Genomic DNA, 56192 nt, shown 5'->3' on the forward strand with positions numbered 1-56192 from the left:
TGGCGGTGGTCGTGACGCGCCCGTCGTTGCCGGCATCGCCTGAGCTCGCCCGGACCCTCGAATCGATCCTGCTTTGGCATAGCCTCGTGCCGCGCGCCGCAACCGCCCTGATCTGCGGCGCGGCGCTCGGGCTCTCCGGCATGCTGCTGCAGCGTGTGCTGCGCAATCCGATCGCCGACGCCTCGACACTCGGCATCGCCTCCGGCGCACAGCTCGCATTGACCGTCGCCACGGCCTATGCGCCCACCCTGATGGCCTTTTCGCGCGAAGGCGTCGCGCTTGCCGGCGCCATCGCCGCGGTTGCTCTCGTCCTCGGCCTGAGCTGGCGGCGGCGACTCGATCCGATGACGGTCGTCCTGTCCGGCATGGTCGTCTCGCTCGTCGCGGCGGCAGCGAGTGCGACCGTCATCCTCGCCAAGGGCGAATACGTGCTGTCGCTGTTCATCTGGGGCGCGGGCTCGCTCAACCAGCAGAGCTGGGACGCAGCCATCGCGCTCGGCCCACATCTGGTGCTGAGCGTCCTCGCCGCCGCACTGCTGCTGCGGCCTCTCGCCCTTTTGGGTCTCGACGAGGACATGGCCCGCAGCCTCGGCCTCGCCCTTCACGCGACACGCTTCGCGATTCTCGGCATCGCCGTCTGGCTGGCAGCAAGCGTCACCGCCGAGGTCGGTGTGATCGGCTTTGTCGGCCTCGCCGCGCCGGCTCTGGCGCGCGAACTCGGCGCCCGCACGCCGCGCCAGATGCTGCTGGCGGCACCAGCGCTCGGGGCCTTGCTGCTCTCGGTCACCGACAGCACGGTGCAATTGCTCGGCTCCGGCTTCAACGATCTCGCGCCGACCGGTGCCGCCACCGCCCTGTTCGGCGGGCCGTTGCTGTTGTGGCTGATGCGCAGGGTCCCACCCACCTTGCCGCCGCAGGCAACCGATCCCGTTTGGCGCCTGGACCGGACGGCACGCTCGCTCCGGGCGCTCGTTCCGCTCGCCGCGATCATGGCACTCGTCGCGGCGCTCGGTCTCATGCTTGGGCGCGGACCACAGGGATGGGAGTTGGCGACGGGTTCTCTGTTCTGGGATCTGCTGCCGTTCCGCGGTCCGCGCCTTGCCGCGGCCGGATCGGCTGGCGTTCTGCTCGGCGCTGCCGGCTGCCTGATGCAACGCCTCACCGCCAACCCTCTCGCCGGCCCCGAGGTGCTGGGTGTCAGCGCCGCCGGCGGCGTCGGATTGCTGCTCGCGCTCGCATTCCTGCCGGCAAGCCCTTTCGCGATGCTGGCAGGCATCGCGGGCGGCTCGCTCGCGGCGCTCCTCGTCATGCTACTGCTCGCCTCCCGCCCGGGCATCGGGCCGCAGCGCCTGCTGCTTGCCGGCATCGCCATGGGCGCGCTCTGCATGGCGGTGGTTTCGACCGCTCTCGCCCAGGGCGATCTGCGCGCCTACATGCTGCTGCTGTGGCTTTCAGGCTCGACCAACCGCGCTGGCGAGATCGAGGCCTGGATCGGTCTCATCGCATGCGTCCTGCTGATCGCCCCTGTGATGCTCGCGATGCGCTGGCTCGATCTGCTGCCGCTCGGGGATGCCACCAGCCGCAGCCTCGGCCTCGCCGTGGAGCGCAGCCGCCTCTGCCTCGCAGCGCTGGCAGCGCTGATGACGGCCGTGGCCTCGCTTTTGGTCGGTCCCTTGAGCCTGATCGGGCTGATCGCCCCGCATCTCGCCCGCCTCGCCGGCTTCGCACGCAGCCGCGACCAGCTTCTCGCCTCGGCCCTGATCGGCTGCGGCGTGATGATCGTCGCGGATTGGCTCGCGCGTCTCGTCGCTTTTCCCTATCAGGTGCCCGTCGGGCTGTTCGCCGCGCTGATCGGCGGCCCCTACCTGATCTGGCTGCTGAACCGCGGAGGAAGCCGAAATGGCTGACACCGCCAATCCGCAGGCGAATCGAATGTAAGAAGGCGGCCGTCAGGCCGCCTTCTTACCCGAGTCGAATGGGATTTCGATATCGACGGCCAGCGTCGAGACCTTGGCGCCCCGTTCCATGCGGACGCTGACCTTCTCGTCGTCGACCTGCATGTGCTTCGAGATCGCGCGGAGGATTTCGTCCCGGAGCTTCGTGACGAGATCGGAGTCGCCGACGGCGGCCCGCTCATGGGCGAGCAGGACCTGCAGCCGCTCGCGCGCCGCGGGAGCCGACTGGGAGCGGGAGAAAAGACGAAGCAGGTTCATGCCGCCTTCCTTCCGAAGATCTTGCCGAAGAAGCTGCGCTTCTCGCCGGGAATGGTGATCGGCAGGGTCTCGCCCTTGAGCCGGCGCGCGGCATCGAAATAGGCGACCGCCGGCGCGCTGCGCTCGTCCGCCAGCGTGACCGGCGAGCCGACATTGGAGGCGCGCAGCACGTCCATGCTCTCGGGGACGATGCCGAGCAGCGGGATCGACAGGATTTCGAGGACGTCGTCCACCTTGAGCATGTCGCCGCGCTCGGCCCGGGCCGGATCGTAGCGGGTGAGAAGGAGGTGCTTCTCCATGCGCTCGCCGCTCTCGGCCTTCAGCGTCTTGGAATCGAGCAGGCCGATGATGCGGTCGGAATCGCGGACCGAGGAGACTTCCGGGTTGGTCACGACGATCGCGATGTCGGCATGGCGCATCGCCAGCGTCGCGCCGCGCTCAATCCCGGCCGGGCTGTCGCAGATTACCCAGTCGAACGACGTTTTCAGTGCGCCGATGACCGCCTCGACCCCCTGAGCCGTCAGGTTGTCCTTGTCGCGCGTCTGCGAGGCCGGCAGCAGATAGAGCGACTCGAGCCGCTTGTCGCGGATCAGCGCCTGCGTGAGCTTGGCTTCGCCCTGAATGACGTTGACGATGTCGTAGACGACCCGCCTTTCGGCTCCCATGACGAGATCGAGATTGCGCAGGCCGACGTCGAAATCGACCACCACGACCTTCTCGCCGTTGCGTGCGAGGGCCGCACCCAGTGCGGCCGAGGAGGTCGTCTTGCCGACGCCGCCCTTGCCCGATGTGACCACGATGACCTTGCCCATAGACCTCTCCTGTTTGTGTGGACGCGCCCTCAGCTCAGGCGAGTGATCCGACCTTGAAACTGTCGCCTTCCAGCCAGAACTGGACGGCCTTCCCGCGCAGCTCCGGCTCCAGGTCCTCGGCCGTCTTGTAGTAGCCGTCGATGGCGACGAGCTCGGCCTCGAGCTTCCGGCAGAAGATGCGCGCCGCCGCATTGCCGATCGTCCCGGCCATGGCCCGGCCGCGCAGCGTGCCATAGACATGGATCGAGCCGCCGGCGATGACCTCCGCCCCGGAGGCGACCGAGCCGACGATCGTCACGTCGCCTTCGGCGAAGATCACCGACTGCCCCGAACGGACGGGTTGGGTGACGACCAGGGACGGCGACGCCTGCGGCACGGCCACGGCCGGCGGGGCCACGTTCTCGGGCACCTGCGGTTTGCCGCCCTCTTCGACCACCGGCGCTTCGATATCCGAGGTCGGGCGGCCATCCGTCATCGCCGGTGGCAGATCCGTTCCGAGCAGCGAGGGACGCGCGCCCTCGATGCCCATGATCCGCACATTGCGGGCGCCGAGCCTGTCGATCAGATCGCGCAGCTGGGGCCGGTCGATGTCGAGCCCGCTGATATCGAGAACCACGGGCCGGCGCATGAAGAAACCGGTCGAGCGCGAGGCCAGATCATCGAGCCGGACAAGCCAATCCTCGAAGGGAAGCTCGGGTGTCAGGGCCAGCGCGAGGAAGCTGCGGCCCTTGAGACGAATGGGTCGGGATTGGGTTAACACGCCGGTCATCTTGGTAAATTTTCGGTTGCTTCGGTGTATCGAGCGCATGGTTAACAAGCGGTAAACCGGCGCCGCTTATCCACGTCAAGAAGCCGGCCTCGCTCGCCGGACGGACCGATCTGGCAGGGTGTGCCGAGCGCCTGCGCCGGGTTTCGCGGCATGCGAAAAACCCGGCCAAATCGGCAATGGCAAGCGCGCGGGAGAACGCGGGCTATTCAGCCGGAGCGGCCTTTTCCGACGCGGGGCCTTGAGCGAGGAAATAAAACGCCAGCGAAGCGAGCCAGACGATCAGGCCGAACACCGCTGCTCCGCCCAGGACCAGCCCGAAGCCGCCCCCCGCATACAGAACCGCCAGCATGGGCACCACGAAGCCGCTCACGGTGAAGCCGAGAAAATAGCGCACGCTGAATGCCTTGGCGCGGTGCTGCGCCGGCACGTAGCGGGCGACCATCGCATCGTTCACGACGACCTGCCCGTAGATCGCGGCCATCGTCAGGACGAGGCCGAGCAGCAGCGGCACGCCCTGGGCCGTTGCCGCCAGCGCGAGGCCGAGCGGCTGCAGAAGGGCGAGGCCGACGAACAGGGCCGGCAGCGTATAGCGGTCGACGAGCCGGCCCATCAGCCACTGCGCCCCTGCCCCGAACACGAAGACCAGCGTCGCCAGCGAGCCTGTCAGTGCCAGCGGCAGGTCCAGCCCGAGCCGCTCGTCCAGAACCTTCGGCAAGGAGATGGTCGTGATGTTGAAGGTCATGCCGCCGGCGATGATCGCGATGGCGAAGACAGTGAGAAGCGCCATGGGACGGCCGACCGGAATGAGCTCCGCCTTGCCGGAGCGACTCGCATGCGGCGCCCCGTCGCCGGGAACGAGCGCGAGGAACGCCGCTCCGAGCACGAGACAGACGAGGCCGGGCAGCACGAAAGCCGTGCGCCAGCCGAGCGTTGCGGCCAGCAGCGCGGTGACGCCGGCCGCCGACGCCGCGCCGAGATTGCCCCAGACGGCGTTGACCCCGAGGTCGCGCCCGAGCTGGCGGGCATGATTGACCAGCATGGTCGAGCCGACCGGGTGATAGATCGCTGAGGCCACGCCGAGAACGAGGAGCCAGGCAGCAAAAGCCGTCGGCCCGTTCGCGCTGGCAACKCCGAGGCAGGACAGCCCATAGCCCAGGAAGAAGACGGCGAGCATATTGCGCCGGCCGAAGCGGTCCGAGAGCCACCCCATCGGCAGCGAGCACAGGCCGAAGGCGACGAAGGCGCCCGTCGCCAGACCGATGAGTTCGGCATAGCTCAGGCCGGTCTGCGCCGCGATGGCGATCACCGCCGTGGGATAGATCAGCAACACGAAGTGATCGAGCGCATGAGCTGCGTTGACGAAGAAAAGCGTGCGCTTGGACAGGGTTTCGGGGCTCATGGCGATGCTCACGACAAGGACGGCGTTCGTTGTAGCTTGACCCGCGGCGCCATGCGGGCCGTAATTCTGCATAATCGGGCCAACTGGAGAGCACGATGCGCGGCGACAGCGACGCCTATCAGACCGTTCCCCGCGCCATCGGCGTCATGCCGAAGACCTATGAGGCAGGTGCGACCACCGGCTGGCACAGCCATCCGCGCGCCCAGCTTCTCTACGCTACCGCCGGGCTGACCCTGGTGACGGCAGAGGACGGCTTCTGCCCGCACAGCATGCGCTCTGGATTCCGCCGCAGCTTTTCCATGAAGTGAGAATGCATGGAAAGGTCTCGATGTGCTCGGCCTATGTCGCGCCTGAGGCCGTGGGCGTCCTGCCGAAGGGTTGCCGCGTTCTGCAGGTGACGCCGTTGCTGGCTTCGTCGCTGGCGGCGCTGGCGGCCGAGCCTCTCCTCTACGACGAGAGCGGGCGCGGCGGGCATCTCGCCGCGCTGATCCTGGATGAAATCGCGCGCGCCCCCGAAACGCCTTTGACCCTGCCCCTGCCGCGCGATCCACGGTTGCGGCGCGTCTGCGAGGCGTTGCTGCAGGACCCCGCCTCGCCCCTCGACCTCGACGGCTGGGCGCAGCGCGCCGGGGCAAGCCGGCGCACGCTGACGCGCGGGTTCCGGACCGAGACAGGCATGAGCTTTGGCGATTGGAGAGCACGCTTGCGGGTGGTCCGGGCATTGGCCATGGCGACGGATGGCTGCCCCCCGCATCAGATCGTCCGTGCCGTCGGCTACGCCGATCTGCGGGCGCTCAAGGCAGCGGCCGAACGCATCCTTGGCGGCGCAGCCTTGTCATGGCGGTGAGTGACGAAGACGACCCCGACGCGTCCAAGCTCAGCGGCGTCAGCCTTGTCCCGATGCACAAGCATCGATGCGCCATGATGCAAGGATCCGACGACGACACGTCAAGCGCCGGGTCCGAGCGATTCGCCGGCAAATGCCCTCGAAGCGGTGCGGTCAAACGGACCTAAATCGACAAAAAGGGGCGCCCTTGTCGGGCGCCCCTTCCTCCATGCTTGCGATGCTCGCTTAGACGAAGCGGAAATCGTCGTGAGCGAGGCTTGCGAGTTGCACGCCCTTGAGGGTCAGGGTGGTGTCGCCATCGATCGAGATGACGGTGTCGGCGCCGATCTGCGCGGCGGCGTCCATGGCGGTATCGAAATCGGCGAAGACCCCGATCGAGAATTCCAGCACGTCGGCGCTGGAGCCGGACGTCCGGAAGTCGGTGATCGTGTCCTTGCCGAAGCCGGCCGCGAAGACGAAGGCGTCGTGCCCGGAGCCGCCGGTCAGGATGTCGTCACCCGCGCCGCCCACGACACGGTCGTCGCCGGAGCCCGCGTCGATCACATCGTTGCCGGCGCCGCCGAGAACGAGGTCGTTGCCGGAGCCTGCATCGATCAGATCGTTGCCTTCCCCGCCATCGACATTGTCGTTGCCGGAGCCCGCCGTGATCGTATCGTTGCCGATGCCGCCGAAGACCTGATTGTCGCCCGAGCCGCCGTCGAGAAGGTCGTCGCCCGCGCCGCCCCAGAGCTTGTCGTTGCCGGCACCGCCCTTGAGGTTGTCATTGCCGGCACCGCCGTCGAAGGCGTCGTCGCCATTGCCGCCGGTGACATTGTCGTTGCCCGCGCCGAAGAGCAGCTTCTCGATGTTGCTGAAGCTGTCATTGCCGATGCCGGCGCCCGAGATCTTGCCCGCAGCGAAATTGACCGTGACCGGGCCCGTCGCCGCCGAGAGATCGAGCGTATCGAAGCCTTCGCCACCGTCGATGACGTCGTCGCCGAGACCGGCGAGGATGATGTCGTCGCCGGCGCCGCCCTTCAGTACGTCGTCGCCGAAGCCGCCGAGCAGGTGGTTGTCCGCAGCGTCGCCGATCAGGATGTCGTTGCCGGAACCGCCGATGACGGTCTCGATCGAGACGAGCTCGTCCTCGCCGGTCGCATCGCCCGAGGCCATGCCACTTGCGAGATCGACCACGACGCCAGCAGCGTCGCCGGAGAAGTCGGCCGTGTCGATACCAGCGCCGCCGTCGAGAAGGTCGTCGCCCGCCCCGCCGCTCAGCACGTCGTTGCCGACACCGCCGAACAATGCGTCGTCGCCGGCGCCGCCCTTGAGGAGGTCGTCGCCCTCGTCGCCGGACAGCGTATCGTCGCCTTCGCCGCCATCGATGGCGTCATTGCCGCCGCGGCCCGACACCTCGTCGTCCCCGAGGCCGGCAAGGATGACCTCGCCCCACGACATGCCGACGAGCAAGTCGTCGCCGTCGGTGCCGACCGGCAGCTCCGCGGCATCGACCAGCACCGTGTCCTGGCGGACATTCAGGTTCTGGATGCGCTGGTCGAGCTCCATCGGCGTGTCGGCGACGTCGTAGGCCGTCTCCTTGGTGGCGTGGAATTCCTGCATGTATTCGGCGAAGGCCTGCTGCTCGCCGAGCAGGGTCGAGCCGGCGGGCGTGTTGGCCGCCACGACGGCAGCGGCGGTGAAGTCGAGCGCCTCGTCGACCGGGCCGGAGAGGCCGCCATCCGCCAGCAGATAGCGGAAGTTCTCGCCATTGGCCTTCATCGGGTAGCTGTCGCCGCCATTGGCGAGGAAGCTCAGCGTCACCATCGTGATCTTGGCGGGCGCGCCCGGCTGCAGCACGCCGTCATCGTAAAGGGCGATCGTGGTGCCGTCCTCCGCGATCAACGCGATATCGGAGACGCGGCTGCCGGCCGGCAGGTCCGGGTCGTAGGAGAAGGCGATGCCGCCGATCTGCGGGAAGCGCCCCTGGTTGCCGAGGAGCCCGACGCCGTGCTCGAGAATGACCTTGAGGCCCTGGGCAGTGGTGTCGAAGGCCATCAGCTTGTTGTCGAAGCGCAGCGAGTTCTCGATGTCGAGCTGCGAGACGCCGCCCTCGGCCTTGCCGGTCGCGGCATTGGCCGGCGGCGCCAGCTTGTCGACCTGGCCGGTGACCGGATCCGGGGCCGAGAAGGTGCCGATCTGCGAGCGCACGCCGCCGCCGTTCTTGACCGACACGACGAAGGCCGGGCTCTCCGCACCGAGCGCATCGCGCAGCGCGTCGGCATTGGCATCGGCCGAGAGGCTGCCGAGGTTGGTCTCCTGGTTGCGGATGAGCGCGCGCTCGCCCTCCAGATAGACGTCGGTGTAGCCGTGGACGGTGCCGTCCTTGACGTTGATGACGGACTGGACCGCATCGGTCACATCCCGCACCTTGTCGCCCTTGGTGCCTTCCGCGAAGGCGGTGTTCTCGAGATTGCCGACGGTGGTGCCCCAGGCTTCGGCGACATTCGCATCGGTCGACGCATAGGCGCCGTTGATCGCGGTCTTCCCCGCGAGATTGTCGACGATGATGTTGCCCTGGGCGTCGAAATCGACCACAAGCCGGCCGAGATAGGAGTATTCGCCGTCGGTGTTGACGATCAGCGTCGGCTTGCCGTCGGCACCGGCGGTGACGATCGGATACGGCCCGTCGAATTCGGCGCTGTGGCCCGGGAAGTTCTCGGCCACGTCGTCGGCATCGCCCAGCCGGGTATGGGAGCCAGCCGCCAGGATGATGTCGACGCCGCGCAGCTTGGTCGCGAGCAGCTGCTCGTACTCAAGCTGCTGCAGATGCGACTGCACGATGATCTTGTTGATGCCTTCAGCGATCATCTCGTCGATGATCGGCTGCAGCTGGCTCGCCAGCAGGTCCATGTCGTCGACCTCGGCGCCATCGCCGGGGAAGCCCTTGACCTCGGTGCCGGTCGGCGAGGAGATGCGCTCGAGGATCTGGGTGGTCGCGCCGATCAGGCCGATCTTCTCGCCGCCCTTGGTGATGATGGCGGCCGGCGCGATGCGCCCGTTCAGCGTGTCGACGTCCGGCGTCGGCGTCGCGCCGTTGCCGACCGTGTTGGTGTAGCGCGGGTTGAGGTCGGCATCGGCCGAGAAGTCGAGGTTCGACGACAGATAGGCGAAGTCAGCGCCCTTCCAGCCGGCGACCGAGCCTGCGGTGATCGCGTCGCGCAGCACCTTCGAGCCGAGGTCGAAGTCATGGTTGCCGATCGTCGAGGCGTCGATGCCGATCGCGTTCATGATGGCGATGTCGGCCGCGGCGATCGGCTGGTTGACGCCGGCGGCGATGGTCGATCCGGTAGCCGCGTTGATCGCCGCGCGCACGGACGGATCGGTCCCGGCGGCGATGAACGGACCCGGCAGGAAGTTGTCGCCGCCCGAGAGCGTCAGCGTATTGGCGAAATCGTCGTCGAAAGCATCGACCAGAGCGGCGAGGTTCTTGGCGGTCTGGCCGGCGAGAAGGCCGGCTTCACCGTCGGAGAAATGCAGGAGCTGGAGCGTGAAGGCGGTCGTAGACACGGGGTTCTCCGTCAGATCAAGCCCGACGATGATCGGGTCGTGATCGGATACGCGGGCGATCACCTCGGAATTGAAGATCGAGGGATCGCGCTCATTGGTGATGAGATCGGCATTGAAATTGAGCTGGTAGTCGACCGCATCGGCCTCGTCGGCGTTGATGTGCCAGTCGGCGACGCCGGTGACCTGGGCCGAGAGGCTGCCATTGGTCAGGACATGGTCGAGCGAGCCGGTCTGGCCGTCGAAGACGTAGCTGTAGCCGTCGGCGCCGTGATCGGTGAAGCCGGCGTTCAGCAGCACGTCGATCGGGTCTTCCTTCGCGTAGGCGTTGAGGTCGCCGAGGACGAGTACGTCCTGGTCGTGCGAGCCGGTCGGATCGGTGCCGAGCCATTCGACCAGCGCCTTGGCGGCAAGCTCGCGCTGGCTGTTCCAGCCACCGTTGCCGTCCTTGATGTCAGCATCCTCACCGGTGCCGGAGCCGCCCTTCGACTTGAAGTGGTTGACCACCGCGGTGAATTCACCGCCGCTGGCGAGTTCCTCGAAGGTCACGGCCACCGCCGCGCGGCTGGTGTTCTCGCCGTTGAAGATGCGGCCGAGCGTGCTCTGGCCCAGAAGCTCGGACGAAACGTCGCTGTCGTCGAGGATCGCGACGTGGGTGTCGATGGAGACGCGCACCGAAGTGACGTCGTAGATGAAGCCGACCGCAATGGCGTCGCCGCCGACGAAGTTCTGGCCCGGACGCACCCAGTCGAACTTGAAGGAGCCGGAGACGCTGTTGAGCTGGTCGACGAGATGGTCGATGGCGTTGCCGCTCGCCCCCTCGATAAAGTTGTTCTCCAACTCCATCAGGCCGAGCACGTCGGCATCGAGCGACAGGATCGTGTTGACCAGCTTGGCGGTCTGCCGGTCGAACTCTGCTTGCGTCTCGGCGCCGCGCGGCTCGAAGCCGTTCGTTGTGAGCTGGCCGTTGTCGAGCGTGGTGAAGTAGTTGAGCACGTTGAAGCTCGCGACCTTCAGCGTGCCGCCGACATCCGGATAGCTCGTCGGCCGCGGATTGGCCGAGACCACGTCGTTGATGCCCGGCCCGTTCTGGACCGCGTGCACGCGGAACTGGTTGAAGTCGTAGTCGAGCACGCCGGTGAGACCGGTGATGGTGTCGCCCATGCGCGGCGCGGTGGTGGCGTTGTAGTCGCCATCGACCACGGTGTTGTCGAGATTGGGGTTCGAGACGCTGCGGCCGTCGTCGAAGATGACCGAGCGCGAGGCGATGTCGCGCAGATGCGCGTCGTAGCCGGAAACGCTGGCATCGTGATCGACGGTGTAGGAGTTCGGGCGCTCACCCTGGGTCAGGCGGATTTCGCCGAACTGGTCGAGATTGAACTGCTCGGTGATGGCGAGCGTCTCGGTGAAGCGGACAAGCATGCCCTCGTAGCGCTCGAGATCGGCGACATAAGTGCCGTTCGAGGCGGTCTGCACGCCGACGCTCGGCAGGTCGATCTCGACCGCCATGCTGTTCACGTCGGCCACCGCGCCGGCCTGGACGATCGCGACGGTGGAGGCGTTGAGCTCGGTATTGCCGAAATTCTCGGCGACCACGCCGGTGACGCTGACCTTGTCACCGATCTTCACATCGACGCCGAGGCTGGCATAGGACACGAAGATGCCTTCGGAGGTCAGGGCGTTGCCGTCGGAGTCGCCAGCCTCCTCCTGCAGCCAGAAGCCGCCGAGATTGCGGGCGCCGTCGGCGTCGCTGTTCTGGAAGTCGCCGACGACGATGGCCTCGACCGTGACGGTCTTGCCCACCATCGTGCTGCCGAGGCCGGTGCCTTGCACGGCACTGATCAGGGTGATCGGGGTGCCGTCGTTGTTGACGATCGTCGCGCTCGCCGATTGGGAGGAGGTACCCAGCGTCGCGGTGATCGAGAAGCTCTCGTCGGGCTCCGCCACGGCGTCGTCGATCGTCGCTACGCTGAAGCTTGCAGTGGTCTGGCCGGCAAGGACCGTGACCGCGGCAGGAACGCTGCCGATGTCGCCGGTCGCGCCCGACACGGCGAGGTTGACGACGGTATCGGTGGCCGCGGCCTGGCTCAGCGTGACCGTGAAGAGGAAGCTCTGGCCCTCAGGCTTGGAGGCCGCGTCGACCGTGACCGAGGAGACCGAGACCGCGCCGCCGCCCGCCACGGTGAAGGACTGCGCCGAGAACGGCACGTCCGGGGCGGTGCCATCGTTGCTCTGGTCGCCGGTAGCGTCCTGGCTGACCCAGTTCGAGGCCGTGTTGATCGCCGCGCGATAGGAATCGAAGGAGGCGCCACCGCTGCGCGCGCCGTTGAAGGCGGCGATGTCGGTGTCGTCATCGAGCGTGCTCAGGTCGAGCGCATCCGCGCCCGCGGTCAGGCCGGTATTGGTCAGCACGCCGTTGGCGCTGTTGAAGCCGCCATTGGCGATAGCCGTGATGAAGTTCGGCGCCGAGGCCGAGCCCTGATAGGCGTAGATCGTCTCGTCCGCCGCGCCGATGCCACGGTTGGTGCCGCGTCCGGCCACGGATGCGGCCGCGGTGCCGGTGCTCGCCGAGATCGTCCCGGCGCCGATATTGTCGATGCGCACGATCGTGCCGGCTGCGACGCCCGCGGAGGTCCAGCTGAACGCTCCCTCATTGGTGTCCGCGAAGGCCGAGCCGTTCCACTCGTTATCCTCGAAGATGATGGTCTCGCCGGCCGGAATTTCCGTGAGCGCCACGAATGCGATGTTGTCATTGCCGTCGGCATTGAAACCGACGAACGCAATCGAACCTTTACTGAGCGCCATGGCTGAAATCCCTGTTCCCGATCCGGGGTTTGACGTGGAGGCGAAGGGCGGCGTCGGGCACAATCCGCCCCGCCGCGCTCGGCATTGATCGTTACGGATTGCCCGTGCTCCCGCAGGAGCCCGGGCGATTGCGGGCGATGTTCAGACGAAGTCGATCGAACCGGAGCACGTCACGGGCAGATCCTTTTTAGCCAGCACATCGAAACCCCGGCCGCCGCCAACCGGGTGGCCGGCCCGCATAAGGCGAGCCGGATGCGGGCTTTTGACCCGCCCAAGATGACGGTTGTTTAACGCTTCATTAACGAAACAAATTAATTCGAGAATTGAATCGAAATTCAATGCGCCATGTCGACGTCATTTCAAGAAATGAACGATTGAATGGACATTTGTTCCCGGAAAATCGCATCGAGAAAGGACGTGAAATTTATTCAAAGCCACAGATATAGCGAGATACGCGCGGCAACAGCGAAATATTACTTATCTAAACTTAAATTCAACGCGGAAGACACCAAGGTCAAACGCCATAGTCCCGGCAACGCCGCAATGCCGGTCATCCGGTATCGACGCCAAGCTATGACAGGCTCGCGGCACACACGAATCCATTCTGGCAACGGGGGGCATGGGCATTTTCGATGGGTCAGGCTCCGATGGCTTCACCGGCCTCCAACGCGAAGCTGCGGCAACGGAGCTGCCAAAAACCGGCTTCGAATGATCCCGCAAGCGGGCGCTTAGGTCATCTCGGTCGGCACCCAATGGCAAGCATAGGCAATATCTATTTGCCCGCACGGCCGTATCGCTGAATCCTTGTGCCGTTGCCGGCGGCCGTCAGATCCGGATGCCACGGCGCTTCATCCCGTTGTTCGCCTCCGCCGTCGCGGCGGGCGAGGAGATCGCCATGCCCGGCACCGACAAGCTTCGCATCGATATCGAGCGCTTCTGGAGCACGATCGAACGCTCCGCCGAGATCGGCCCCGGCCGCCCCGGCGGCCTGTCGCGCCTCGCCCTCGGCGATGCGGACAAGCAGATGCGCGACCAGTTCGTCGCCTGGTGCCGCGAGGCGGGTCTCGCGATTCGCGTCGATGGCATGGGCAATATTTTCGCGCGCCGCGCCGGAACCGACGACACCCTCCCGCCCGTCGTAATGGGCAGCCATCTCGACACGCAGATCAATGGTGGCCGCTTCGACGGCATCGCCGGTGTTCTCGGCGGGCTGGAGGTCTGCCGGACGCTGGATGCGCTCGGCCACCGCACGCGCAGGCCGATGGAGATCGTCAACTGGACGAATGAGGAAGGCGCCCGCTTCTCGCCGCCGATGGTCGGCTCCGGCTGCTTCGTGGGCGCTTACGCATTGGACTGGGCGCAGGGGCGCCGCGACGATGACGGCAAGTCGATCGGCGAAGAGTTGGAGCGGATCGGCTATCGCGGCGAGATGGAGGCCCAGCCGCAGGCCTTCGATGCCTATTTCGAGTTCCATATCGAGCAAGGCTACTATCTCGACCGCGACGGCATGCAGGTCGGCGTCGTGACCGGCGGCTTCCCGAGCACCGGCATGCTGGTGGAATTCAAGGGCGAGACCGCCCATACCGGCCCCTGGCCGATGGAGCGGCGGCGCAATGCGCTTCTCGCCGGCGCACGCCTTCTGGTCGAGACGGACGAGATCGGCTGGGCCTATGCCGGCGGCGGCGGCAAGGCCACTGCGGCAAGGCTCGTCGCCTGGCCGAACAAGCCGGGCATCCTCTCCGACTGGGCGCAGGCCGTCTGCGACGTCCGCCATCCCGATCCGGAAACCTCCGAGGTCATGGCCGAGCGCGTCCGCCGCGCCGTCGGCGAGTCCGCCGCCCGCGCCGGCTGCACGGCCGAAATCCTCGATATCTGGAAATGGGGCGGCAGGATCTTCGCACAGGAGCTGATCGACAGCGTCCGCGAGACCTCTCTGGCGCTGGGCTACCGCACGCAGGACATCCTCAGCCAGGCTGGGCACGACGCCTATTTCGTCGCGCGCCATGCTCCGACGACGATGATCTTCGCGCCCTGCAAGGGTGGCATCACCCACAACAATGCCGAGCTCTGCACGCGCGAGGACCTCGAACCCGGCCTCAACGTGCTGCTCAATGCTGTGGTAGCGCGGGCGGATCGCTGAACGCGACCTCGGCCGTCTCCGCCGCCAGCTCCTCGTCCATCGCGGCGAGCTGCTGCTCGAACAGGCGCAGGAACGCTGCTTCCGCGGCACTGAGCTGCATGGCGGGGTTGGAAACGAAATAGAGATCGGCGCCCAGAAGATCCTCGGCTCTCGCGAGATTCCACAAAACGCGGTTCGCCAGAGCCTCCTCCACCGAGGCCAGCGGCAGAATGCCGATGCCCATGCCGGCGGCGATCATACGGGTGACCTCCTCGAGATTGGGGCTTGAGCCGACGACGCGGCTCCCGAGGCCGGCCCCCTCCCGCACGGAGACCATAGGCTCCAGCGCTCCGTCCTGCCCGCAGGCGAGCGCGACGAAGGGCTCATCGCGCAATTCCGCCAGCGTTACGTCGGAAAGCCCGAACAGCGGGTGGCCCCGGCCGCAGAGGATGCCGAATTCCTCGCGCAGCAGCGGGCGGCAATCGAGCCCGGCCAGCGGCTTGGCAAGCAGGCAGAAGCCGAAGGGGCTGAGCTTTTGCGACACGGCGCGAATGATGTCCTGGCTGTTGGCCACGTCGATGCGCAGGCTGACGCCCGGGTGCTTGCGGTTGAGCTGCGTCAGCGTCCGGTCGAGCGGCGACAGCACGACATGGGTCACGACCAGCAGCCGCACCAGCCCGGTCAGGTCGTCATGGTCTTCGGACAGCCGGTCGCCGATGCGCGCGACGCTGCGATAGATGTCGACACATTCCTTGTAGAGCAGTTCGCCACGCTTGGTCAGCACGAAGCGCCGGCTGTCGCGCTGGATCAGCTGTCCGCCGAGCGTCTCCTCCAGCCTCTGCAGGGCGGCGGAGACCGTCGGCTGGCGCACGAGCAGCCGGTCGGCGGCGCGCGTGAGGCTCCGTTCCTCGACGATCACGAGGAAGCTGTGCAGCAGATTCCAGTTCAGATGATGCAGTTTTGGCTTCTTGCCGCTCAAGCGCCTGTCTCCCTGGTCGCTCTCGGCATAGTGCAACTCTCTCGCCGCGGCGAGCTATTGGACCGCGTTTCGCCAACTCCGCAGAAGGGCGCGAGAACATCCTGTTCGATCCCTGGTTGATCGCGCTTCCCGGTACCGGGCTGTGCCTGCTCATCCTCGCCGTCAATCTGCTCGGGGACGGCGCCCGCGATGCGCTCGGCAGCAAATGATCGCCCGCGCCCGGAGCGAGGCCGCTCCTTCGGTCAGTGCCTGCCGGATGTCCGCGTCTCCGCATGGCGAGTTGCGCGTCCGGCGCGACCGACACCGGAGGCCTTCGGTCCAGCTTTGACCGCAGGTTTCTCCGTCGGCTTGCCGGAGCCTTTGGCGGCAACGAGCGCCGCATGGTCCCGCGCGGTCTGCGTGGCATAGGCCATGGCGAAGGAGGTCACTGCCTCGTCGAATATCTCGGACCCGCCCATGTAACCTGCGATGGCTGCCGCATCGCCGGAGCGGACATGCGCGCGCCAGCGTCCGGCCGCACAATTCGGCATAGGCCGTCAGCGCCTGACCCTCGACCATTTCGGCGATCGATCCCAGCCGGCGGTTCTTGAGCTGCCGGACATAGAACTGGCGCCCGCTGGCAGTGTCGTCCGCCCACCCCAGGAACACGTCGCTCGCCGCCTGCAGCATGCGCTGGCCCTCCACCACGCGCTGCCCCTGATGGGGCTGCGCCGGGCTCCGTCCCTTCGTCAGCCGGGTAAGCACGGATGCCTGAGCCTCCTTGACCTGCAGGAACATCGGCTCGTCATCCGCTGTCATGAACAATCCGACCACGCAGAACGTGCCGACGCTGCCGACGCCGACGACCTTGAAGGCGAGATCCCGCAGACCGTAGCGCGCAACCAGCACGCGGCGCTCCCGCGGCAAGGTTTCGCGGTAATGATGGAAGACCTTGTGGGCCTGCAGCGTTCGCATGCCGTCGCGGTCCTCGGGGAGATGGTAGATCAGGGGCGGCCGATCCTCGATGCGCCAGGAGCCGTCCGCCGGTGCTGCCAGATGGGGGAAGTTGTCGTCCTGCTGCGGGTTGCTCCGGGCTTTGGTGAGGAGGCTTTGCACGCGCCGGCGTAGCGCCGGATCGTCGATCCGCTCCAATTCCTGTCCGATTTCCGTGCGCGCCTGCCAGGCCTCGATCGGAGCGAGCTTGGCGAGCCTGCGCACCCGGCGGCGGTAGACCCCGGCCGTCGCGGCAACGGCGAGACGGGCGGCCTTCTTCGAAAATCCGGCGTCCAGCGCCGCTACGGCGACACTGGCGGCTAGGCGCTTGAGGTCAACGGAGAAATCGACGCCCGGCAGCGTTTCGTCGAAGTCGTTGATGTCGAAAAGGATATTCTCCTCCGGCGTGGCGAAGACGCCGAAATTCATGAGATGGCAGTCGCCACAGGCCTGCACGTCCAGACCGACCGATGGGAGATCCGCAAGATCCGCCGCCATCACGGCCGCGGCGCCGCGCAGAAAGGCGAACGGATTCTGCATCATCCGCTCATAGCGAATGGGCAGCAGATCCGGAATGCGGCTGCCATCGGTCTCCGCGAGAATCGAGACCGCCTCGCCACCGTCGCGAAGCGACCATTGCGCATGGCTCTCGCGCGGAACCTTACCGCGCAGGGCCTTGCCGGCGGCGTAGCGCTCGGCACGGGATAGGAGGAGCGTCTTCGTCGATTGATGTCGTGCCATCGGAGACCTCGATCGTAGCGGTCCGGCCCGCATGGCGTCCGCGTCAGCGGGCTCAGCCTTGCCGGCGATACCCCCGCGCCCCGGCATCCCGCGCATTCTGATATCCAGCGGAGATAGGTGCGGCGCCTCGCTCCGCTTCGTCAAATGACGCAACCGTGATTGCAAAATACTCGTCGCTCGCAAAATGTCCGATTCCGATTCTCACAAGTATCGAACCGGTGAGCAGTGCGTATTCGGAAATCCATTGCCAGAGACCGCTCAGGAGGCGCATAATTCGGGTTCTGACCCGAAGGCATGATGTCGGGAGGGCTCGGAATGAACGGCACCGAGGAAAGACGGACCGGGTGGAGCTGGTGGTACCTGCTCTTCATCGTGCAGTTCATCGCGGTCCTCTGGCCGCCCTTCTACAACCGGATCGAACCAACCTGGGCCGGCGTTCCGTTTTTCTATTGGTACCAGATGCTCTGGGTGCTGATCGGGGCCGTCCTCACAGCCATCGTCTACTTCGCGACCAAGGATTGACTCGCCTGACCAGACGTTGCGCCTGACCACGACGAGTTCCGACAGGAGCGTGTCATGCAGGACGTGAACTGGACCGCCACTGCGGTGTTCGTGGCATTGTTCGGCTTCATCACGTGGCTGGGCTTCGCCGCTGCCAACTGGCGCAAGGGAGATCTAGACCAACTCCACGAATGGGGCCTCGGCGGTCGCAGATTCGGAACCTGGATCACCTGGTTCCTGGTCGGCGGCGACCTCTACACCGCCTACACCTTAATCGCCGTACCGGCGCTGGCTTTCGGCGCCGGAGCGGTGGCCTTCTTCGCCGTGCCCTATACGATCGTGATCTACCCGATCCTGTTCCTCGTTTTTCCCAGGCTCTGGCGCGTCTGCCACAAGCACGGCTACATCACCGCCGCCGACTTCGTCCGCGGCCGCTTCGGCAATCGCTGGCTGGCACTGGCCGTGACCATTACGGGCATCGTCGCGACCATGCCCTATATCGCGCTGCAACTCGTCGGCATCCAGGTGGTGATCGGCGCGCTCGGCATTTCCGGCACCGGCTTTGCGGCGGACCTGCCGCTGATCATCGCCTTCCTGGTCCTGGCGGCCTTCACCTATTCGAGCGGCCTGCGCGCTCCGGCCTCGATCGCGATCGTCAAGGACATCCTGATCTATGTCACCGCCTTCACCGCGATCATCGTCATCCCGACGCAGCTCGGCGGCTTCGCCAAGATCTTTTCCGCCATGCCGGAGGCGAAGATCCTGCTCGAAACGCCTGGCCCCGGCACCACCGGCGCTTACGGCAATTACGCGACGCTCGCATTAGGATCGGCTCTTGCGCTGTTCCTCTACCCGCATTCCATGACCGCCATTCTCAGCGCCAGCAGTGGCAAGGCGGTGCGGCGCAACGCGGCCATGCTGCCGGCCTATTCCTTCCTGCTGGGTCTCCTGGCGCTGTTCGGCTTCTTCGCGATCGCCGCCGGCGTCCGCGCCATGCCCGAATACGCGGCGGGGTTCGCCGAGTTCGGCAATAATTTCGCAGTGCCGGCCCTGTTCCTGCACAGCTTCCCGCCCTGGTTCGTCGGCGTCGCCTTCGCAGCCATCGGCATCGGGGCCCTGGTTCCGGCAGCGATCATGTCGATCGCGGCCGCCAACCTCTATACCCGCAACATCCATCGGGAATTCATCAACCGGAACCCGACCGACCGGCAGGAAGCGCAAATGGCGAAATGGGTCTCGCTCATCGTCAAGCTGGGCGCGCTGATCTTCATTCTGTTCGTGCCGACCCAATACGCCATCCAGTTGCAGCTGCTCGGCGGCATCTGGATCATCCAGACGCTGCCGGCGGTGATGCTCGGCGTCTACACACGCTGGTTCGACGACTGGGCCCTCCTGATCGGCTGGATCGCCGGGATCGCCACGGGAACGCTCATGGCCTTCGCGGCCAATCTGACGCCGACTTTTCCGCTCAGCTTCGGCGGCTATGTCTTCCCGGGCTATACCGCCGTCTACACGCTGGCGCTCAACCTCATCACCGCAGTCGTGCTGACCCTGGTCATCCGGGCGTTGAAGGCTCATTCGGCGCCGCCCGACGAGACAATCGCGGCCGACTACTTCGCCTGACGATCGTGAAGCCGGACCGGAGCCCTTCGCGGGGTGACGACGCCAGCATCAGCCCGCCGCGGCCGCGATCCGGAAACGGCTGACGAAATCCTCGAGCGTGGCGCGGTCAGTGTCCGAGATCGCCCAATAGGAAAAAGCGCCGTCGGTCCAGCGGAGCAACGAAAAGCCGCCGGCGGAACGCTCGACCGCGACCGGCGCGGATACGGTTCCGCTTTCCTGCGGCGCGGCCACAAGTGTAATCAGATGCTCCCGGTGCCTGTAGACGAGAGCGGGCACCGTTCTGTTCCCGATCACTTCGACGCGGCCCCCGAGGAGCGAAAACCCTTCCTTCGCAAGATCCGGCGCAGCCGGCGACAAACCGATCCGGCCATCGAGCCATGGCTTGACCGTGTGCCGGTCCGACGAGGCGACGTCCACCGGGCTTGCGGCGAGCAGGCTGCGGCGATGGCTGCTGGCGACCGCCTCCGCAAACCTGTCAGGCGCGCGGCGTGTGATCGTCCATTGGGTCAGCCCGCTTGCCAGAACCGCTGTGACGAGCACCGACGCCGCCATCGCGCGCCAGCCGAACGAGCCGGAGCGGGGAGGTGCCGGCCGTGCCGCCAGCGCGGCGCCAGCGCCAAGCGCGGCGATGCGGGCCCGGAATTCCTCGCGGACCTCGGGCCGAGCCAGGCTGCGAATGGCGGCCTGCGCCGCGGCGATGCGGGCGTGCTCCGCCGCGAGAGCCGGATCTTCTGCCAGGCGCCGCTCCACGGCCAGGGCCGTGGCTGCATCGAGTTCGCCATCAACCAGAGCGTGAAGCAGCAGCCGAAGATCCGCAGGTTCCAGCGGCAATTCCATGGCTCCCTTCATCGGTTGCTCCCCAGTTCCGAGATCAGCAGCCGACGCGCGCGCGACAGGCGGGACATCACCGTGCCCAGAGGCACATGGAGCATCGCCGCAATCTCTCGATAGCTGAGGTCGTTGATGTCCCGCAGCACGACAACCTCGCGAAAGGGATGCGGCAGCAGCGTGACCGCCGCCTCCAGCGCCGCAGCGTCCGCCTTGGCGATCAAGGTCGCTTCCGGCGTATCGGCCCCTGTATCGGCGCAGGCCCCAAGGGCATCGAGATCGGCCAGATCGCCGACGGCGACGATGCGGCGCGGGTGGTTTCGCGCAAGCCAGGCATAGGACTCGTTGCGCACGATCGTCAGCAGCCAGGCTCGCGCATTGCCGCCCGCATAGCCTGTGAGCCCCTTATGCGCCTTCAGGCAGGCCTCCTGCACCACATCCTCGGCGTCATCGACATTGCCGGTCAGCCAGCGGGCGAGCGCCAGGGCGTCGGCGAGATGGGGCAGGACCACCTCGCCAAAGCGTTCCGCCGAGGCTTTGTCACTCAACACCGCGGCATCGTCCGGTTCTCCGGGTACGGCTCGCCCGAGCACTCCTAGGGTGTGACGGTGATGCTACCCTGCATATGCGGGTGAAGCGCACAGAAATAGGGATATTCGCCCGATTTCGTGAAAGTGAAGGCGTAGGAATCGCCTGTGTCGAGCGCCTTGGAACGAAACGAACCATCGTTCGCGACGACGAGATGGGGAATGTCGTCGTCGTTCTCGAAGGTCACGACCGTTCCGACCTTCACCGAGAGGGCCTTGGGCGCAAAGGTGAAGTTCTCGATCTTGACCTGTGAGGCTTCCGCGCCCCGGAGCGGGGTCTGCGCCATGGCGATGACGCCGAGGCCGACAAGCGCGAAGCAGGCGAGCTGTCGAGGAGCAAGGCCTGTGCGGATCATGGCAGTCGTCCTTTTGTGATGCGCCACGGGGCTCAGCTTCCGGCGAGCGTGCTGTCGATGATCGCGAGTTCCTCCTTGCCCCGCTTCACCGCGACATTGGTGATGCCGAGGAGATTGCGCAGTTGGCCCGGAGGCACAGTCATCGGCCCGGGCGATGGCGCGGTTCCGGGCGCCGGCTGCGGGAAGGCGGTCGAGAGGGCGGTGTGGAATGTAACGTTGCCCTCCACCTTCTGCATGATCTGGTGGATATGGCCGTTGAGCACGGTCACCGAGCCGAAGCGCTTGAGCAGGGCGAGGGCCTGCGCCGCATCGTCGGTGCCCCAGCCCCATTCCGGATAAACCGCCCAGAGCGGAATATGCGCGAAGACGACGACGGGCGTGGAGGCGCTGACGGCCTTCAGGTCGTCTGCCAGCCAGGCCAGTTGCTCAGCGCCGAGATTGCCGAGTCCTCCGGCCTTGAGGTTCACGACATTGACCAGGCCGACGAAATGCACGCCATTCTGGTCGAAGGAATACCAGCCGGCGCCCCTGGTGCCCTTGCCATAGCGGTCGAGATAGGCGCGGCCGGTCCCCTCGTCGATGACGTCATGCTCGCCGGGCACATAGTGCATGTCGAACCCCGAGCCGCCGATGATCTGCGCGGCGGTGTCGAACTGCGAAGCCGTGGACAGATGAGTGATGTCCCCGGTGTGGATCATGAAGGACGGCTTCTCGGGCAGTGCCCGCACCTTGCCGATCGCTTCCTTCAATGTGTCGACGGCATGCGGGTTGGCGGCCTTGTCGAAGCCGATATGGCTGTCCGAGATTTGCAGGAACGTGAAACCTGCGGACGCGCCTTCGGCCGCCTCGGCTTCGCCGAGCAGGCCGAGCGACACGGGCACACCGCCCGAAACCGTCCAAAGGATCCCAGTGCCCGCCCAGATCATGCATTCGAGGGCATGACGGCGGTCAGTCGGTTCGCCATTGCTGTCGTGGTCATGGGTCATGTCGGCCTCCTGCGATGCCGCCGATGGCGGATGCTGAGAAGACCGGACGAGAAGCCCGTTTATTCCCGCGCCCGCCGCGCCGGACGTTCACAGGGGCGTGATGGCATGCAGCCCGAGCGAACCGGCCGCCATCGCGCCACCACCCAAAAACCAATCATGCAGGAAACCGAAGGCCGCCCGCTCCATCGGACAGGTCAGGCGCAATCGCACCGATCGCTCTGCCTCAACCCTCTCGTTTTGAGAGGCAGGTTTTCAATCTGAATCGCTGCCGCACGACATCCGCCAACCCTAATCTCTTCCATCAGCGGATGGCGCGAGAGCATGACGCCTCGTGGATCAACGCGGGAGATATGAGAATGTCAGATACCATGGGAACAGCGGTGGTGACCGGCGCATCGAGCGGCATCGGGGCGGTCTATGCCGATCGGCTCGCCGAGCGCGGGTACGATCTCGTTCTGGTCGCGCGCAGCGCCGACAGGCTCGCCGACGTCGCCAAGCGGATCGGCGCCAGGACCGGCCGCAAGGTGGATGTCCTGCCCGCCGATCTGGCGGACGCTTCGGACCTCGCCCGCGTCGAGGCCTTCCTTCGCGAAACCCCCGACGTCACTCTCCTCGTCAACAATGCGGGTCTCGGCGGGGCGTTGACGCTGCTTGAATCCGACATCGACCAGATGACGTCGCTGATCGCGCTTAACGTCACCGCCCTCACCCGCCTGACCTATGCCGTGGTCCCGCAATTCGTCGCGCGCGGCGCGGGGGCGATCATCAACATCGCCTCGATCGTCGCCATCAACCCGGAGGTCCTGAACGGCGTCTATGGTGGCAGCAAGGCCTTCGTCCTCGCCTTCAGCCAGAACCTGCGGCACGAACTCGCGGGGACCGGCGTCACCATCCAGGTCGTGCTGCCGGGCGCCACCGCCACCGATTTCTGGGCGATCGCCGGGCGGCCGGTCGAGCATTTGCCGAGCGCGATCGTGATGCGCAGCGAAGACCTCGTCGATGCGGCGCTCGTCGGGCTCGATCGCGGCGAATTCGCCAGCATCCCCTCCCTTCAGGACGACCGTCTCTTCGATGCCTACGAAGCCGCCCGGCAGGCGATGCTCGGCAAGCTGTCGACAGCCGAACCTGCGCCTCGTTACCGGGCTGCGGCCTGACGCTTCTGCCCGCGACGAAGGGCCTCGATGTCATCGAGGCCCTTGCCTGCTGGCGAGGTGAGAGCAATGGCGAGGCTGCCTCATTCCGTTGCGTAGAAGTCGTCCTCCCTCGCGTTCAGCATCGCCGCGAGCGTCCGCAGACCGCTATCGAGCTGATCCATCGCCGGTGCCGCCAGCGCCAGCCTGACGGCATTCGGCGCGTGGCCGGGCGTGACCGCGAAAGTGGTCGAGGGGGTCAGCGCGATGTCGCGCCGGGCTGCGGCGACGACGAAACTCTGCGAGCGCCAATGTGGCGGCAGTGTCAGCCACAGATGATAGCATTTCTCGTTGGCTTGGATCGCGAAGTCCGAGAGACGCTCGGCCGCCAGTTTTTGACGCGCCCGCGCATCGCTGCGCTTCAGCCTGACAAGCTCGGCGGCCGTGCCATCGGACATCATCCGTTGCGTGGCCGCAAATGCGAAGCCCGATGCCGTCCAGCCGCCCGAGCGCACGGCGGCGATCACGCTCTCCCGTAGACGTGGCGGCGGCACGACGAAGCCCAGCGTCAGGCCCGGCGCGACCTTCTTCGACAGGCTGTCGAGGACGATGCAGGATTCCGGCGCGAGCGCCGCGAGCGGCGGCTCGTCGTCGAGGAAGCCGTAGACATGGTCCTCGATGACCGTGAGGCCGAGCTTTTCGACGACACGCAGGAGATCGGCGCGACGCAATGCGCTCATCGTCATGCCCAGCGGGTTCTGGACCGCCGGCTGGATGTAGATGGCCGAGAGATGGGCCTCGCGATGTGCCTTCTCCACGGCATCGGGCCGGACGCCGCCATCGTCCATGGCCAGCGGCACCAGCGAAATGCCGAGTCGGGCGGCGGCTCCCTTGATGAACGGGTAGGTCAGCGCCTCCACGCCGCAGCGTCCGCCTGTCGGCACGGTCGCGGCGAGCGCGGCGGCAATGGCCTGGCGCCCATTGCCGGTGAAGACGAATTCTTCGGCGGATGGGGCCCAGCCGGCCTGCGAGAGATAGCTCGCTGCGATTCTCCGAGCCGCCGGGCTTCCGATGCTGGTGCCCTGCTTCAGGGCGGCATCGAGAGCTGCCGGCTGGTCGAGGCCGGTCAGGCTTTTCGCGATGAGCGCGGTCTGGTCGGAAAGCAGCGGATAGTTGAATTCGAGATCGATCCGGATGCCGCGCGGCTCGCCCGGCGCAGTCACGCCGCGCCTGGCCTCGCCCGAGATGAACGTCCCTCTGCCGACTTCGCCGACCACGAGCCCGCGGCGCAGCAGCTCGCCATAGACCCGACTCGCTGTCGAGACCGCGATGTTGCGGTCATAGGCGAAGCTGCGCTGCGGCGGCAGGCGATCGCCCGGCCTGAGCCGCCCTTCCGCGATTTCCGCGGCGATCGTGTCGGCAAGCTTCACATAATCCAGTCTCGACATTATTGCACCGAGAGCAATGTTTCGATTGCTCCGACTATATCATCGGATCATTCTCTCCGCATCAACAGATTGCACCGGGAAGCGGCGTTGATCTCGCCGATCGATGTGCGGGCGGCCCGATCCGGGCGCCTGGGCGCGCGGGGCCGCTTTGCCCGGAGCAATGAGCAGGAGATTGGACATGGCTATGCTCATTTCCGCGATCGCCCGGCCTGACGTGACCGACGGCCCAGGCCGCGCTTTCCGGCTGTTCGAGGTCTGCCGCCGCGGCATCGCAGGCTATTTCGCCCGTCGCGAGGCCCTCGCGCGGCTTCGTGAGTTCAGCGACTCCGAGCTGCTCGACATCGGCCTCACCCGCGGCCAGATCGAGCCTGCGATCCACGGACTCGACATCTCCATTCCCGATTGGCCGCGGAGGTGACGATGCCCTTCCTCATGTCCCGGAATGTGTGCGTCGGCGCTCGCCGACGCGCGACCGATGCGGAGGCTGCGACATGGAACTGACGCTCGCCACCATCCTGGTCGCCTTTGCCGGCGTTTTCCTGATCAGCTTCATGAGAGGCGCCTTCGGTGGCGGCTTCGCCATCGTCGGCATTCCGCTCCTGTCGACGGTGATGGATCCGGTCACCGCAGGCGGCCTGCTTGCGCCCCTGTTCATCGCGATGGACCTTTACGCGTTGCGGTACTGGAAGCCCTCGACCTGGTCGAGGCCGGATCTCAGGCTGCTCCTGCCGGGACTCGTGACCGGCGTCGGATTCGGCTATCTGCTGTTCCGCGCCCTCGATCATCGGGCCATCGCGATCATGATGGCCGTGATCACGCTGGTCTTCGTCGGGCTTTGGCTCCTGCGGGGCGCAGAAGTCACGCACCAGCCTCGCTCCACGCCCAAGGCGATCGCCGCCGGCCTCACCTCCGGCGTCACCACGATGGTGGCGCATTCGGGCGGTCCGCCTTTGGCGATGTATCTGCTGCCTCTCGGCCTGACCAAGGAGATCTATGCTGGCACGACGAGTTTGTTCTTCACTGTCGGGAACGCCACCAAGCTGGTGCCGTGGCTGCTGCTGGTGCAGCCGGCGGCCGGCACCTGGATGCTGATGGCGATCTGTCTGTTCGCCATCCCCGCGGGCGTGTGGTCGGGCTGGCGGCTGCATGACGCATTGGATCAGCGCCAGGTCTACCGCGCCTGTTATGCTCTGCTGGCCGTGACGGCCTTGAAGCTCTTGTGGGACGGCGTCTCCGGCTACCTCGCCTGAGCGGGCGCCTCATCCATTTTCCGGCGCGGCGGCCCGCAAGGTGCGTCGCGCTGGTGATTGCCCGTATGCTGACGCAAGCTGCCTGCCGGGTGCGGGGCCGGCAGCGCTGCGGCCTTTGGACGGGCGACATGGCAAGGGAGGGCGCGACGTGAAGCAGTTCTATCTCGACGATCTCGAACCCGGACAGACCTTCGTCAGCGCTTCCCATGCGCTCGACGAGGAGCAGATCAAGGCCTTCGCTAGGGCGTTCGATCCCCAGCCCTTCCATCTCGACGGGCAGGCCGCCGAGAAGACGCTGTTCGGCGGCCTCGCGGCCAGCGGCTGGCACACCGCCGCGATCACCATGCGGCTGAATGTCGAGTCGGGCCTGCCGCTCGCCAATGGCATCATCGGCGCCGGCGGGGAGATCCAATGGCCGGCTCCGACGCGGCCGGGCGACATCCTCCATGTCGAAAGCGAGGTGAAAAACGTCGTCCCCTCCCGTTCGCGCCCCGATCGCGGCATCGCCACCATCGTCAGCAGGACGCTCAACCAGCGCGGCGAGGTTCTGCAGATCCTCACCGCCCGACTGGTTGTGTATCGCAGGCCGGCGGGCTGAACAGCCGCTTTCGCCGGCCCGCCGCAGGGCGGTCAATGCGCGCCCCCGCCTCCGCCGCCGAGATCGACCTTCCGCGTGAAAAGCAGCGCGACGGCCGCCAGCGCGAGCACCACGCCGATCACCGCGAAGGTGTCGCTGAAGCCGAGAATGAGCGCCTGGCGGTGCACGCTCGCGCCGATCGCGGCAATCGCCTTCTGCTTAGCGAGCGCGATATCGCTCACGCCATGCGCCACGAAATACTGCGTCAGATGGTCGATCCTGTCGCGCACCTCCTCGCGATAGAGCGTGACGGACTGGCCGATGATGTTGGAGTGAAACTGCTCGCGCTTGCTGAGCACGGTTCCCAGCGTCGCCGTGCCGACCGCGCCGCCGAGATTGCGCAGCATGTTCGAGAGGCCTGACGCCGCGGCCGCCTCGCCGGGCGCGATGCCCGCGGTGGTGATGAGCGTGATCGGCGTCAGCACCAGCGCCTGACCGACGGCGCGCACGATATTGGGCACGAAAAACTGATCGCCGGCACTGTCGAGCGACAGGGTGACGTTCATGAAGCAGCTTGCAGCAAAGATGCTGATACCGACGAAGCCGACCTGGCGCGCGCCGAACCGCTTCATCAGGAGCGGGACGAGCGGGATGATGAGCAGTTGCGGCAGGCCGGTCCAGGCCAGCACGAGGCCGATCTGCTGGGCATTGTAGCGCTGCACCTGGCCGAGATACTGCGGCAGGATGTAGACGGTGCCGAAGAGCGCGACGCCGACCAGCACATTGACCAAAACGCCGATGCCGAAATTGCGCTGCTTCAGGAGGCGAAGCTGCACCAGGGGCTTCGCGACGGTCAGTTCGATGACGATGAAGGCGGCCAGGAAGATCGCCGCGATGACCGCTAGCTTGACGATGAAGGGGGACTGGAACCAATCGTCCTTATTGCCTTCCTCGAGCACGGTCTGCAGCGCCGAGAGACCGATCGCCATGGTAACGATGCCCACCCAATCGCCCTCGCGGAGCAAAGCGAGCTGCATCGGCTTCTTCTCCAGCGTGAAGAAGAGCGCGACGGCCATGGCGATGCTGGGCGGCGCATTGACGAAGAATATCGACTGCCAGCCATAGTTCTCGGTCAGGTTGCCGCCGATGGTCGGGCCGATCGCGGGCGCGAAGGTGACCGACAGCGCGAAGAGCGCGAGCCCGAAAGGCTGCTGCGGCTTGGGCAGCTTGGTCAGCACCATGGTGAAGGCCATCGGGATCAGCACGCCGCCCGCAAAACCCTGCAGGCCGCGCAGCACGATCATCGTGCCGAGATCATGGGCGAAGGCGCAGGCTGCCGAAAAGATCGGGAACAGGATGGCGTTGGCCAGGATGTAGCGGCGGAACGAAAAGACGCGGCTCAGATAGTCGGTGAGCGGGATCACCACGATCTCGCCGATGAGATAGGAGGTCGAGATCCAGGCGCCGTTATCGACGCCGGTACCGATGCCCCCTTCGATGTCGAGAAGCGAGGCATTGGTGATCTGGATGTTGAGGATCGCCATGAAGGCGCCGATCATGCCGGCGCCCACCGCGATCCAGGCGGCGGAGCTGGCCTTCTCGGGCGGGGCTGCTGCCGTAGCGGTATCGTGAGTGGCGGGTGAAATCGTCGGTGTCAGGGTAGACATCATTCCCTCCTGCCGTGTCCCGGCTGGGAAGACGGGCGTCTGGACGCACTCACTCGATGCTCATTGAAGCCGTTGCCGCCTTGGTTGCCGCGGACCTCGTGTCGATCGTCGGATAGACAGACATGCCCGTTCGCAGCACGACCGGCAGCGCTCCTGCGTGGTCGAGCACGATCTTCACGGGGATGCGCTGCACCACCTTCGTGAAATTGCCGGTGGCGTTGTCGGGCGGCAGCAGCGCAAATTCCTGGCCGCTGGCGGGCGAGAGGCTGTCGACATGGCCCTGGAAGACCCGGCCGGGGAAAGTGTCGATTGCGATCGTCACCTTCTGTCCGGCCTGGACCCCGGCGAGTTGCGTCTCCTTGTAATTGGCCACGATATAGGCGGCCTCCGTCGGCACGACGGCCATGAGCTGCGTCCCTGCCTGGACATATTGGCCGACGCGCAAGGTGCGGTTGCCGACGACGCCGTCGACCGGCGCGACGAGCGCCGTGTAGGACAGGTTCAGCTCCGCCTGATCCTGCGCGGCCCTGGCGCTGGCGAGTGCCGCCTGTGCCTGGGCGAGCTCGGCCTTGATCACGTCGAGCTGGGTGGTCGCGCTGGCGAGGGCTGCCATGTCGCGCGTCACCGCCGCACGGGCCACGCCGATGCGCGAAGTCGCGAGCTGCGTGTTCTGGATGCTGCCGTAGCCGGTCTTCGCCAATTGGGCGTAGCGCTGGTCGTCCTGCTCGGCGAAGGTCTGGGTGGCCTTGTCGGCTTCCAGCGTCGCCTTCGCGGCGTCGATTGCGGAGAACTGGGCGGTGAGCGCGGCGTGCTTGTTGGCGATGTTGGCTTGTGCGGCCTCGACCTGCGCGCTGGCCTGAGCCAGGCTGACCTTGAAGTCGCGGTCGTCGATGCGGGCGAGGAGTTGCCCGGCCCGCACCGCCTCGTTGTCGCGTACCAGCACGGCCGCGACATAGCCGGAGATCTTCGGTGCGATCGTCGTGCTGTCGGCCTTCACATAGGCATCGTCAGTGGAGACCTCGAAGCGTCCCGTCGTCCAGTAGCGCCAGCCGAAATCGACCGCGCCCGCCAGGGCGGCGAGCGCGACGCCCGCGAACAGCAGCGGCCGCAGCCGGCGCTTGCGGGCCGGCTGCGGTGTCTCGTCCGGTGCGGTGTGCGCCGGGGGAACCGGCTCCTGCGGCATCTTCATGCCGGGCGCGGCTTCGCCCGCGGGAAGCGGCCTCTCGATTGCGAAAACCGTCTGGTGCTGGCTCATGGCCCGGCCCTTTCAGATTGGCGAATGCGGAAAATCGGGTCGTGGCCCTCTTCCGCCCCTGACGCGTCGGAGGCGGAATTCGTCGGGGGCCGCGAACCCTGGCTTGGCCTACGCAGCGACCGCGAGCGCGACGCTCGCGTCGATTCCGTTGCGGGTCATCTTCGAATACGGGCAGGTCGCATGGGCGCGGTCGACGAGCTGCTGTGCCACGTCCTCGGCAAGGCCGGGGATGGTGACGTTCAACCGGGCAGCCAGGAAGTAGCCCTCTGCGTCGTCGAGCGAGAGCTTCACCTCGGCATCGACCGCGGTCTCGGGCGGAAGCCTGACGCCCAGCTCCCTGGCTGCATGCCCGAGCGCGCCTTCAAAGCAGGCGGACCAGCCGGCCGCGAAGAGCTGCTCGGGATTGGTGCCGGGCCGGTTGGAGCCGGGCACCGACAGCTTGACGTCGAGCTGGCCGTCCGAGCTCTTGGCCCAGCCCTCGCGGCCTCCGACGGTGTGGACATGGGCGGCGAAGAGAGTCTTGGCAGACATGTTGAAGTCTCCTGTTCCGGTATTCGGGGGTGCCCGATACCTAGTGGAGACCTCGGTTCGCCTGCAGACGGTCAAATCGATAGGCAGGCTCTCAGGGGCCGATATGCGCCGGCCGATGCCGATGGAAAGCTACTATTCCCGCGCCTGGTCCTCCGCGGTGCCGCATGCCGCGAGATCCTTCAAGGCACGTCTCAGCCGTGGCGCCATCCAGTCGATGAACACGCGCACTTTCAGCGGCAACAGCCCCTGGCGGGCATAGATGAGGTGTACCGGGAAAGACTGGCTCTCATAAGTCTCGAACAGGGCGACCAGGGCGCCCGACTGCACTTGCCTGGCGACCTGATATTGCGGGGCGCGGATGATGCCGACCCCATGCAGGGCGGCCGTGACGGTCGCCGCCGCCGTGTTCGCGCGCATCCGGATGTTCGGCTTGCCTTCAAGCCTCTGGCCGTCTTGCTGGTAGATCCAGCCCGGCTCGACAATCTGCCCGAAAACGACGCCGTCATGACCATCGAGTTCCTCCGGGCTTGACGGGTGGCCCTTGCGCGCCAGATAGGCCGGGCTGGCGCAGGTCACGAAGCCGAACGCGCCGACCTTCACCGCATGAAGCGAACTATCGGCGAGCTCGCCGAGCCGGATGCCGATGTCGACATGCTCGTCGACGAGGCTCACGACACGATCGACGGACAGCACGTTCAGCGCGATCTCCGGGTGCTCGCACAGGAAGTCATAGGCGAGCGGCAGCACATGATCGTGCCCGAATGCGATCGGCACCGTGATCGTCAGGACGCCTCGGGGCTTGTCATATTCACCTGAGGCGCGGAGTTCCGCATCCTCGATCTGCGCCATGATCTGCCGCGCCGCATCGACATAGTCCCGGCCTGCGTCGGTGAGCTGGATGTTGCGGCTTGTCCGGACGAGAAGGCGCGTGCCGAGATGGCGCTCGAGCTCTGCGACTTTGCGGCTGACGCTCGGCAACGGCGCGTTCAGCTTGCGGCTGCCCGCCGACAAGCTGCCGGCGTCGACCACCGCGAGCAGGATCTGCATGGCATCGAAGCGGTCCACGAGATACGACCCTGTTCTCTGACGCCGCTGCGACGGCGCATTCGCATCAATTAGGCCTCGTCCGATTGCATGGCCGACCTCAGTCTAACGTCTGGTCGCCGCGGCGGCCATGGCGGCCGCCGGCTGAGAGGAGTGCCTGAGGGAGGTTAAGTCCAGCCGCTTTTCGCCGACGAGCGTCGTGGCGCAGCCCTCCGCAGCGAACATCCAAGGCAGATGCGCGCGAAACGCGGAAACGCCGCATCATCGGCGTTGGACCGAAATCCTGAACGGCCAGCCTGGCCTCGCTGAAGGCAAGCAGGCTATGACGCAGTCCCTGGCCAGTGGCTGCGGGCTGCGGCTGCCGGCGAAGGGGCGATCCCCGGTAGGCTCCGGGGCTCATCGCGATCTTTTGGCACGCCCAGGGCATCGCCAGGAGCAAGACGAAGCCGTGGCCTCAACTAAGCCGTTGAATCTGCCAAGTTGTTTTTAAGGGTGGCCTTGGTGGAGCTGAGGGGATTCGAACCCCTGACCTCTGCAGTGCGATTGCAGCGCTCTCCCATCTGAGCTACAGCCCCAAGGCGCTGGCCTTCTAGGCCGTGCGCCGCGTGGATGTCAATCACTTCCGCCATCTGATTTGGCGCGAGCAGGGGATATTCCGCGAACCCTCTCCAGTCAGGCTAAAAGGGAAGATCGATGCGCGCCGTTCTAGACGTGGTTCTGCTCGCTCTGCAGATCTATGTGTGGCTTCTGATCGCCTCGGCGGTGCTGAGCTGGCTGATCGCCTTCAATGTCATCAACACGCGCAACCAGTTCGTCTCCACCGTCTGGGATTCGCTCTATCGCGTCACCGAACCGGCCCTGCGCCCGATCCGCAACATGCTGCCCAATCTCGGCGGCATCGATATCTCGCCGATCATTCTGCTGCTGATCATCTACTTCATTCAGAGCGTAATCGTCCGCTACATCTACCCCAACGTGTTCTGACGGCATCCGTCCTGCGCGCGGCGCGGCTCTCCGGCCGCGACGACGCATTCGACGTTGCCGTGAGCCCTATGCAGTATGGCGGCCTCTGCAATCGCCCGAGGTCGCCAGCATGGCCGCAGCCGCCCGCCCCTATCGCAGCCAGAACTGGCTTCTGACCAAGCCTGCCGCCCGCGGCAAGCACGGTATCGTCGTCTCGCAGAGCCGCGAGGCCGCCGAAGCGGGAACCGCGATCCTGGAGCAAGGCGGCAACGCCGCCGACGCCGCAGTCGCCGCCTGCTTCGCGTTGGCCGCGGTCGAGCCCTGGAACAGCGGGCTCGGCGGCATCGGCTTCGCTGTCGTGTTGAAGGCAGGCGATAGCCGGGCGCAGGTCGTCGATTTCGGGCCGGTCGCGCCGCGCCGCGCCGATCCTGCCGATTACCCGCTTACGGGCGAGATGAAGAAGGACCTCTTCACCTGGCCCGAGGTCGTCGGCGACCGCAACATCCACGGCCCCCTCTCCTTCGTCACGCCCTCCTCCGTCGCGGGCTATGCGAAGCTCAAGGAAGCCTTCGGCTCAAAGCTGCCGCTCGCGGACATCCTCGCACCGGCCATCGCGCTCGCCAAGCGCGGCCTGCCGGCCGATTGGTACACCACGCTCAAGATCGCCTCCTCGGCTTCGGTCCTGCGGCTCTATGAGGAGAGCGCGCGAATCTATCTGCCCGGCGGTCTGCCGCCCGTGCCGCCCTACCAGGGCACGCCCGGTTTCATGACCCTGGGCCGGCTGCCCGGCACGCTCGAGCGGCTGGCCGAGGCCGGCCTCGACGACTTCTACCGTGGCGACGTCGCCCGCCGTCTTGCGGCCGATATCGCAGCGGCTGGCGGCGTCGTGGACGAACAGGATCTCGCCGGCTGCGTCGCACAGCTGCGTCCCGCGCCGACGATCGACTGGCGCGGCAGCCACCTCGTCCACACCGCCGGCGGCCTCACTGCCGCTCCGACGCTGGAGCGCGTCATCGCCGGCATGACCGATGCGCCGATCGACGGCGAAGGTCCCACGGCCAGTTGGTTCGCCCAGCTTTCGCGCGTTATGCGGCAGGCCTATCGCGAACGCCTCGACGGCCTCGGCGCCGCGACCGCTGCGAAGGAGCCCGGCGACACCTGTACCACCCACCTCACCGTGGTCGATGGCGAAGGCAATCTCGTCACCGTCACCACCACCCTGCTTTCCTCGATGGGCAGCCGCGTCGTGCTGCCCTCGACCGGCGTGCTGATGAACAACGGCATGATGTGGTTCGATCCGCGGCCGGGCAGCGCCAACGCGATCGCTCCCGGCGCTCGCCCGCTCTGCAACATGTGCCCGGTCGTGGTGACGCCGCGGGATGGCGGCTGGCCGCGCCTGGCGGCCGGCTCCTCGGGCGGGCGGCGCATCCTCGCCAGCGTCTACCAGACCCTGGCTTGGCAGCTCGATTTCGGCATGGGGACCGAGGAAACGGCGCATCAGCCGCGCATCGACGTCTCCGGCCCGGATTCCGCCACTGCCGATCTGCGGCTGCCGGCCGAGGCGCTGGCCGCTCTGGAACAGGTTGGCCCGACGACGCTGGCCGAACACGCTGTCATGCCGATCAACTTCGCCTGCCCGAACTTCATCCGTGTCGACCGCGACGGCGCGGAGGGGTCGAGCGACGCCGCCTCGCCGTGGTCTGCCGCTGTCGCTGCCCGGCACTCATCGGAAGATTAGGGGGCGGGATTACTCCCGCTCCCTGCAATCAACCGCGTGGAGATTGTTTGGCGACGCGCTGCGGGGAGTCGAATGGCGGTGTTTTCGAGAACCGGAGCGGAGCGTACATCAGTACGCGAGCACCGGAAGCGCAGAAAACGCCGTCAGTCGACCGCCGCAGCAGCGTTGACGGGCAGTCTCAGACCCGCTTCAGCCCCCAGGGATAGGGCGCCGAGCCCGGCAGCATGCCGGTCAGGTTCTTGCGATAGGCCGTGCGGATCACGAACTGGCCGAGCGGGATGGTCGCGCATTCCTCCAGCGCCAGCCGGCCGAGTTCGGCAGCCACCTTCTTCTGGGCGGCCTCGTCGGGCGCGTAGAGCCATTGCTCGGCCAGGCCCTCGGCCTTGTCGCTCGTCCACCAGCCGAACCAGCCCTTCTCACCCTGGCCGCGCACCAGGTTGGACAGCGCCGGATTGCCCCAACCGACGGCCGAGCCGGTGGTGTGGAAGATGCTCCACCCGCCCTTCTCGACAGGCTCGCGGCTGTTGCGGCGCTGGATCACCGTGCCCCAGTCGCTCGCCGCCATCTCGACATTCATCCCGAGCTGCTTGAGCAGCTCGTAGGTCACTTCTCCGAGAGGGCCGATATCGGGGAAGTCGGTCGGGTTGATGATGACGACCTTCTCGCCCTTGTAGCCGGATTCCTTGAGGGCGGCCTTGGCCTTCTCGATGCTGCCCGGCATCAGGTCTTCCTGCTCGCCGGTATAGTACGGCGTGCCACGCCACCAGAGATTGCGGCAGACCTGCCACATCGAGGTGTCGTCGCCCTGGGCGGCGCGCATGTAATCCTCCTGCTTCACCGCCATGCGGACGGCGGCACGCACCTTCGGATTGTTGAAGGGGGGCTGGAGATGGTTGAGCCGGATGATGGCGCCGCGGCCGGCCTTGTCGATGACCTCGCGCTTGATGTCGGGGCTCTGGGCCAGCATCGGCTGCAGGTCGGCGAGCGGGCGCTCCCACCAGTCGACTTCGCCGGTGGTCAGCGCCGCCGCTGCCGTCGCCGGGTCGGGCAGGATGTGCCATTCGATCCGCTTGAAGTTCGCGACCTTGCCGCCGGCATTGCGGCTCGGCGGTTCGCTGCGCGGCTTGTAGCCGTCGAACTTCTCATAGACCGCGCGGCTGCCGGTGACGAATTCGCCGGCGACGAACTTGTAGGGGCCGGAGCCGGTCATCTCCGCCACCTGCTTGGTCGCGTCGGTCTGCGCCAGACGTTCCGGCATGATGAAGGGCGGATTGTCCGCTTTCGAGAGCAGGTCGAGCATCATCGGGAAGGGCCGGGTCAGCTTGATCTCGATGGTGCGCTCGTCCGGTGCGTTCCAGGCTTCGACCACCTTGGCGAGCAACTGCCCGTAGGGATCGCGCTGGCACCAGCGCTTCATGCTCTGGATGCAGTCGGCCGGCTTCACCGGCGCGCCGTCATGGAACGCGAGGCCCTCGCGCAGGCGGATGCGCCAGGTCTTGCCGTCGGCCGAGACCTCATGCCCCTCGGCCATCTGCGGCTGCGGCTTCAGGTCCTCATCGCCGCCATAGAGCGTGTCGAAGACGTAATAACCGTGGTTGTTGGTCACGGTCGCCGTCGTCCAGATCGGGTCGAGCGCTGTCAGGTTCGCCTGAGGCACGAACTTGAGAACCGCGGCGCTCTGCGCGGCAGCAGTGCGTATCAGGCTCGGGCCGGCAATGGCGAGAGCCGCCGTTCCGGTGAGAAAATCGCGACGTTTCATTGTGTTCTCCCCTTTTTTGATTGGTGATGTCTGCGCGGTCCTGCTCAGGCAAACCCCATGAAATTCGGGCTCTCGCTGATCGGCCGCGCCTTGGCGAGCCTGGCGAGATCCGGGACCGGCCGCGCCGTCAGCGCGTCGCCGGCAAGGGCCGCTTCCAGGGCGGCCGCCACCGCCAGAACCTTGGCATCGCCGCCGCGCGGCCCGACGATCTGGAGGCCGAAGGGCATGCCGTTGCGATCGAGCCCGACCGGCAGCGAGATCGCCGGATGGCCCACATTGGTGACGGCATAGGCGAGCGCGAGCCAATGAAAATAGGTCCGCGTCGGCTTGCCGTCGATCTCAGCCGGGAAGAGCTCCGTCCAGGGCCGCGGGCTCAGCGTCACCGCGGGCGAGAGGATGACGTCGTAGCGCTCGAAGAAGCGCTGCCAATGATGATAGATCACCGTCTGCTGCTTCATCGCCCTGGTCACGTCGAGGGCGGAATAGGCCAGCCCCTCCTCGACATTGGCGCGGACATTCGGCCCGACCATCTCGGGCGTGTCGCGCACCTTGTCGAGATGGCTGGCGAGGAAGTTGACCGCCCGCAGGATCTCGAAGACCTCGTCGGAGCCGTCGCAGTCCGGCGTCGCCTCCTCGGCCGCATGGAAGAGATGGCTGAAGGCGCCGGTCTTCTCCGCGAAGCTCTCGCGGATCAGGCGCTCGGTCGGCGCGAAGCCGAAATCTGGCGTCAGCGCGACCTTGAGCGAGGCGAGATCGATGGCGTCGGGCCGGGCAAAATCCTCGGGGCGCCGCACCGTCTTGCCACGGATCGTCGTCGCCAGCGGGTCGGCGCCGTTGTCGGAGACCATGGTCGAGAGCAGCAGGCACAGATCCGGCACGTTGCGTGCCATCGGCCCAAGCACGGGCAGCGGGTTCCAACCGAGGGGCCGCTTCTCGCTCGGCACCAGCCCCGGCGTCGGTCGGAACCCGACGACGCCGTTGAAGGCCGCCGGATTGCGCAGCGATCCGCCCGTGTCGGAGCCGGTCGCGATCGGCACCATCCCCGTCGCCAGTGCGACGCCCGAGCCGCCGGAGGAGCCGGCTGCGCTCTTCGAGGGATCGAAGGGGTTGCCGGTCGCGCCGTAGACGGCGTTGCGCGTATTGGCGCCCGCGCCCCATTCCGGCGTGTTGGTCTTGCCGGCGATGATCGCGCCGGCCTTGCGCACCGAGGCAACGATCAGCTGGTCCTCCTTCGGCACGAAATCACGATAGAGCGCGCTGCCATAGGTGGTGCGCAGGCCCGCGACGTTCTCCAGATCCTTGATGCCGACGGGCAGGCCGTGCAGCGCGCCGAGCTTGCCGCCGCGCGCCGTCGCCTCGTCCGCGGCGGCCGCCGCCTTGCGCGCCGCCTCGTCGTCGCGCGCCACCATCGCATTCACGGCCGGATCGACCGCATCCATGCGACGGATGCAGCTTTCGAGCAGTTCACGGGCGGACAATTTCTTGGCGCCGATGAGGGCACGCGCGTCGACGGCGCTGAGATCGCAGGGTTCGGTCAAGGCTCGGTCTCCGTTGCGCACGGGCCCTCGGAAGCGCTATGCCGCACGGGCCGGCGCCTCAGACTAGGCGACGACAGGCATATGTCCATGTGGCGGCGGCGCATGGCCGCCCCTTCCGGAAGAGAGGGCTGATGAGCGAGCCGACCGCCCGGCCCTGGCGCGAAACTGGGAAGGGCCTCGCCCTCGACGTCAGGCTGACGCCGCGCGGCGGGCGCGATGCGCTTGATGGCGTCGAGGCGCTCGCGGACGGCCGCCTCGTCCTGAAGGCCCGCGTCCGCGCCGCCCCGACGGATGGCGAAGCGAATGCCGCTCTGATCCGGCTGCTGGCTGGCGAGCTGCGGCTGCCCCGATCACAGCTTTCCATCGCAAGCGGGGCCACGGCACGGGTGAAAACCGTGGCTCTGCAAGGCGATGCCGCCGCCTTGGCCGCAGCGCTGGCCGCATGCCTCGACAGGGTCACCTAAGCGGGGCCGCCAATCCCGCGCCGCAACATCGACTTGACGAAAGCCACGGTTTCCTGTTCCAGAAGGGCCATGGACAAGCCTGCAGAGCCATTCCCGCAGCGCCTGACGGAAGGCTACCGCGCCTTTCTCGACGACCGTTTCCTTCGCGAAAAGGACCGATACGAAGAGCTCGGCGAGCACGGCCAGACGCCGAAGATCATGCTGATCGGCTGCTGCGACTCGCGCGTTTCGCCGGAAGTCATCTTCGATGCGCGTCCGGGCGAGATGTTCGTCGCCCGCAATATCGCCAATCTCGTGCCGCCTTTCCAGCCGGACGACCAGCTCCACGGCACCTCGGCGGCACTTGAATATGCCGTGCAGGCCCTCAAGGTCCGGCATATCGTCGTGCTCGGCCATGGCCGCTGCGGCGGCATCCGCGCCTTCGCCGACGACAGCCAGCAGGCTCTCTCGCCGGGCGACTTCATCGGGAAATGGATCACCCTGATCGGCCCGGCCGCCGAACGCACTGGCGGGCGCGGCCGCAACGAGAACTTCGACGACTATCTCCAGCGGCTGGAGCTCGCCTCGATCCAGCAATCGCTCGCCAATCTCCGCACCTTCCCTTGCGTCCAGATCCTGGAGAGCAAGGGCAGGCTGCACCTGCACGGCGCCTATTTCGCCGTCGCCACCGGCGTGCTGATGATCCTCGACCCGGGCACCGGCCAGTTCATCCCGGCCGTCGGCGAGATGCCCAAGCGCGTCCAGCAGATCCGTTGCTCGGAGGCGTGAGCCCCTGCGTCAGGCTCGGGCATGATCCGAGCATGACGGCAATCGGCTTCCCTCCTTCTGACGTGGGGTCCGCGCGTCGCTCCTGACGCAACAGCGCTCCCGCACTCTCCTCTCGAATCTCACCCATGCTGAACCAGTCTCGAGAAGTTGAGTCTGGTCCGAGGCGCCGCGTCTGCGGATGAGCGGCCGCGCCGCCGCCGCCCGTGACGGAGCCTTCGTCTTGCCAGGCCACATATAAAGATAGTATACCAACAATCGGTAGGCTGCCTATATCCGGCTGCCGCCCAAACAAACCGGACCGATAACGGCCCGAAAAGAAAACTGTTGGGGGGAACAAGTATGGCGAAGCGGTCTGCGGACCTCTGGTCCGGCCTTTTGCTGATTGCGGTCGGCCTGTTCGGCTCGGTCTGGGCCTATATCCACTACCCGATAGGAAGCGCGGTCCGGATGGGACCGGCCTATTTTCCGGTTATCCTCGGCGCTTTGCTGGCATCGCTCGGCCTGATCATCGCGCTCAACGCGCTGGCTGCCGGTGGGCCGCAGATTGGCCGCTTCCACTGGCGGCCGCTGGTCCTCATTCTCGCGGCCATCGCAGGCTTCGGTTACCTCGTCGGCCCATGCGGGCTGCTCGTCGCGATTGTCGTCCTTGTTTTGATCGGCGCCGCGGCCGGCCACGAATTCCGTTGGAAGGAAGTCGCATCCCTCGCCGCGGCGATGGCGATCTTCTCGGCGCTCATCTTCGTGAAAGTGCTGAGCCTGCCCTTCCCTGTCTGGCCATCATTCTGAGCGGGTTGAAGACGCCATGGATATCGTCGGCAATCTTTGGTTGGGTTTCTCTGTCGCGGCATCGCCGCTCAACTTGCTGTTTGCGCTGATCGGCGCCTTGCTCGGCCCATTGATTGGCGTCCTTCCCGGCGTCGGTCCGCTCGCCACCATCGCGATGCTGTTACCGATCACCTTCAATCTCGATCCGACCGGCGCCCTCATCATGCTCGCCGGCATCTATTACGGCGCGCAATATGGCGGCTCCACCACCGCGATCCTCGTCAATCTGCCGGGCGAAGCGACATCGGTCGTCACCTGTCTCGACGGCTATCAAATGGCCCGCCGGGGCCGCGCCGGCCCTGCGCTCGCCATCGCCGCGCTCGGCTCCTTCTTCGCCGGCTGCGTCGCCACGCTCGTCATTGCCTTCGCGGCGCGCCCCCTCGCGGAACTGGCGCTGGCCTTTGGGCCTGCGGAATATTTCTCGCTGGTCGTGCTCGGCCTGGTGACTTCGGTGGTGCTCGCCAATGGCTCGTTGCTCAAAGCCGTGGCGATGACTCTGCTCGGCCTCATGCTCGGCCTCGTCGGCACGGATGTCACGACCGGCACGCTGCGCTTCACGTTCGGCATACCGGAATTGTCGGATGGCATCGGCTTCGTGATCGTGGCCATGGGCATTTTCGGCGTCGCCGAGATCATTCTGAATCTCGAGCAAAGGGAGGAGCGAGAGATCTTCGTCAACAAGGTCAGCCATCTCTATCCGACCAAGGACGATCTGAGGCGCTCCTGGAAGCCGGTTCTCCGCGGAACGGCGCTCGGCTCCGCGCTCGGGATCCTGCCCGGCGGCGGCGCGCTGCTTGCGTCCTTTGCCGCCTACACGCTCGAAAAGAAGATCTCGAAACATCCCGAGCAATTCGGCAAGGGTGCTATCGAGGGCGTCGCGGCGCCGGAATCGGCCAACAATGCCGGCGCGCAGACCTCATTCATTCCAATGCTCACACTCGGCATTCCCGGCAATGCGGTGATGGCGATGATGATCGGTGCGATGATGATCCAGGGCATCGCGCCAGGCCCGCAGGTGATGACGCAGAAGCCGGAGCTCTTCTGGGGCCTCATCGCTTCGATGTGGATCGGAAACCTGATGCTGGTCGTCCTCAACCTGCCGCTCATCGGCATGTGGATCAGACTTCTGAGCGTTCCCTACCGCCTGCTGTTCCCGGCGATCCTGGTGTTCATCGGCATCGGGGTGTTCAGCCTGTCGAACAGCGCATTCGACTGCCTGTTGCTGGCGCTCTTCGGTCTGCTGGGCTACGCCTGCGTCAAGCTGGCGTTCGAACCGGCGCCGCTCATCCTTGGTTTCATTCTCGGACCGATCATGGAGGAATATCTGCGGCGCGCGATGCTGCTCTCGCGCGGCGACCCGATGACGTTCCTCTATAGCCCGCTGAGCGCGTTCTTCCTGGCGATGTCGATCTTGCTCATGATCCTGGTGGTGCTGCCCGCGATCAAAAGCAAGCGCGAGGAAACATTCGTTGAATGACATCCCTGAATGCTGCGCGCAGCCGAGCATGGCCGCGGCGCGCAGCATTCAGACATGTCCCTCGGGCATTTGGCTCACTGATCCCGCAGGCGGCGAGTACCGATTGGCGAGCGACGGCCGGCTCCAGGAACTGATCGCACTCGGGCCCAAATCCGGCTCGTCCTCGATCATTATGCCGCCCCGTAGCCAGACCCCACGCACAATTCCATTCCGCCAGCCACATCGGAACGGAAGTGACGATTGCGATGAACAGACCGCCGCACCAGAGATCCCGTTGACCTCGGATGCGACGGCCATCGGCTTTCGCCAGCCGATTGCAGTTCACTGCGCCTTGATGTTGGCCGCCTTGATCAATGATTGCCACTGCGCGAAATCGGCGCGCATGATCCTGCCCATCTCGTCCGCGCTAGTCGGCGCCGGATCGAGCCCGGCGGCGGCGAACCGCCCGCGCACATCGGGAGCCTGCAGCGCCTTCGTGATCTCGCCGTTGAGTTTTGCGACCAGATCCGGTGGCGTGGCCGCCGCCGCCAGGACGCCGATCCAGGAATTGACGCTGAACCCCGGCACGCCCGCTTCCGACACCGTCGGAATATCAGGCATGGAGGGCGAGCGTTTCGGGTCTGTCATTGCGAGCGCGCGCACCATCCCGGAGCGAACGAGCGGCAGCACCGCGCCGGTGTCGACGATGCCGACCATCACCTCGCCGGACGCGACCGCGACCGAAGCGGGCGAGCCGCCCTTATAGGGGATCGCGAGCATATCGAGGCCGGCCTCGCGCTTGAGCAATTCGCCCGCAAGATGCGGCAGGCTTCCCGGTCCCGGAATGCTGTAGGTGACGTAGCCCGGCCGCTCCTTCGCATATGCGATGAGATCCTTGACCGAATTGACCGTCATCTTCGCATTCACGGCCAGCACCAGCGGACTGATCGCCGCCATGGAGATCGGCGTCAGATCCTTCAGCGGATCGTAGCGCAGTTGCTCGAAATGCGGATTGACGGTTAGCGCGCCGGTAGAAATCACGGCAAAGGTGTAGCCGTCCGCCGGCATACGGATCATCGCTTCGATGCCGATCGCGCCGTTGGCTCCCGGACGATTGTCGACGATCACCGGCTGGCCGAGATTTTCTTGCAGCTTCTGACCGAGGGTGCGGGCTATCAGATCCGAGCTGCCGCCCGGCGCATAGGGCACGATGATGTGCAACGGCTTGCTGGGGAAAGATTGGCCAAACCCCGTCGTGGTCGCACCCGCCATGAGCCCGGCGCCAAGCCATCGAGAAACCGCCCGTCGTGTAAGCATTCATCCCTCCCGTTTCATTGATCCAGACGCTGCTGGCCGGTTCGTTGGCCCAGGCATGGCCGGGCTTTTTGATTGTATGCCGATCATTGGCATGCCATCAATATCGAAAGCTCGCATTGCAGCTGGGGAAACCATGAAAGTCATCGTTTGGACGTCGCAGGCCGCGTCCGATCTTGCGCAAGGCCTGCAAGCGCTCGGCGCCGAAGTCGCGCGGGTCGATGACCAGGCCGGCTTCGCCGCCGCGCTGCCGGGTGCCCGCGCGCTCGTCACGATGAGCCAGCTGCGCGACGCGCAGACGGCGCGGGCGCTGCATGATCTGGGGGCGGATATTCGCTGGGTTCAGCTTCTGCTCTCGGGCTACGACGCGGCGCGCGTGCACGGAATTCCCGCCTCCGCCCGGCTGACGACAGTCGGCGATGCCTATGCCAGCGCGGTTGCGGAGCATGCGATGGCGCTCATGCTTGGCCTCGCGCGTCGGCTCGATCTGTCGTTCGCTCGCCAAGCCGCCTGCGCCTGGGCGCCGGACTACGCCGACCGCATGCAGGCGCTCGACGGCGCGGTCCTCACCGTCGTCGGGCTCGGGGCAATCGGACGGGAGGTCGCGCGCCGGGCGCGCGCCTTTGGCATGCGCATCATCGGCGTCAAGCGCCAGGCGACGCCCGACCCGCTAGCCGACGAGATCTATGGCACCAACGAACTCGACGGCGCACTCGCCCGCGCCGACATCATCGTCCTCGCCGCGCCCCTCACCTCCGAAACGCGGCACATGATCGGCGCGAGACAATTGGCGATCTGCAAGCCGACGGCGCTGCTGGTGAATGTCGGGCGCGGCGCGCTCGTCGACTCTGCGGCGCTGCGCTACGCGTTGCACAACAACGAACTTGGCGGTGCCGGGCTCGACGTCACCCATCCCGAGCCGCCGGCGGAAGACGACCCGCTCTGGGACTGCCCGAATTTGATCCTGACACCGCATATGGGCGGGCGCGGACATGCGCCGTCGCTGGCGCGGGCGGTCGAGCTGGTGATCGAGAACGCCGGCCGCTTCATCGCCGCCAGGCCGCTGCTGAACGAGATCGACGATCCGGCGATCTATGGCCCGTGAATCCGTCCGCCGGCCGGCTGCTCCGGCGTTTCCGCGGCAAGCGCGGCAATGGACGCAGGCGGCTCGAAGCCGACAAGCCGGCGCATGATGTGGAAGAATTGGCGCCGCTCTTCATCCGACAGCGGCGCCAGGATATCCGTCTGGGATCGCCGCACAGCGTCCTGAAGCACCAGCACAAGCCGCTTTCCGGGCGTCGACAGGCTCAGCACGCGCGCTCGCGCATCGACGCGCGAGCGATCGCGGCGCACCAGATTGCGCCGCTCCAACCCGACGAGAATGCGCCCGACTGTGACGCGATCGAGCGCGATGAGATCCGCCAGCGTCGCCTGGTCGATCTTCGGATGCAGGTAAAGCACCGTCAGAACCAGATGCTGCGGCGCCGTCACCTTGTAGGCCGCCAGCTTGGCCTCGATGTCGGCGACAGTAATCTGATGCGCGCGCCGGATGAGAAAGCCAGGCTTGTCCCTCAGGTCGGCAATATCCGCAATTTCATCAAGCATGGCCCGCGCTTTGCGAAATCGGTGAACACCGCATCAGTATGCCTTTCAGCTCCCGCCGACAACGATGTCCGGCTCGATCCCATCCGCAGAGAAGCGGCTTGACAGTTAGGTAGCATACTCATCATAGTAATAAGCATGCTACCTATTGTCTCATACCGCGGAGACTTGTGACGATGGACGCCGCCGCTTTCAGATGCGCGATGCGCAATGTCGCTGGCACGGTTGCGGTCATCGCCGTAGGCAAGGAAAAGGGTCAACGGACCGGATTGACCGCGACGTCGATCTGTTCGCTATCCGACGATCCGCCCGCCCTGCTTGTCTGCGTCAATCGAAACGCCAGCGCTCACTCCCGCATTCGCGCCGATCGTTGCTTCAGCGTGAACGTGCTGGCGGAAGATCAGCAGATGCTGGCCAACCGCTTCGCCGGCCGCGAACAGATCGCCGGCGAAGCGCGCTTTGCAAGCGACCAATGGACCACGCTCCAAACCGGAGCGCCCGTTCTGCTCGATGCGATCGCGGTGTTCGATTGCGAGCTCTCAAGCGAATACCAGACGCCGACTCACTCGATTTTCGTGGGGCTCGTCCGCGACGCCCGCGGGCAGATCGCCGAGGCGCCGCTGGTTTATCTGCGCGGAGCCTATGCCGCGGTCCGGCCATCTCCGACATGCCGTTGAAAGGAGCCGCGTGATGCGATCTCGCGACACGATGACGCTCGGCCTGTTCTTCAACCACACCGGCCATCACGTCGCGTCCTGGCGCCATCCCGACGCGCAAGCCGATGCGGGCGTCAACATTCGCCACTATCTCGACATGGCGAGAACGGCCGAGCAGTCGAAATTCGACTTCCTGTTCTTCGCGGATCAGGTAGCCGTGCGCGAGGCGCATCCGGACGCGCTCAGCCGGTCGGCGCAGTATACCGCGCATTTCGAGCCTCTGACGCTCTTGTCGGCGCTGTCGGTTGTGACCGACCGGATCGGACTCGTGGCGACAGCCTCGACGAGCTACAACGAGCCCTATCATCTGGCGCGCAAATTCGCGTCGCTCGACCATCTCAGCGGCGGCCGCGCCGGCTGGAACGTCGTTACCTCAACCGCGCATGCCGAGGCCCGAAATTTCGGGCGCGACCAGCATTATGGCCACGCCGAGCGTTATGACCGGGCGCATGAATTCCTCGATGTCGTCCGCGGGCTCTGGGACAGCTGGGATGATGACGCCTTCCTGCGCGACAAGCAGAGCGGCGCTTATTTCGATCCGGCAAAGCTGCATGCGCTCGACCACAAGGGCAAGCACTTCAGCGTTCGCGGGCCGCTGAATGTTCCGCGACCGATTCAGGGCCATCCGGTCATCGTTCAGGCCGGATCCTCCGAAGATGGCCGTGAGTTCGCCGCCGCGACGGCCGAGATCGTCTTTACGGCCGAAATGGACCTCGCCAGCGCGCAGCAATATTACCGCGACGTGAAAGGCCGCATGGCGCGTTACGGCCGCCGCCCCGAACATCTGCACGTGCTCACGGGCATCAACCCGATCGTCGGCCGAACCGAGGCCGAAGCGAACGAGAAGCACGCGCACATGCAGTCGCTCATCCATCCGGTCGTCGGACGCGAAATCCTGTCGACCATGCTCGGCGGCGCGGATCTTTCATCCTGTTCGCTCGATGGTCCGCTGCCTGATCTGCCGCCGACGGACGCCAGCAAGAGCGGCCTCTATCAGAATATCGTCAAGCTGGCGCAGCGCGAAAAGCTGACGATCCGCCAGCTCTATCTCAGACTTGCGGGAGCGCGCGGAAAGCTGACGATCAAGGGATCGGTCGAGCATGTCGTCGACAAGATGGAAGAGTGGTTCCGGCAAGGCGGCAGCGACGGATTCATCGTTCAACCCTCGTATTTGCCCGGCGGCCTCGACGAATTCGCCACGCTGGCTCTGCCGGAGTTGCAGCGGCGTGGCCTGTTCCACCGCGATTATGACGGCGAAACCTTGCGCGACGGGCTGGGCCTGCCGCGCCCTGAAAGCCGCTACACGCTAACGCCTCGGACCCCTTGATCGTCATCTTCACCCACCCGCGGCCACTATCGGGAATCGCGCGCCAATGAGCATGATCGACAGATTCTCCGACCCAACCCCGCGCGCCGAAATGGAGCGCCGGTGGAGGGCCGTTCGCGAGGGCATGCGTGAGCGACAGCTCGACGCCCTGATCGTCCAAGGTGCCAACAACCTCGCCGCCGGCGGTGGCTATTTTCGCTGGTTCACCGGCCTTGGCGCATTGCCGAACCCGGCGCAGACGCTGATCGTACCGGCCGACGGCCTCATGACTCTCGTCTCCCATGGAGCCGCCGGGCGCGTCGTCGATCTCGATGATCGCGATGAGACGTTGCCCGGCGTCGGCCGCCGCGTGTTCACCGCGAATTTTCCCATGGTTCGATATGCCGGCCAACAGGACGCGGAAGCAGTCGCCGCCGAGATTGCGCACTCTGGCTTTCAAGCGGTCGGGCTTGTCGGCGCGAACGCCATGTATCACGGCTTCGCGTCCGGGCTTCAGAGACGCGCCGGCAATATCAGCTGGTCCGACGCCAGCGACCTTGTCGACGATGCGCGCGCCGTCAAAAGCGACGTCGAGCTCGACTTCATTCGTCGCGCGGCCGCGATGCAGGACGACATCTTCGCGCGCATCGGCGCGTTCATCCAGCCCGGCATGCGCGATTTCGAAGTGATGGCCTGCGCCTATTATCTCGGCCAGACGATGGGCAGTCAGACCGGCTATTTTCTCGGCTCCTCGGCCGCTGCGGGCGCACCGACGCCAATGCTCATCCGCCCGTTCCATGGCCGCACGCTGCGCGAGGGCGATACGTTGCTGCTGCAGGCGGAGAATAGCGGGCCAGGCGGATATTTCGTCCATATCGCGCGGCATTTCACGCTCGGCAAGGCGCCGGCCGAGTTGGCCGACGGATTCGCCCGCATGGCCGAGGCGCAGGATTTCACCGTGTCGCTTCTCTCGGCCGGCGCACGGTGCGACGAAATCCTCGCAGCCTACAACGACTATATGGTCCGTCGCGGCTTTCCGCCGGAGCGCCGCGTCCATTGCCATGGCCAGGGTTGCGACGCCGTGGAACGACCGCTGGCGCATGCCGAGGAGACGATGGCGATCGCGCCCGGCATGAATATCGGCATCCATCCGAGCCTCTCGACCGACCGGCTGTTCGTGACCGTCTGCGACAATTTCCTGACCCGGTCCGACGGCATCGCCGAGCGGCTGCACAAGACGCCTCGCGCGATCGTCGAATTGAACTGAGGCGCCCGGGCTATCGAGGATCGAAGCATGTCGTCCGACATTGTCGCCGTTGAAGAGCATTTTTGGACGCCGAGACTGCGCGATCTGCGGCGCGGCCATGACGTGATGAGCAGCGCCGCACTCGACGCGGCGCTCACCGATCTTGGAGCCGGCCGCATCGCCGCGATGGACGCCGCCGGCATCGGCGTGCAGATTTTATCCGAAGTGGAGCCTGGAGCGCAGAATTTCGAGGCTGTGGACTCCGTCCGGCTTGCGCGGTTGTCGAACGATCTTCTGGCCGCAGCGGTGGAGCGCCACCCCGACCGCTTCTGCGGCCTTGCCATGTTGCCGACGCCGGATCCGAAGGAGGCGGCCAGGGAGCTTGAACGACGCGTTTCCGCAAACGGTTTCCGCGGCGCCATGATCCATGGGCTGACCCGCGGCGAGTTCATCGACGCGCGCAAATATTGGGGCATTTTCGAGCGCGCGGAAGGATTGGGCGTTCCGATCTATATCCATCCCGCGACGCCCGCCGCTCCGGTGATAGATGCCTATTACAAGGATTATCCGGTCCTGATCCGCGGCGCGCTCGGCTTCACGGTCGAGGCGGCGACGATAGCGATGCGGCTGGTGCTCAGCGGTGTGCTGGATGCATTCCCGAAACTGCAGATCGTGCTTGGCCATCTCGGCGAGGGCCTGCCCTTCATGATGGAGCGTTGCGACGCGATCATCGCCCGGCATGTCACGATGAAGCGGCGGTTCCGCGAGTATTTTCGCGGCCATTTCCATCTGTCGACGAGCGGCAATTTCTCCCACCCCGCCCTCGCCTGCGCTCTGGCGGAAATCGGCGCCGAGCGCGTGCTGTTCGCCGTCGATTATCCGTTCTGGTCGAACACCGAGGCACGCGCTTTCATCGATTCCGCTGCGATCAGCGACCTGGATCGCGACAGCATCATGTGGGCGAATGCGCGGGCCCTGTTCGCGCTCTGATCCAACGCGCACAGCGTCGGATAGAGCATCGACGTCGCTATTTCGGGCAAGCCGTCAGGCGCGCGTTGGCGCGAGGCGTTCTCCACGAACCTATGGGCAGACGGCGGCGCGACGCGATTGCCCGACAGCAGCGGCAAGAAGTTCGTAGTTGCGCAAGCGGAGCCCCGGATCGTCCAGAAAATCCTGGATCATGAACTCGTCGATTCCGGTCCGCTCCGCCATGCGCGACAGCGTTGCCATCACGCGCTCCGGCGTGCCGATGACATAGGCGGGCCATTCGGCGGTCTCTGCGGGGATCATTCCGCCCATGATGGCGATCGCTTCGTCGAGATCGGGCAGATGCGGCACCATGACCCGTTCCGGAGACCGCCGAAGCTTGAACACCGCGCGCACCGGCATGGCAAGCCGCTCCGCCTCCTCCTGTGTCTCGCCGACGATGACGCGCACGGCGATGAAGGCCTGCGGGGTGTCGATGCCGGCGGCGTAACGGGAGGGCGTAAAATTCCTCGCATAGGCGGCCGCCGCATGCGGAGCCTGTTCGGGCTTATGAAAGGCGCTGCAGGCGAGGCCGAGGCCCAGGGCCGCGGCCCTCTCGGCGCTTTCCTCGCTGACAGCGAGGATCCACGGCAATGGTCCGGGAGGCTCGTCCGGCATGATCCGGATGCCGCGAAAGGGTGAAGCGGCGGGCAGATCATTGCCGAGCCAGCCGATCAGTTCCTCGACATGCGCTGCATGGTCGTCCGGAAGCGAAGCATCCCGCAGTCGCTGCAGGGCGTGGTCGGCCAGCGGACCTGCCGTGGCGCGGCCGATCCCGACATCGATGCGGCCGGGAAACAGAGCGCTCAAGGTGCGCATCGCCTCGGCGACCTTGTAGGGGCTGTAATGGTTCAGAAGCACGCCGCCGACCCCGATCCTGATCCGCGAGGTCGCGCCGGCCAGCGCCGCGGCGAAGACCTCCGGTGCGGGGTTGGCCTCGAAGGCGACGTCGTGATGCTCGACGACCCAATAGCGGGTGAAGCCGAGCTGCTCGGTTGCCCGCGCCATGGCGATCGCTGTCCGCAGAGCATCGCCGGAAGTGCCGCCTTTCGGCAGCACGATGGGATCGAGAATCGAAAGGCGCATGATTCCGGTACCGGGCATAGGCGGCGCCGGCCGAGCCGGCCGGCGCCGCGCTGGCTTACTTCAGGGTGAAGGCGGAGGGCGCGACAAGGCTCGTCTTGATGTCGATCGCCTTGGCCTTGGGCAGCATGCCCGCCTGGATCATGAAGTCCTGATCTTCGGACAGATTGGCGATGTCGGCCTCGGTCATCGCGGGCGTGAAATCGTAGAGAGGCATCTGCGCGCGGGCATCCTCTATGGAGATCTTCTGCTCCTTCGCCGCGATCGCCAGCGCCTCCTCCGGGTTCTTGGCCATGAAGTCGAGAGCTTTGCGATGGGCCTCGAAATAGGCGGCGAGCAGATCGGGATGCTGTTCGGCAAAAGCCGTGCGGGCCCCGATCACCGTCGTCGGCTTGATCAGTCCTTCGCCACTGGTCAGCGCCTTGCCGCCAGCCTTCTCGACCAGGGTGACGTTGGCGCCGGCAAGCGTCGCGACGTCGACCTGGCCCGCGAGCAGGGCCGCCCGCGCCGCCGGCAGGTCCATATTGATGTATTCGACGTCGTTCAGCGTCAGCTTCTGCGAGGCGAGCGCCGCGACCAGCAGCTGGTTCAGCACCGTGCCCTTCGGCCCGGCGATCTTCTTGCCCTTGAGATCGGCGATCTTCGCTGGGCCATCCGCACGGGTCATCAGGAAATAGGCCTTGGGCGAGCGGGCATAGGCCGCCACGACCTTGAGGTCGACACCATTGGCGCGCGCGAGGATCGCCGAGGTGCCGCCGAGCACGCTGGCGATATCGATTTCGCCGGCAGCGAGGGCCTGCGTCTGCTGGGCGCCCGAGGTGATCTCGGGATTCTCCACCTTGATGCCGAACTTGGCGAAGGCCTCGTCGAGATAGCCCTTCTCGCGCATCACGATGGACGGCACGTTGAAGGGCGCGGTCACATAGGTGACGCGGACCGTCTTCGGTTTGTCCGCGGCCACCGCGGGGCCGATCAGCAATGCGAGCGCAAGGCCCAGGGCAGCGAGACGTTTCATCGGGAGGGCTCCTTGTCGAGGGCGGGATGCATTGCGGATGCGGAGTTCCGCCCTGGTGCGGTGAGATTGGCGAGGATGCGCCGGCGGTGATCGTTCACGGCGGTCGCCGTCGGATCGCGCGGGAACGGCAGATCGATCGGTTCATGGCCGACGACACGGCCCCGCTCGAGCTCGAGCACATGCTGACCGAGCAGGACGGCTTCCTCGACATCATGGGTGACGAAGACGATGGTCGGCCGCTTCTTCTGCCAGATCGCGATCAGTTCGTTCTGCATGGCGCGGCGGGTGAAGGCGTCGAGCGCTGCGAAGGGCTCGTCGAGCAGCAGCAGATCCGGTTCCGTCACCAGGGCTCTGGCGATCGCGACGCGTTGCGCCATGCCGCCCGATAGCTGGCTGGGCATGGCGTCGGCGAAGGCGGACAGCCCGACGGTTTCGAGAGCGGCGCGGCTGCGTTCCTCGGCGACCGAGGCGGGCAAGCGTCGGCGCAGGCCGAAGGCGACATTGCTGAGCGCGTCGAGCCAGGGCATCAACCGTGCCTCCTGAAAGACGACACCCGTTCGCACGGGGCCGGCCTGGCGCATCAGCTCACCGCTGGTCGGCAGCTCGAGGCCGGCGAGAAGGCGCAGCAAGGTGGTCTTCCCGCAGCCGCTGCGGCCGACCACGGTCGTGATCGAGCCCCGCGGGAAGGCCAGATCGACGTCGGCGAGGGCGACGACCTCCGTCTCGCCCAACCGATAGGTCTTGCCGAGATGGCGCGCCTCAAGCACGCGCCATCTCCAGATCGCCGGACAGCCAGCTTGCCTTGCGGCTGATGAGGTATCGAAGCAGGTGATCGCTGATGAGACCGAGCACTCCGATCACCAGGATGCCGGCCAGGACGATGTCGGTGCGCGCGAGGTTCTCCGCGTCGACGATCATGTAGCCGAGGCCGGCGGAGGAGGCGATGAGCTCGGCGCCGACCAAGGCCCGCCAGCTATAGCCGAGGCCGATGCGCAGGCCGACCACGATCGACGGCAAGGCAGAGGGGAGGACGATCCGCAGCATGATCTCGGCGCGGCTGAAACCGTAGACCGTTCCGACATCGATGAGCTTGCGGTCGACGGCGGCGATGCCGCCGCGAACACCCAGGAAGATCGGGAAGAAGCAGGACAGAACGATGATCCCGATCTTCTGCGTCTCGCCGATGCCGAGCCACAGGATCAGCAGCGGCATCATTGCCAGCGGCGGGATCTGGCGAAGGAACTCCAGCAGCGGCTCGACCATGCGGCGTAGCGCTCCGCTGAGACTGAACAGCAGCGCGACGGGAACGGCCAGGCCGATCGCGACCAGATAACCCGCGCCGACACGCTTCAGACTGACCAGCATATGCTTGGCGAGGACACCCGAGCCGGACAGCTCGATCAGCGTTTCCAGCACGGTCCGCGGCGACGGCAGCAGGAAGGGCGTAACCCAGCCGGAGGTGCTCGCCACATGCCACGCCGCCAGCGTCGCGACAAAAACCGCCAGCGTTGAAAGTCGTGGCATTCAAGGTGACCAAAAATCGAAAGCGCTTGCCCTGTAGTCCTCTGAGCAGGAATAGCAAGCGAAAGTCTCTTGAATAGAATTATTCTAAACCAAAAATACCAAACCGAATTGAGAGATGCTCAAAATCAGAAACGCGAATTTGGATTCACCTCAAGTATAAAACGTACACTTCGATATATACGTCGGAACATGATGTTAAACATCTATGCAGGCAGTTTCCGCGTTCGCGTCCACACATCGTCAGGGCTCGACGATCGCTCAACGCAATGCGCGCGGCCGGACATCGGCAGAGCGTCGCAGACACCAAGGCCAAGCGGCGGACGGAGACGGCGAGGCTATCGCGATCTCGCTTCATCGCGAAAACGACGCGGGGTCGTACCTGACATGCGGCGGAATGCGCGGGTGAAGTGCGCCGGGTCCGCGTAGCCTGCGGCAAACGCCACGTCGATCACTTTGACGTCCGTCGTCAGCAGAAGCTTGGCCGCTTTTTCAAACCGGGCGGCTTCGAGCAGTTCCGAGTAGGTGAGGCCGGCGACCGAGAGCCGGCGCTGAAGGCTCCGGACGCTGGTCCCCGCCATCTCGGCGATCTCCGCGACGCTCGGAACCCCTTCGTCCAGATAGGAGGGCAACATCAACCTGAGTGCACCGATGATTTCCCCCCCGGCCGGCCCGACATCCTCGTCGAGAAAATCAAGCGGCACCTCGCTCACACGGCCGGGAAATCCCATGAAGGAGAGCGGCACTTCGATCCACGAAGCAAATTGTCCGGAAAGAAACCGCGTATTGGGCCATCGGGCTTGGGTTTCTGCGCTTGGACGGTAGCGAGCTTCGAATGCTATTGTTGCGGGCTTCCATTCGGGCCCAGCGAATTGTTGTACGATATGAATCGAAAAAATATTCTGAAGCCACTGCGAATGTTCGAGGTGAGGGATGCCTGATGTGCCGATCAGCTTGCTGCATACCTTGATATGATCATCGGCCCGTTCGAGCCACATATTGAGAACGTTGTCCTCCAGCGTCGCCCATTTGCAGACTTGCTGCAGAGCGGTGAACAGCGTCGGTGAACATCCGATGACCGCCCGGAACTTCGCGCTGAGGTGGCAAAACTGAAGTCGCTTCGATGCCTGAAATCCGAAATCCACGATACCTTGCGATCTCTGTGCTTCCTCGGCGAATTCAACCGCGCGCAGCAGAGGCATGAAATCGTCTGCCTTCTCCTCGAGCGAAGTGGGAAGCCGGGATTTTTCCAGCAATGATGCAGTAGGAGCGCCAATCTCATCGCAGATATCGGCGAAAGGGATGACGAATTGGCAGCGTGCTAAAGGAATATTTCTCATAACGATCGCCTCCCCCAAGGCTACCCGACGGAACTACTTCTCGTATCAATGCCAGGCCATGATCTACCTGTTACGAAGCGAAATCTCTCGCCATCCCGATTTTGGCGGGCGATGGCCAGACGAGTGATCTAATCGATCGTTAATTGGCACGCTGAGTGGACGGAGACACGAAGGTTCCGGCCCTTCGTGACAAGGTAATGAAGCTCGGACATATCCCCTCCGAACACGCAGTGCGAGAAGCTGTCGCGGCGTCATTGCAGAGTGGCGCATCCCTTCGACATATTGCAAGTCGACTCGGAGTTAGCGCCCGCTCGCTTCAACGGCACCTGGCAGCGCAGGCAACCAGTCATAGCGAAATCGTCGCCGAAGTCCGGCTTGCCACCGCCTGCCGCCTGCTGACTGAAACCAACGAGACGATTTCGCGGATTGCTCTGCTCCTCGGCTATACCGGCCCGACCAGCTTTTCCCGCAGCTTCAGGCGCCTGATGAAAACCCAGCCTGCACGTTACAGGCGGCAGCAACGCAAATGACGGCGCTTCAGCCCAAACGCCGGCATGGAGCACTTTCCCGCACACGCGCTTTTGGCGCGAAATGGCAAGATTCCGCGCGAGCGGGGACGCCAAATGCCCAAGCTTAAATCGCCGTCGCCGAAGGGCAATCGAGCTCAGCGGCGCGGTTTCGCGAGGAGTGCCCGGAGGCGCGCTGCTGCAAGTGCTCACCGGCTCGCTTCGGCCTGGCGCAAGGTGGAAGGTGCACAATGAAGATCACTCGACGAACTGCAGCCTTCGGCGGCATAGGCGCACTGACAAGCGCGACGATGGGGCACTCGGCACTCGCCGAGCAAGGGGCCTTCCTCGGCATCGGCGAAGGCCTGGAGGATTTTTGGCTCGCGACCGACGCCTACATCTTCGGTTATCCGCTGGTCACCATGGAGATGACCCGGCGGATCATCACCAATGTGGCCGAGCCCGTGGGAACGCGGGGTCCGATGGGACATATCATCAAGCTGCGCAGCTATCCCGACGCGTCCTTCCGTGACGTCACTGCGCCCAACGCGGATACGCTTTACACCACCTCGTTCTTCGATGTCGGAAAGGAACCCTGGGTCCTCAGCGTTCCCGACATGAAGGGACGATACTTCCTGCTGCCGATGCTCGACGGCTGGACGACGGTCTTCCAGGTCCCGGGCAAGCGCACGACCGGCACCGGTGCGCAGACCTATGCGATCACCGGCCCCGGCTGGAAAGGCACTTTGCCGGACGGCGTGAAGGAATATAAATCCCTGACGAACATCGTCTGGCTGCTCGGGCGGATCTACTGCACCGGCACGCCCGAGGACTACGCGGCAGTCCACAAGCTGCAAGACGAGTTCAAGCTCGTTCCGCTCAGCGCCTACGGCAAGCCTTATACGCCGCAGCCCGGGAAGGTCGATCCGTCGATCGACATGAAGACCCCGGTGCGAGATCAGGTCAACCGCATGGATGCGGTGTCCTACTTCAAACTGCTCAGCGAGTTGATGAAGAGCAATCCGCCATCGGACGCCGATGCTCCCGAGCTGGCGCGGTTTGCGCGCATCGGCATCGTCCCGGGGCAGGATTTCGACGAGAGCAAATTCAAGGTCGACCTGGCGAAGCGCATCCCGGAAGTCGCCTTTGACAGGATCATGCTGCAATTCAAGATCAACAGGGCGATCAAGAACGAGAACGGCTTTGCCTTTACGACAAAGACCGGCATCTACGGCACCGACTATCTGATGCGGGCGCTTGTAACCGCCATCGGTCTCGGCGCCAATCGCCCCCAGGATGCAGTCTATCCGACCTCGCAACACGATGCCGCGGGCCGCAAATACAACGGGGCCAACAAATACGTCATGCGTTTCCCCAAAGGGCATTTGCCGCCCGTGGAGGGGTTCTGGTCGCTGACCATGTATGACGACAAGTATTTCTTCGTGAACAACCCGCTCAACCGGTACTCGATCAGCCCCCGCGAGAACCTGCAATCCAATCCGGACGGCTCCACCGATCTGTATATCCAGCACGAATCGCCCGGCAAGGATAAGGAGTCGAACTGGCTCCCCGCGCCGGCCGGCGACTTCATCCTGATGCTTCGCATGTATTGGCCGAGCGAAACCGATCCGTCGATCATCAATGGAACCTGGACGATACCCGCCGTCACGAAACAGACTTGAAAAGGTTACTGCAAAATTTTCTTAAGATAATTTCCGGCACAATTCTGTGAGGTGATTAAAATGAACGGAAAATTACTGTCTGCATCGCTCTTGGCGATCGTGCTTGCCACCCCCGCGGTCGCACAGACCATGCTGAGCTCGTATGCAGACGAGAATGGTTACATCGACGTGCAGAAATTGACCTGCGCGCAGCTGGCCGGTACGTTTCAAGAAGACGCCGACATGCTGACGACTTGGTACAGCGGGTGGTACAATGGCCTTGCGCGAAAGCACATGCTCAACGTCAAGCGTGGAAAAGAGGCGGAGCACGAGGTCATTCAATACTGCAAGGCCAATCCGAACAAGCGCGTGATCGAGGCCATCGCCGTCGTGTTCAAGGATATGCGCGTCGAGCGCGGCATCGAGATGAAGCCTTAATTCGAAGGCGCTGCCCTTCCGCTGACTATCCGGGTCGGATTACCGGCCCGGCCCATGATCCGAACTCAAAAAAGGGGCGATCACAATGACATCACTTCGATTGATTGGTTCGGTCGTCTTGGCGAGCGCCATTCTCACCGGCTGTCAAACGTCGCAATCGCGGCAAGAGCAACTCGCCACGATCTGCGCAGACCCTGCCAACAGGCAACCCCAGACGGCCTATTTTTCGGAATGCCAGACCCTTTACCCGTCCTCGAATCGGGCTCTACAAAGGAACTACCGACTCGGCGCACCCACGGGCGATTAAGGGCAACTGCATTGACTCTCAGCGCCAGACATTGCGGGCTTTCCATCCTTGTCGCCCTGACCCTCGGCAGCGCGAGGGCCGAGGCTGCTGATTTGCCGCCCCCGGCCCCGCCTGTGCCGCCTGCCATGACATCGGCATGGACGTTCCGCTTCACCCCCTATGGTTGGCTCACATCCCTCAACGGAAATCAGACCGTAAAGGGGAGAACCGCCAAGGTCTCGGCAAGCTTCATCGACATCGTCGATGCCACCGCGGGAAATGGCGGCACGCTCGTCGGTCTGATGGGGGATTTGGAGGCCCGCAACGGGCCCCTGGCGTTCTACGGCAATTTCGTCTGGACAAAACTCGGCATAGACCGCAGCAACGTCAGGTCGCGCGGTGTGGTGCCGGGGGTGACCGGCACGGTCGGGACCTCAGGCGATATGAGCGTCTCAATGGCAACGCTCGAGGTCGGCTCCGCATACGAGGTCGCACGCTTCGGTTCTGTGGGGTTTGATGTCCTGGGGGGCGCACGTTACTGGTATCAGCGCGCCGAGCTGTCGTTTGACCGCGCGACGACAACCGACATCGGCGATCTCAGTTTTGCGCGCAACCTGGCCATTGCCCGTTCCGGTTCGG

51 protein-coding genes and 1 tRNA gene (2 of these 52 only partly in view) are annotated in these 56192 nt (G+C 65.5%); 25 read left to right on the forward strand and 27 right to left on the reverse strand.

Translation table 11 applies throughout. The annotated features are described in order from the left end of the window. Nucleotides 1-1907: the 3' portion of a Fe(3+)-hydroxamate ABC transporter permease FhuB gene (fhuB, locus tag AC1DE3_RS12880; protein ID WP_476779469.1), read on the forward strand. 91 nt of this gene lie to the left of the window's left edge; 1907 of the gene's 1998 nt are visible here — the last part of the coding sequence; its start codon lies off the left edge, out of view; its stop codon occupies nt 1905-1907. 42 nt (nt 1908-1949) lie between these two features. On the opposite strand, the gene minE is transcribed toward fhuB, so the two are convergent. From minE to AC1DE3_RS12900, 4 genes are all read right to left on the reverse strand, one after another. Next, nucleotides 1950-2213, reverse strand: a complete 264-nt coding sequence (gene minE / locus AC1DE3_RS12885; protein WP_441511763.1) for a cell division topological specificity factor MinE — start codon at nt 2211-2213, stop codon at nt 1950-1952. Beyond that, on the reverse strand, nt 2210-3025 hold the full coding sequence (minD, locus tag AC1DE3_RS12890; protein ID WP_441511762.1) for a septum site-determining protein MinD: 816 nt from the start codon (nt 3023-3025) through the stop codon (nt 2210-2212). The genes minE and minD overlap by 4 nt, the downstream gene beginning before the upstream one ends. A gap of 34 nt (nt 3026-3059) precedes the next feature. Further along, complete coding sequence (gene minC / locus AC1DE3_RS12895; protein ID WP_476779470.1) at nt 3060-3794, reverse strand: septum site-determining protein MinC; 735 nt, start codon at nt 3792-3794, stop codon at nt 3060-3062. Nucleotides 3795-3996: 202 nt separating this feature from the next. Beyond that, nucleotides 3997-5193 (reverse strand): MFS transporter, encoded by a 1197-nt coding sequence (locus AC1DE3_RS12900; RefSeq protein WP_476779471.1) that lies wholly within the window; start codon nt 5191-5193, stop codon nt 3997-3999. 95 nt (nt 5194-5288) lie between these two features. Here AC1DE3_RS12900 and AC1DE3_RS12905 point away from each other — a divergent pair, with 95 nt between their 5' ends. Beyond that, nucleotides 5289-5501: a cupin domain-containing protein gene (locus AC1DE3_RS12905; RefSeq protein WP_476852425.1), complete on the forward strand. Its 213-nt coding sequence runs from the start codon at nt 5289-5291 to the stop codon at nt 5499-5501. A 2-nt stretch (nt 5502-5503) separates the two neighbouring features. Beyond that, nucleotides 5504-6040 carry a helix-turn-helix domain-containing protein gene (locus AC1DE3_RS12910; RefSeq protein WP_476852426.1) on the forward strand — a complete coding sequence of 179 codons (537 nt, stop codon included), beginning with the start codon at nt 5504-5506 and terminating at the stop codon, nt 6038-6040. A gap of 225 nt (nt 6041-6265) precedes the next feature. Here AC1DE3_RS12910 and AC1DE3_RS12915 read toward each other — a convergent pair whose 3' ends face one another. After that, nucleotides 6266-12388, reverse strand: a complete 6123-nt coding sequence (locus tag AC1DE3_RS12915) for an ExeM/NucH family extracellular endonuclease (RefSeq protein ID WP_476852427.1) — start codon at nt 12386-12388, stop codon at nt 6266-6268. A gap of 895 nt (nt 12389-13283) precedes the next feature. On the opposite strand from AC1DE3_RS12915, the gene AC1DE3_RS12920 reads away from it, so the two are divergent. Beyond that, complete coding sequence (locus tag AC1DE3_RS12920) at nt 13284-14528, forward strand: Zn-dependent hydrolase (protein ID WP_476779666.1); 1245 nt, start codon at nt 13284-13286, stop codon at nt 14526-14528. On the opposite strand, the gene AC1DE3_RS12925 is transcribed toward AC1DE3_RS12920, so the two are convergent. Beyond that, nucleotides 14497-15486, reverse strand: a complete 990-nt coding sequence (locus AC1DE3_RS12925; protein ID WP_476779474.1) for a LysR family transcriptional regulator — start codon at nt 15484-15486, stop codon at nt 14497-14499. The genes AC1DE3_RS12920 and AC1DE3_RS12925 overlap by 32 nt on opposite strands. 162 nt (nt 15487-15648) lie before the next feature. After that, nucleotides 15649-17199, reverse strand: a complete 1551-nt coding sequence (locus AC1DE3_RS12930) for a DUF2252 domain-containing protein (protein ID WP_476852428.1) — start codon at nt 17197-17199, stop codon at nt 15649-15651. A gap of 315 nt (nt 17200-17514) precedes the next feature. Between AC1DE3_RS12930 and AC1DE3_RS12935 the strand changes: the two genes are divergently transcribed. Next, complete coding sequence (locus tag AC1DE3_RS12935; protein ID WP_441511755.1) at nt 17515-17721, forward strand: DUF3311 domain-containing protein; 207 nt, start codon at nt 17515-17517, stop codon at nt 17719-17721. A 54-nt stretch (nt 17722-17775) separates the two neighbouring features. Next, entirely contained in the window at nt 17776-19323 is a 1548-nt protein-coding gene (gene mctP, locus AC1DE3_RS12940; RefSeq protein WP_476852429.1) for a monocarboxylate uptake permease MctP, read from the forward strand. Between the two features lie 48 nt (nt 19324-19371). Here the strand turns inward: mctP and AC1DE3_RS12945 are convergent, their stop codons facing one another. From AC1DE3_RS12945 to AC1DE3_RS12965, 5 genes are all read right to left on the reverse strand, one after another. Continuing rightward, nucleotides 19372-20172 (reverse strand): anti-sigma factor family protein, encoded by an 801-nt coding sequence (locus tag AC1DE3_RS12945; RefSeq protein ID WP_476779477.1) that lies wholly within the window; start codon nt 20170-20172, stop codon nt 19372-19374. After that, nucleotides 20169-20699 carry a sigma-70 family RNA polymerase sigma factor gene (locus AC1DE3_RS12950; protein ID WP_476779667.1) on the reverse strand — a complete coding sequence of 177 codons (531 nt, stop codon included), beginning with the start codon at nt 20697-20699 and terminating at the stop codon, nt 20169-20171. Before AC1DE3_RS12950 ends, AC1DE3_RS12945 begins: the two co-directional genes overlap by 4 nt. A gap of 47 nt (nt 20700-20746) precedes the next feature. Further along, on the reverse strand, nt 20747-21094 hold the full coding sequence (locus AC1DE3_RS12955; protein WP_441511752.1) for a cupredoxin domain-containing protein: 348 nt from the start codon (nt 21092-21094) through the stop codon (nt 20747-20749). A 32-nt stretch (nt 21095-21126) separates the two neighbouring features. After that, nucleotides 21127-22080 carry a metallophosphoesterase family protein gene (locus AC1DE3_RS12960; RefSeq protein ID WP_476779478.1) on the reverse strand — a complete coding sequence of 318 codons (954 nt, stop codon included), beginning with the start codon at nt 22078-22080 and terminating at the stop codon, nt 21127-21129. Between the two features lie 87 nt (nt 22081-22167). Then, nucleotides 22168-22290 carry a hypothetical protein gene (locus AC1DE3_RS12965; RefSeq protein ID WP_476779479.1) on the reverse strand — a complete coding sequence of 41 codons (123 nt, stop codon included), beginning with the start codon at nt 22288-22290 and terminating at the stop codon, nt 22168-22170. Between the two features lie 146 nt (nt 22291-22436). On the opposite strand from AC1DE3_RS12965, the gene AC1DE3_RS12970 reads away from it, so the two are divergent. Further along, nucleotides 22437-23234 carry an SDR family NAD(P)-dependent oxidoreductase gene (locus AC1DE3_RS12970; protein WP_476852430.1) on the forward strand — a complete coding sequence of 266 codons (798 nt, stop codon included), beginning with the start codon at nt 22437-22439 and terminating at the stop codon, nt 23232-23234. An 80-nt stretch (nt 23235-23314) separates the two neighbouring features. Here the strand turns inward: AC1DE3_RS12970 and AC1DE3_RS12975 are convergent, their stop codons facing one another. Beyond that, the gene (locus tag AC1DE3_RS12975) at nt 23315-24658 is read right to left on the reverse strand and encodes an aminotransferase-like domain-containing protein (RefSeq protein WP_476779481.1); all 1344 of its coding nucleotides are present in this window, start codon (nt 24656-24658) and stop codon (nt 23315-23317) included. A gap of 178 nt (nt 24659-24836) precedes the next feature. On the opposite strand from AC1DE3_RS12975, the gene AC1DE3_RS12980 reads away from it, so the two are divergent. The 3 genes from AC1DE3_RS12980 (at nt 24837) to AC1DE3_RS12990 (ending at nt 26506) form a co-directional block, all read left to right on the forward strand. Continuing rightward, entirely contained in the window at nt 24837-25076 is a 240-nt protein-coding gene (locus AC1DE3_RS12980) for a YjiS-like domain-containing protein (protein WP_476779482.1), read from the forward strand. A 73-nt stretch (nt 25077-25149) separates the two neighbouring features. After that, entirely contained in the window at nt 25150-25908 is a 759-nt protein-coding gene (locus AC1DE3_RS12985) for a sulfite exporter TauE/SafE family protein (protein ID WP_476779483.1), read from the forward strand. A 148-nt stretch (nt 25909-26056) separates the two neighbouring features. After that, entirely contained in the window at nt 26057-26506 is a 450-nt protein-coding gene (locus AC1DE3_RS12990) for a MaoC family dehydratase (protein ID WP_476779484.1), read from the forward strand. 32 nt (nt 26507-26538) lie between these two features. Here AC1DE3_RS12990 and AC1DE3_RS12995 read toward each other — a convergent pair whose 3' ends face one another. The 5 genes from AC1DE3_RS12995 to AC1DE3_RS13015 all read right to left on the reverse strand — a co-directional run bounded on the left by AC1DE3_RS12995 (nt 26539) and on the right by AC1DE3_RS13015 (nt 31557). Further along, nucleotides 26539-28152: a DHA2 family efflux MFS transporter permease subunit gene (locus tag AC1DE3_RS12995; protein WP_476852431.1), complete on the reverse strand. Its 1614-nt coding sequence runs from the start codon at nt 28150-28152 to the stop codon at nt 26539-26541. Nucleotides 28153-28201: 49 nt separating this feature from the next. Continuing rightward, nucleotides 28202-29407 carry an HlyD family secretion protein gene (locus AC1DE3_RS13000; RefSeq protein ID WP_476779486.1) on the reverse strand — a complete coding sequence of 402 codons (1206 nt, stop codon included), beginning with the start codon at nt 29405-29407 and terminating at the stop codon, nt 28202-28204. A 108-nt stretch (nt 29408-29515) separates the two neighbouring features. Beyond that, on the reverse strand, nt 29516-29938 hold the full coding sequence (locus AC1DE3_RS13005) for an organic hydroperoxide resistance protein (protein WP_441511743.1): 423 nt from the start codon (nt 29936-29938) through the stop codon (nt 29516-29518). Nucleotides 29939-30070: 132 nt separating this feature from the next. Next, nucleotides 30071-31003, reverse strand: a complete 933-nt coding sequence (locus AC1DE3_RS13010) for a LysR family transcriptional regulator (protein ID WP_476779487.1) — start codon at nt 31001-31003, stop codon at nt 30071-30073. A gap of 478 nt (nt 31004-31481) precedes the next feature. Next, nucleotides 31482-31557, reverse strand: a tRNA-Ala gene (locus AC1DE3_RS13015). 118 nt (nt 31558-31675) lie between these two features. On the opposite strand from AC1DE3_RS13015, the gene AC1DE3_RS13020 reads away from it, so the two are divergent. Both AC1DE3_RS13020 and AC1DE3_RS13025 read left to right on the forward strand, forming a co-directional pair. Next, nucleotides 31676-31966 (forward strand): YggT family protein, encoded by a 291-nt coding sequence (locus AC1DE3_RS13020; RefSeq protein WP_441511741.1) that lies wholly within the window; start codon nt 31676-31678, stop codon nt 31964-31966. A 109-nt stretch (nt 31967-32075) separates the two neighbouring features. After that, nucleotides 32076-33683 carry a gamma-glutamyltransferase gene (locus AC1DE3_RS13025; RefSeq protein ID WP_476779488.1) on the forward strand — a complete coding sequence of 536 codons (1608 nt, stop codon included), beginning with the start codon at nt 32076-32078 and terminating at the stop codon, nt 33681-33683. Nucleotides 33684-33861: 178 nt separating this feature from the next. On the opposite strand, the gene AC1DE3_RS13030 is transcribed toward AC1DE3_RS13025, so the two are convergent. Continuing rightward, nucleotides 33862-35442 (reverse strand): ABC transporter substrate-binding protein, encoded by a 1581-nt coding sequence (locus AC1DE3_RS13030; RefSeq protein ID WP_476779489.1) that lies wholly within the window; start codon nt 35440-35442, stop codon nt 33862-33864. Nucleotides 35443-35486: 44 nt separating this feature from the next. Then, the gene (locus tag AC1DE3_RS13035) at nt 35487-36980 is read right to left on the reverse strand and encodes an amidase (RefSeq protein WP_476779490.1); all 1494 of its coding nucleotides are present in this window, start codon (nt 36978-36980) and stop codon (nt 35487-35489) included. 131 nt (nt 36981-37111) lie between these two features. Here AC1DE3_RS13035 and AC1DE3_RS13040 point away from each other — a divergent pair, with 131 nt between their 5' ends. The 4 genes from AC1DE3_RS13040 (at nt 37112) to AC1DE3_RS13055 (ending at nt 40514) form a co-directional block, all read left to right on the forward strand. Continuing rightward, nucleotides 37112-37444: a DUF167 family protein gene (locus tag AC1DE3_RS13040; RefSeq protein ID WP_476779491.1), complete on the forward strand. Its 333-nt coding sequence runs from the start codon at nt 37112-37114 to the stop codon at nt 37442-37444. A gap of 69 nt (nt 37445-37513) precedes the next feature. Beyond that, entirely contained in the window at nt 37514-38212 is a 699-nt protein-coding gene (locus AC1DE3_RS13045; protein ID WP_441511736.1) for a carbonic anhydrase, read from the forward strand. Nucleotides 38213-38551: 339 nt separating this feature from the next. Further along, the gene (locus tag AC1DE3_RS13050) at nt 38552-38998 is read left to right on the forward strand and encodes a tripartite tricarboxylate transporter TctB family protein (protein WP_476779492.1); all 447 of its coding nucleotides are present in this window, start codon (nt 38552-38554) and stop codon (nt 38996-38998) included. A 16-nt stretch (nt 38999-39014) separates the two neighbouring features. Further along, nucleotides 39015-40514, forward strand: a complete 1500-nt coding sequence (locus AC1DE3_RS13055; protein ID WP_476852432.1) for a tripartite tricarboxylate transporter permease — start codon at nt 39015-39017, stop codon at nt 40512-40514. A gap of 321 nt (nt 40515-40835) precedes the next feature. Here AC1DE3_RS13055 and AC1DE3_RS13060 read toward each other — a convergent pair whose 3' ends face one another. Next, nucleotides 40836-41810 carry a Bug family tripartite tricarboxylate transporter substrate binding protein gene (locus tag AC1DE3_RS13060; RefSeq protein WP_441511733.1) on the reverse strand — a complete coding sequence of 325 codons (975 nt, stop codon included), beginning with the start codon at nt 41808-41810 and terminating at the stop codon, nt 40836-40838. Between the two features lie 133 nt (nt 41811-41943). Between AC1DE3_RS13060 and AC1DE3_RS13065 the strand changes: the two genes are divergently transcribed. Further along, complete coding sequence (locus tag AC1DE3_RS13065) at nt 41944-42912, forward strand: D-2-hydroxyacid dehydrogenase (RefSeq protein ID WP_476779494.1); 969 nt, start codon at nt 41944-41946, stop codon at nt 42910-42912. On the opposite strand, the gene AC1DE3_RS13070 is transcribed toward AC1DE3_RS13065, so the two are convergent. Next, the gene (locus AC1DE3_RS13070) at nt 42900-43412 is read right to left on the reverse strand and encodes a MarR family winged helix-turn-helix transcriptional regulator (protein WP_476779495.1); all 513 of its coding nucleotides are present in this window, start codon (nt 43410-43412) and stop codon (nt 42900-42902) included. The genes AC1DE3_RS13065 and AC1DE3_RS13070 overlap by 13 nt on opposite strands. Before the next feature lie 173 nt (nt 43413-43585). On the opposite strand from AC1DE3_RS13070, the gene AC1DE3_RS13075 reads away from it, so the two are divergent. From AC1DE3_RS13075 to AC1DE3_RS13090, 4 genes are all read left to right on the forward strand, one after another. Then, a complete protein-coding gene (locus AC1DE3_RS13075) occupies nt 43586-44086 on the forward strand; it encodes a flavin reductase family protein (protein ID WP_476779496.1) in 501 nt (166 codons plus the stop codon). Between the two features lie 13 nt (nt 44087-44099). Further along, entirely contained in the window at nt 44100-45452 is a 1353-nt protein-coding gene (locus AC1DE3_RS13080) for an LLM class flavin-dependent oxidoreductase (RefSeq protein WP_476779497.1), read from the forward strand. A gap of 91 nt (nt 45453-45543) precedes the next feature. Continuing rightward, the gene (locus AC1DE3_RS13085; RefSeq protein WP_476779668.1) at nt 45544-46698 is read left to right on the forward strand and encodes a M24 family metallopeptidase; all 1155 of its coding nucleotides are present in this window, start codon (nt 45544-45546) and stop codon (nt 46696-46698) included. Nucleotides 46699-46725: 27 nt separating this feature from the next. After that, complete coding sequence (locus tag AC1DE3_RS13090; RefSeq protein WP_476852433.1) at nt 46726-47667, forward strand: amidohydrolase family protein; 942 nt, start codon at nt 46726-46728, stop codon at nt 47665-47667. A 90-nt stretch (nt 47668-47757) separates the two neighbouring features. Here AC1DE3_RS13090 and AC1DE3_RS13095 read toward each other — a convergent pair whose 3' ends face one another. The 5 genes from AC1DE3_RS13095 to AC1DE3_RS13115 all read right to left on the reverse strand — a co-directional run bounded on the left by AC1DE3_RS13095 (nt 47758) and on the right by AC1DE3_RS13115 (nt 52662). Further along, nucleotides 47758-48789 (reverse strand): MsnO8 family LLM class oxidoreductase, encoded by a 1032-nt coding sequence (locus AC1DE3_RS13095; RefSeq protein WP_476779499.1) that lies wholly within the window; start codon nt 48787-48789, stop codon nt 47758-47760. Nucleotides 48790-48844: 55 nt separating this feature from the next. Beyond that, the gene (locus tag AC1DE3_RS13100; protein ID WP_476779500.1) at nt 48845-49801 is read right to left on the reverse strand and encodes an ABC transporter substrate-binding protein; all 957 of its coding nucleotides are present in this window, start codon (nt 49799-49801) and stop codon (nt 48845-48847) included. Further along, a complete protein-coding gene (locus tag AC1DE3_RS13105; RefSeq protein WP_476779501.1) occupies nt 49798-50568 on the reverse strand; it encodes an ABC transporter ATP-binding protein in 771 nt (256 codons plus the stop codon). The genes AC1DE3_RS13100 and AC1DE3_RS13105 overlap by 4 nt, the downstream gene beginning before the upstream one ends. Continuing rightward, nucleotides 50561-51325 carry an ABC transporter permease gene (locus tag AC1DE3_RS13110; protein WP_476779502.1) on the reverse strand — a complete coding sequence of 255 codons (765 nt, stop codon included), beginning with the start codon at nt 51323-51325 and terminating at the stop codon, nt 50561-50563. The genes AC1DE3_RS13105 and AC1DE3_RS13110 overlap by 8 nt, the downstream gene beginning before the upstream one ends. A gap of 335 nt (nt 51326-51660) precedes the next feature. Further along, complete coding sequence (locus tag AC1DE3_RS13115) at nt 51661-52662, reverse strand: helix-turn-helix domain-containing protein (RefSeq protein ID WP_476852434.1); 1002 nt, start codon at nt 52660-52662, stop codon at nt 51661-51663. 197 nt (nt 52663-52859) lie between these two features. Between AC1DE3_RS13115 and AC1DE3_RS13120 the strand changes: the two genes are divergently transcribed. From AC1DE3_RS13120 to AC1DE3_RS13135, 4 genes are all read left to right on the forward strand, one after another. Next, nucleotides 52860-53192, forward strand: coding sequence for a helix-turn-helix domain-containing protein (locus AC1DE3_RS13120; protein WP_441511721.1), 333 nt, complete (start codon nt 52860-52862; stop codon nt 53190-53192). Nucleotides 53193-53419: 227 nt separating this feature from the next. Continuing rightward, a complete protein-coding gene (locus tag AC1DE3_RS13125) occupies nt 53420-54850 on the forward strand; it encodes a DUF1254 domain-containing protein (protein ID WP_441511720.1) in 1431 nt (476 codons plus the stop codon). A 60-nt stretch (nt 54851-54910) separates the two neighbouring features. Then, complete coding sequence (locus AC1DE3_RS13130) at nt 54911-55267, forward strand: HdeA/HdeB family chaperone (protein WP_441511719.1); 357 nt, start codon at nt 54911-54913, stop codon at nt 55265-55267. A 318-nt stretch (nt 55268-55585) separates the two neighbouring features. Beyond that, nucleotides 55586-56192: the 5' portion of a hypothetical protein gene (locus AC1DE3_RS13135; protein WP_476852435.1), read on the forward strand. Its footprint extends 284 nt past the window's final position; the window shows 607 of its 891 coding nt (coding positions 1-607); it begins with the start codon at nt 55586-55588; the stop codon falls past the right edge of the window.

The organism is Allobosea sp. 10L417 (assembly GCF_056395485.1).

Excerpts from the sequence above, each read along its gene's own strand:
- AC1DE3_RS13110 (WP_476779502.1), bottom strand. The coding sequence starts at position 51,325 with ATGCCACGACTTTCAACGCTGGCGGTTTTTGTCGCGACGCTGGCGGCG.
- minE (WP_441511763.1), bottom strand. The coding sequence starts at position 2,213 with ATGAACCTGCTTCGTCTTTTCTCCCGCTCCCAGTCGGCTCCCGCGGCG.
- AC1DE3_RS13120 (WP_441511721.1), top strand. The coding sequence starts at position 52,860 with ATGAAGCTCGGACATATCCCCTCCGAACACGCAGTGCGAGAAGCTGTC.
- AC1DE3_RS13085 (WP_476779668.1), top strand. The coding sequence starts at position 45,544 with ATGGAGCGCCGGTGGAGGGCCGTTCGCGAGGGCATGCGTGAGCGACAG.
- minC (WP_476779470.1), bottom strand. The coding sequence starts at position 3,794 with ATGACCGGCGTGTTAACCCAATCCCGACCCATTCGTCTCAAGGGCCGC.
- mctP (WP_476852429.1), top strand. The coding sequence starts at position 17,776 with ATGCAGGACGTGAACTGGACCGCCACTGCGGTGTTCGTGGCATTGTTC.
- AC1DE3_RS13090 (WP_476852433.1), top strand. The coding sequence starts at position 46,726 with ATGTCGTCCGACATTGTCGCCGTTGAAGAGCATTTTTGGACGCCGAGA.
- AC1DE3_RS12910 (WP_476852426.1), top strand. The coding sequence starts at position 5,504 with ATGCATGGAAAGGTCTCGATGTGCTCGGCCTATGTCGCGCCTGAGGCC.
- AC1DE3_RS13070 (WP_476779495.1), bottom strand. The coding sequence starts at position 43,412 with ATGCTTGATGAAATTGCGGATATTGCCGACCTGAGGGACAAGCCTGGC.
- AC1DE3_RS12915 (WP_476852427.1), bottom strand. The coding sequence starts at position 12,388 with ATGGCGCTCAGTAAAGGTTCGATTGCGTTCGTCGGTTTCAATGCCGAC.
- AC1DE3_RS12905 (WP_476852425.1), top strand. The coding sequence starts at position 5,289 with ATGCGCGGCGACAGCGACGCCTATCAGACCGTTCCCCGCGCCATCGGC.
- AC1DE3_RS13030 (WP_476779489.1), bottom strand. The coding sequence starts at position 35,442 with ATGAAACGTCGCGATTTTCTCACCGGAACGGCGGCTCTCGCCATTGCC.
- AC1DE3_RS13025 (WP_476779488.1), top strand. The coding sequence starts at position 32,076 with ATGGCCGCAGCCGCCCGCCCCTATCGCAGCCAGAACTGGCTTCTGACC.
- AC1DE3_RS13020 (WP_441511741.1), top strand. The coding sequence starts at position 31,676 with ATGCGCGCCGTTCTAGACGTGGTTCTGCTCGCTCTGCAGATCTATGTG.
- AC1DE3_RS12960 (WP_476779478.1), bottom strand. The coding sequence starts at position 22,080 with ATGACCCATGACCACGACAGCAATGGCGAACCGACTGACCGCCGTCAT.
- AC1DE3_RS13130 (WP_441511719.1), top strand. The coding sequence starts at position 54,911 with ATGAACGGAAAATTACTGTCTGCATCGCTCTTGGCGATCGTGCTTGCC.
- AC1DE3_RS13080 (WP_476779497.1), top strand. The coding sequence starts at position 44,100 with ATGCGATCTCGCGACACGATGACGCTCGGCCTGTTCTTCAACCACACC.
- AC1DE3_RS12945 (WP_476779477.1), bottom strand. The coding sequence starts at position 20,172 with ATGAAGGGAGCCATGGAATTGCCGCTGGAACCTGCGGATCTTCGGCTG.
- AC1DE3_RS12970 (WP_476852430.1), top strand. The coding sequence starts at position 22,437 with ATGTCAGATACCATGGGAACAGCGGTGGTGACCGGCGCATCGAGCGGC.
- AC1DE3_RS13125 (WP_441511720.1), top strand. The coding sequence starts at position 53,420 with ATGAAGATCACTCGACGAACTGCAGCCTTCGGCGGCATAGGCGCACTG.
- AC1DE3_RS12985 (WP_476779483.1), top strand. The coding sequence starts at position 25,150 with ATGGAACTGACGCTCGCCACCATCCTGGTCGCCTTTGCCGGCGTTTTC.
- AC1DE3_RS13005 (WP_441511743.1), bottom strand. The coding sequence starts at position 29,938 with ATGTCTGCCAAGACTCTCTTCGCCGCCCATGTCCACACCGTCGGAGGC.
- AC1DE3_RS12955 (WP_441511752.1), bottom strand. The coding sequence starts at position 21,094 with ATGATCCGCACAGGCCTTGCTCCTCGACAGCTCGCCTGCTTCGCGCTT.
- AC1DE3_RS13095 (WP_476779499.1), bottom strand. The coding sequence starts at position 48,789 with ATGCGCCTTTCGATTCTCGATCCCATCGTGCTGCCGAAAGGCGGCACT.
- AC1DE3_RS12975 (WP_476779481.1), bottom strand. The coding sequence starts at position 24,658 with ATGTCGAGACTGGATTATGTGAAGCTTGCCGACACGATCGCCGCGGAA.
- AC1DE3_RS13050 (WP_476779492.1), top strand. The coding sequence starts at position 38,552 with ATGGCGAAGCGGTCTGCGGACCTCTGGTCCGGCCTTTTGCTGATTGCG.
- AC1DE3_RS13065 (WP_476779494.1), top strand. The coding sequence starts at position 41,944 with ATGAAAGTCATCGTTTGGACGTCGCAGGCCGCGTCCGATCTTGCGCAA.
- minD (WP_441511762.1), bottom strand. The coding sequence starts at position 3,025 with ATGGGCAAGGTCATCGTGGTCACATCGGGCAAGGGCGGCGTCGGCAAG.
- AC1DE3_RS12935 (WP_441511755.1), top strand. The coding sequence starts at position 17,515 with ATGAACGGCACCGAGGAAAGACGGACCGGGTGGAGCTGGTGGTACCTG.
- AC1DE3_RS13115 (WP_476852434.1), bottom strand. The coding sequence starts at position 52,662 with ATGAGAAATATTCCTTTAGCACGCTGCCAATTCGTCATCCCTTTCGCC.
- AC1DE3_RS13000 (WP_476779486.1), bottom strand. The coding sequence starts at position 29,407 with ATGAGCCAGCACCAGACGGTTTTCGCAATCGAGAGGCCGCTTCCCGCG.
- AC1DE3_RS13045 (WP_441511736.1), top strand. The coding sequence starts at position 37,514 with ATGGACAAGCCTGCAGAGCCATTCCCGCAGCGCCTGACGGAAGGCTAC.
- AC1DE3_RS12995 (WP_476852431.1), bottom strand. The coding sequence starts at position 28,152 with ATGTCTACCCTGACACCGACGATTTCACCCGCCACTCACGATACCGCT.
- AC1DE3_RS12920 (WP_476779666.1), top strand. The coding sequence starts at position 13,284 with ATGCCCGGCACCGACAAGCTTCGCATCGATATCGAGCGCTTCTGGAGC.
- AC1DE3_RS13100 (WP_476779500.1), bottom strand. The coding sequence starts at position 49,801 with ATGAAACGTCTCGCTGCCCTGGGCCTTGCGCTCGCATTGCTGATCGGC.
- AC1DE3_RS12930 (WP_476852428.1), bottom strand. The coding sequence starts at position 17,199 with ATGGCACGACATCAATCGACGAAGACGCTCCTCCTATCCCGTGCCGAG.
- AC1DE3_RS13055 (WP_476852432.1), top strand. The coding sequence starts at position 39,015 with ATGGATATCGTCGGCAATCTTTGGTTGGGTTTCTCTGTCGCGGCATCG.
- AC1DE3_RS12980 (WP_476779482.1), top strand. The coding sequence starts at position 24,837 with ATGGCTATGCTCATTTCCGCGATCGCCCGGCCTGACGTGACCGACGGC.
- AC1DE3_RS13060 (WP_441511733.1), bottom strand. The coding sequence starts at position 41,810 with ATGCTTACACGACGGGCGGTTTCTCGATGGCTTGGCGCCGGGCTCATG.
- AC1DE3_RS13075 (WP_476779496.1), top strand. The coding sequence starts at position 43,586 with ATGGACGCCGCCGCTTTCAGATGCGCGATGCGCAATGTCGCTGGCACG.
- AC1DE3_RS13040 (WP_476779491.1), top strand. The coding sequence starts at position 37,112 with ATGAGCGAGCCGACCGCCCGGCCCTGGCGCGAAACTGGGAAGGGCCTC.